The organism is Blastococcus goldschmidtiae (assembly GCF_031845325.1).
Taxonomy (GTDB): domain Bacteria; phylum Actinomycetota; class Actinomycetes; order Mycobacteriales; family Geodermatophilaceae; genus Blastococcus; species Blastococcus goldschmidtiae.
The window spans coordinates 1-56,456 of record NZ_JAVREI010000013.1 but is presented as its reverse complement, the minus strand read 5'-3'; the positions used below and the strand labels follow the sequence as shown (position 1 = coordinate 56,456).

52 protein-coding genes, 2 tRNA genes and 1 other RNA gene (1 of these 55 running past the window's edge) are annotated in these 56,456 nt (G+C 74.2%); 10 read left to right on the top strand and 45 right to left on the bottom strand.

Annotated elements, in window-relative coordinates:
* From RM425_RS16260 to RM425_RS16220, 9 genes are all read right to left on the bottom strand, one after another.
* A protein-coding gene (locus RM425_RS16260) for a Na(+)/H(+) antiporter subunit C (RefSeq protein WP_311346261.1) crosses the window boundary here: on the bottom strand, positions 1-110 show its 5' portion. The gene continues 418 nt to the left of window position 1, outside the view; the window shows 110 of its 528 coding nt (coding positions 1-110); its start codon is at positions 108-110; the stop codon falls past the left edge of the window.
* Entirely contained in the window at positions 107-2,983 is a 2,877-nt protein-coding gene (locus RM425_RS16255) for a Na+/H+ antiporter subunit A (protein WP_311346260.1), read from the bottom strand. The genes RM425_RS16260 and RM425_RS16255 overlap by 4 nt, the downstream gene beginning before the upstream one ends.
* A gap of 242 nt (positions 2,984-3,225) precedes the next feature.
* Positions 3,226-5,046, bottom strand: coding sequence for an ABC-F family ATP-binding cassette domain-containing protein (locus tag RM425_RS16250; protein ID WP_311346259.1), 1,821 nt, complete (start codon positions 5,044-5,046; stop codon positions 3,226-3,228).
* A 96-nt stretch (positions 5,047-5,142) separates the two neighbouring features.
* Entirely contained in the window at positions 5,143-7,065 is a 1,923-nt protein-coding gene (locus RM425_RS16245; protein ID WP_311346258.1) for a clostripain-related cysteine peptidase, read from the bottom strand.
* A 158-nt stretch (positions 7,066-7,223) separates the two neighbouring features.
* Entirely contained in the window at positions 7,224-8,111 is an 888-nt protein-coding gene (locus RM425_RS16240; RefSeq protein ID WP_311346257.1) for a transglutaminase family protein, read from the bottom strand.
* Positions 8,112-8,271: 160 nt separating this feature from the next.
* Positions 8,272-9,249: an alpha-E domain-containing protein gene (locus RM425_RS16235; protein ID WP_311346256.1), complete on the bottom strand. Its 978-nt coding sequence runs from the start codon at positions 9,247-9,249 to the stop codon at positions 8,272-8,274.
* On the bottom strand, positions 9,243-10,853 hold the full coding sequence (locus tag RM425_RS16230) for a circularly permuted type 2 ATP-grasp protein (protein ID WP_311346255.1): 1,611 nt from the start codon (positions 10,851-10,853) through the stop codon (positions 9,243-9,245). The genes RM425_RS16235 and RM425_RS16230 overlap by 7 nt, the downstream gene beginning before the upstream one ends.
* Positions 10,854-10,918: 65 nt before the next feature.
* A complete protein-coding gene (locus RM425_RS16225) occupies positions 10,919-11,683 on the bottom strand; it encodes a class I SAM-dependent methyltransferase (RefSeq protein ID WP_311346254.1) in 765 nt (254 codons plus the stop codon).
* A 34-nt stretch (positions 11,684-11,717) separates the two neighbouring features.
* Entirely contained in the window at positions 11,718-12,734 is a 1,017-nt protein-coding gene (locus RM425_RS16220) for a methylenetetrahydrofolate reductase C-terminal domain-containing protein (RefSeq protein WP_311346253.1), read from the bottom strand.
* 149 nt (positions 12,735-12,883) lie between these two features.
* Here RM425_RS16220 and RM425_RS16215 point away from each other — a divergent pair, with 149 nt between their 5' ends.
* Entirely contained in the window at positions 12,884-13,885 is a 1,002-nt protein-coding gene (locus RM425_RS16215; RefSeq protein WP_311346252.1) for a pirin family protein, read from the top strand.
* 67 nt (positions 13,886-13,952) lie between these two features.
* On the opposite strand, the gene RM425_RS16210 is transcribed toward RM425_RS16215, so the two are convergent.
* Both RM425_RS16210 and RM425_RS16205 read right to left on the bottom strand, forming a co-directional pair.
* Complete coding sequence (locus tag RM425_RS16210) at positions 13,953-14,714, bottom strand: VOC family protein (RefSeq protein WP_311346251.1); 762 nt, start codon at positions 14,712-14,714, stop codon at positions 13,953-13,955.
* A gap of 76 nt (positions 14,715-14,790) precedes the next feature.
* Positions 14,791-16,791, bottom strand: coding sequence for a TPM domain-containing protein (locus tag RM425_RS16205; RefSeq protein WP_311346334.1), 2,001 nt, complete (start codon positions 16,789-16,791; stop codon positions 14,791-14,793).
* Positions 16,792-16,886: 95 nt separating this feature from the next.
* Here RM425_RS16205 and RM425_RS16200 point away from each other — a divergent pair, with 95 nt between their 5' ends.
* The gene (locus RM425_RS16200; protein WP_311346250.1) at positions 16,887-17,261 is read left to right on the top strand and encodes a Rieske (2Fe-2S) protein; all 375 of its coding nucleotides are present in this window, start codon (positions 16,887-16,889) and stop codon (positions 17,259-17,261) included.
* A 1-nt stretch (position 17,262) separates the two neighbouring features.
* Here RM425_RS16200 and RM425_RS16195 read toward each other — a convergent pair whose 3' ends face one another.
* From RM425_RS16195 to RM425_RS16150, 10 genes are all read right to left on the bottom strand, one after another.
* The gene (locus RM425_RS16195) at positions 17,263-18,420 is read right to left on the bottom strand and encodes an ABC transporter ATP-binding protein (protein ID WP_311346249.1); all 1,158 of its coding nucleotides are present in this window, start codon (positions 18,418-18,420) and stop codon (positions 17,263-17,265) included.
* The gene (locus tag RM425_RS16190; protein ID WP_311346248.1) at positions 18,417-19,457 is read right to left on the bottom strand and encodes an ABC transporter ATP-binding protein; all 1,041 of its coding nucleotides are present in this window, start codon (positions 19,455-19,457) and stop codon (positions 18,417-18,419) included. Before RM425_RS16190 ends, RM425_RS16195 begins: the two co-directional genes overlap by 4 nt.
* Before the next feature lie 7 nt (positions 19,458-19,464).
* The gene (locus RM425_RS16185; protein ID WP_311346247.1) at positions 19,465-20,406 is read right to left on the bottom strand and encodes an ABC transporter permease; all 942 of its coding nucleotides are present in this window, start codon (positions 20,404-20,406) and stop codon (positions 19,465-19,467) included.
* Positions 20,403-21,407 (bottom strand): ABC transporter permease, encoded by a 1,005-nt coding sequence (locus tag RM425_RS16180; RefSeq protein ID WP_311346246.1) that lies wholly within the window; start codon positions 21,405-21,407, stop codon positions 20,403-20,405. The genes RM425_RS16185 and RM425_RS16180 overlap by 4 nt, the downstream gene beginning before the upstream one ends.
* Positions 21,408-21,520: 113 nt before the next feature.
* Entirely contained in the window at positions 21,521-23,233 is a 1,713-nt protein-coding gene (locus RM425_RS16175; protein ID WP_311346245.1) for an ABC transporter substrate-binding protein, read from the bottom strand.
* A gap of 206 nt (positions 23,234-23,439) precedes the next feature.
* On the bottom strand, positions 23,440-24,039 hold the full coding sequence (gene recR / locus RM425_RS16170; RefSeq protein WP_311346244.1) for a recombination mediator RecR: 600 nt from the start codon (positions 24,037-24,039) through the stop codon (positions 23,440-23,442).
* Between the two features lie 37 nt (positions 24,040-24,076).
* Complete coding sequence (locus tag RM425_RS16165; RefSeq protein ID WP_311346243.1) at positions 24,077-24,427, bottom strand: YbaB/EbfC family nucleoid-associated protein; 351 nt, start codon at positions 24,425-24,427, stop codon at positions 24,077-24,079.
* A gap of 117 nt (positions 24,428-24,544) precedes the next feature.
* Positions 24,545-26,803: a DNA polymerase III subunit gamma and tau gene (locus RM425_RS16160; protein WP_311346242.1), complete on the bottom strand. Its 2,259-nt coding sequence runs from the start codon at positions 26,801-26,803 to the stop codon at positions 24,545-24,547.
* Positions 26,804-26,869: 66 nt separating this feature from the next.
* Positions 26,870-26,965: signal recognition particle sRNA small type (gene ffs / locus RM425_RS16155), an RNA gene on the bottom strand.
* A gap of 91 nt (positions 26,966-27,056) precedes the next feature.
* Positions 27,057-27,141: transfer RNA gene (locus tag RM425_RS16150), tRNA-Ser, on the bottom strand.
* Positions 27,142-27,357: 216 nt separating this feature from the next.
* On the opposite strand from RM425_RS16150, the gene RM425_RS16145 reads away from it, so the two are divergent.
* Positions 27,358-27,705 carry a hypothetical protein gene (locus RM425_RS16145; protein WP_311346241.1) on the top strand — a complete coding sequence of 116 codons (348 nt, stop codon included), beginning with the start codon at positions 27,358-27,360 and terminating at the stop codon, positions 27,703-27,705.
* A 24-nt stretch (positions 27,706-27,729) separates the two neighbouring features.
* Positions 27,730-29,508, top strand: a complete 1,779-nt coding sequence (locus RM425_RS16140; RefSeq protein ID WP_311346240.1) for a serine/threonine-protein kinase — start codon at positions 27,730-27,732, stop codon at positions 29,506-29,508.
* Between the two features lie 51 nt (positions 29,509-29,559).
* Here the strand turns inward: RM425_RS16140 and RM425_RS16135 are convergent.
* The 5 genes from RM425_RS16135 to RM425_RS16115 form a co-directional block, all read right to left on the bottom strand.
* A tRNA-Ser gene (locus tag RM425_RS16135) sits at positions 29,560-29,648 on the bottom strand.
* A gap of 10 nt (positions 29,649-29,658) precedes the next feature.
* A complete protein-coding gene (locus RM425_RS16130; RefSeq protein ID WP_311346239.1) occupies positions 29,659-30,123 on the bottom strand; it encodes a nucleoside deaminase in 465 nt (154 codons plus the stop codon).
* Complete coding sequence (locus RM425_RS16125; protein ID WP_311346238.1) at positions 30,120-30,782, bottom strand: HAD-IA family hydrolase; 663 nt, start codon at positions 30,780-30,782, stop codon at positions 30,120-30,122. Before RM425_RS16125 ends, RM425_RS16130 begins: the two co-directional genes overlap by 4 nt.
* Positions 30,779-31,282, bottom strand: coding sequence for a tRNA adenosine deaminase-associated protein (locus RM425_RS16120; protein ID WP_311346237.1), 504 nt, complete (start codon positions 31,280-31,282; stop codon positions 30,779-30,781). The genes RM425_RS16125 and RM425_RS16120 overlap by 4 nt, the downstream gene beginning before the upstream one ends.
* On the bottom strand, positions 31,279-31,941 hold the full coding sequence (locus RM425_RS16115) for an O-methyltransferase (RefSeq protein WP_311346236.1): 663 nt from the start codon (positions 31,939-31,941) through the stop codon (positions 31,279-31,281). The genes RM425_RS16120 and RM425_RS16115 overlap by 4 nt, the downstream gene beginning before the upstream one ends.
* A gap of 75 nt (positions 31,942-32,016) precedes the next feature.
* Between RM425_RS16115 and RM425_RS16110 the strand changes: the two genes are divergently transcribed.
* Together RM425_RS16110 and RM425_RS16105 are read left to right on the top strand one after the other, a co-directional pair.
* Positions 32,017-32,979, top strand: coding sequence for a prephenate dehydrogenase (locus tag RM425_RS16110; RefSeq protein ID WP_311346235.1), 963 nt, complete (start codon positions 32,017-32,019; stop codon positions 32,977-32,979).
* 36 nt (positions 32,980-33,015) lie between these two features.
* Entirely contained in the window at positions 33,016-33,249 is a 234-nt protein-coding gene (locus tag RM425_RS16105; RefSeq protein ID WP_311346234.1) for a DUF2630 family protein, read from the top strand.
* Between the two features lie 64 nt (positions 33,250-33,313).
* On the opposite strand, the gene RM425_RS16100 is transcribed toward RM425_RS16105, so the two are convergent.
* Positions 33,314-34,531, bottom strand: coding sequence for a PucR family transcriptional regulator (locus RM425_RS16100; protein WP_311346233.1), 1,218 nt, complete (start codon positions 34,529-34,531; stop codon positions 33,314-33,316).
* 308 nt (positions 34,532-34,839) lie between these two features.
* On the opposite strand from RM425_RS16100, the gene RM425_RS16095 reads away from it, so the two are divergent.
* Both RM425_RS16095 and RM425_RS16090 read left to right on the top strand, forming a co-directional pair.
* On the top strand, positions 34,840-35,826 hold the full coding sequence (locus RM425_RS16095) for a UDP-glucuronic acid decarboxylase family protein (RefSeq protein ID WP_311346232.1): 987 nt from the start codon (positions 34,840-34,842) through the stop codon (positions 35,824-35,826).
* Between the two features lie 97 nt (positions 35,827-35,923).
* The gene (locus RM425_RS16090; protein WP_311346231.1) at positions 35,924-37,558 is read left to right on the top strand and encodes a substrate-binding domain-containing protein; all 1,635 of its coding nucleotides are present in this window, start codon (positions 35,924-35,926) and stop codon (positions 37,556-37,558) included.
* A gap of 12 nt (positions 37,559-37,570) precedes the next feature.
* On the opposite strand, the gene RM425_RS16085 is transcribed toward RM425_RS16090, so the two are convergent.
* The 18 genes from RM425_RS16085 to RM425_RS16000 all read right to left on the bottom strand — a co-directional run bounded on the left by RM425_RS16085 (position 37,571) and on the right by RM425_RS16000 (position 54,188).
* Positions 37,571-37,954 carry a hypothetical protein gene (locus RM425_RS16085; RefSeq protein ID WP_311346230.1) on the bottom strand — a complete coding sequence of 128 codons (384 nt, stop codon included), beginning with the start codon at positions 37,952-37,954 and terminating at the stop codon, positions 37,571-37,573.
* Positions 37,951-38,367, bottom strand: a complete 417-nt coding sequence (locus RM425_RS16080) for an ArsR/SmtB family transcription factor (protein WP_311346229.1) — start codon at positions 38,365-38,367, stop codon at positions 37,951-37,953. The genes RM425_RS16085 and RM425_RS16080 overlap by 4 nt, the downstream gene beginning before the upstream one ends.
* Positions 38,364-38,813 (bottom strand): SRPBCC domain-containing protein, encoded by a 450-nt coding sequence (locus tag RM425_RS16075; protein WP_311346228.1) that lies wholly within the window; start codon positions 38,811-38,813, stop codon positions 38,364-38,366. Before RM425_RS16075 ends, RM425_RS16080 begins: the two co-directional genes overlap by 4 nt.
* Before the next feature lie 95 nt (positions 38,814-38,908).
* A complete protein-coding gene (locus RM425_RS16070) occupies positions 38,909-39,826 on the bottom strand; it encodes a glycosyltransferase family 9 protein (protein WP_311346227.1) in 918 nt (305 codons plus the stop codon).
* Positions 39,827-39,903: 77 nt separating this feature from the next.
* Entirely contained in the window at positions 39,904-41,274 is a 1,371-nt protein-coding gene (rfaE2, locus tag RM425_RS16065; RefSeq protein WP_311346226.1) for a D-glycero-beta-D-manno-heptose 1-phosphate adenylyltransferase, read from the bottom strand.
* Positions 41,271-41,954 carry a D-sedoheptulose-7-phosphate isomerase gene (locus RM425_RS16060; protein WP_311346225.1) on the bottom strand — a complete coding sequence of 228 codons (684 nt, stop codon included), beginning with the start codon at positions 41,952-41,954 and terminating at the stop codon, positions 41,271-41,273. The genes rfaE2 and RM425_RS16060 overlap by 4 nt, the downstream gene beginning before the upstream one ends.
* Positions 41,951-43,183 carry a glycosyltransferase gene (locus RM425_RS16055; protein WP_311346224.1) on the bottom strand — a complete coding sequence of 411 codons (1,233 nt, stop codon included), beginning with the start codon at positions 43,181-43,183 and terminating at the stop codon, positions 41,951-41,953. Before RM425_RS16055 ends, RM425_RS16060 begins: the two co-directional genes overlap by 4 nt.
* On the bottom strand, positions 43,180-44,184 hold the full coding sequence (locus tag RM425_RS16050; protein ID WP_311346223.1) for a glycosyltransferase: 1,005 nt from the start codon (positions 44,182-44,184) through the stop codon (positions 43,180-43,182). Before RM425_RS16050 ends, RM425_RS16055 begins: the two co-directional genes overlap by 4 nt.
* Complete coding sequence (locus RM425_RS16045; protein ID WP_311346222.1) at positions 44,181-45,257, bottom strand: glycosyltransferase family 9 protein; 1,077 nt, start codon at positions 45,255-45,257, stop codon at positions 44,181-44,183. The genes RM425_RS16050 and RM425_RS16045 overlap by 4 nt, the downstream gene beginning before the upstream one ends.
* Positions 45,254-46,744: an HAD-IIIA family hydrolase gene (locus tag RM425_RS16040; protein WP_311346221.1), complete on the bottom strand. Its 1,491-nt coding sequence runs from the start codon at positions 46,742-46,744 to the stop codon at positions 45,254-45,256. Before RM425_RS16040 ends, RM425_RS16045 begins: the two co-directional genes overlap by 4 nt.
* An 85-nt stretch (positions 46,745-46,829) precedes the next feature.
* Positions 46,830-47,507, bottom strand: a complete 678-nt coding sequence (locus RM425_RS16035) for a 3-oxoacid CoA-transferase subunit B (RefSeq protein ID WP_311346220.1) — start codon at positions 47,505-47,507, stop codon at positions 46,830-46,832.
* Entirely contained in the window at positions 47,504-48,172 is a 669-nt protein-coding gene (locus RM425_RS16030; RefSeq protein WP_311346219.1) for a 3-oxoacid CoA-transferase subunit A, read from the bottom strand. Before RM425_RS16030 ends, RM425_RS16035 begins: the two co-directional genes overlap by 4 nt.
* Before the next feature lie 76 nt (positions 48,173-48,248).
* Positions 48,249-49,886, bottom strand: coding sequence for a tripartite tricarboxylate transporter permease (locus tag RM425_RS16025; protein ID WP_311346218.1), 1,638 nt, complete (start codon positions 49,884-49,886; stop codon positions 48,249-48,251).
* A 1-nt stretch (position 49,887) separates the two neighbouring features.
* Positions 49,888-50,331 (bottom strand): tripartite tricarboxylate transporter TctB family protein, encoded by a 444-nt coding sequence (locus RM425_RS16020; RefSeq protein ID WP_311346217.1) that lies wholly within the window; start codon positions 50,329-50,331, stop codon positions 49,888-49,890.
* A gap of 69 nt (positions 50,332-50,400) precedes the next feature.
* Positions 50,401-51,402, bottom strand: coding sequence for a tripartite tricarboxylate transporter substrate binding protein (locus RM425_RS16015; RefSeq protein ID WP_311346216.1), 1,002 nt, complete (start codon positions 51,400-51,402; stop codon positions 50,401-50,403).
* A 45-nt stretch (positions 51,403-51,447) separates the two neighbouring features.
* A complete protein-coding gene (locus tag RM425_RS16010; protein WP_311346215.1) occupies positions 51,448-52,407 on the bottom strand; it encodes a tripartite tricarboxylate transporter substrate binding protein in 960 nt (319 codons plus the stop codon).
* 176 nt (positions 52,408-52,583) lie between these two features.
* Positions 52,584-53,084, bottom strand: a complete 501-nt coding sequence (locus RM425_RS16005; RefSeq protein ID WP_311346214.1) for a MarR family winged helix-turn-helix transcriptional regulator — start codon at positions 53,082-53,084, stop codon at positions 52,584-52,586.
* A gap of 57 nt (positions 53,085-53,141) precedes the next feature.
* Positions 53,142-54,188: a hypothetical protein gene (locus tag RM425_RS16000; RefSeq protein ID WP_311346213.1), complete on the bottom strand. Its 1,047-nt coding sequence runs from the start codon at positions 54,186-54,188 to the stop codon at positions 53,142-53,144.
* Positions 54,189-54,360: 172 nt separating this feature from the next.
* Between RM425_RS16000 and RM425_RS15995 the strand changes: the two genes are divergently transcribed.
* Complete coding sequence (locus RM425_RS15995) at positions 54,361-55,839, top strand: dihydrolipoyl dehydrogenase family protein (protein ID WP_311346212.1); 1,479 nt, start codon at positions 54,361-54,363, stop codon at positions 55,837-55,839.
* 392 nt (positions 55,840-56,231) lie between these two features.
* A partial coding sequence (locus tag RM425_RS15990) for a hypothetical protein (RefSeq protein WP_311346211.1) occupies positions 56,232-56,456 on the top strand: 225 nt, incomplete at its 3' end.

Below are 56,456 nucleotides of genomic sequence, written 5' to 3'. Positions count from 1 at the left end.
AGCAGCAGAAAGCCGAGCAGCACGCGGGTGAGGCTGCGGTCGAGCAGCAGGTAGACACCGGCCGCGTAGAGGCCCCCGATAATCACCGGCAGGACGACGGTGGGGGTCATCGCGCGATCACCTCGCCGGGGACGACGTCGATCGGGTCGTGCTCGTCGGCCTGTCGGTCCAGCTCGGCGCCGAGACTGCGCAGGATGTCGAGCACCAGGCCGACCACGATCAGGTAGACGCCGATGTCGAAGAACAGAGAGGTGACCAGCTTGACGTCGCCCAGCACCGGCAGCGTCGTCTCCAGGATCGCCGTCTCCAGCACCTCGGCGCCCAGCATCAGGCCGATGGCCCCCGTGCCGCCGGAGACAAGCAACCCGACGCCGAGGAGCAGACCCGGGTCGACCGGGGCGGCCTCACCGAGCTCGTAGCGGCCGCCGGCCAGGTAGCGCAGCACGAGGGCGAGACCAGCGACGAGGCCGCCGGCGAAGCCGCCGCCGGGCTCGTTGTGCCCGCTGAACAGCAGGAAGACCGAGAAGACCAGGATGGTGTGGAACAGGATCCGGGTGATCACCTCGAGGATCACCGACCGCCGTTCGGGCGCCAGCGACGCGGTGGCGGACAGCCACTGCCCGCGGGGGGCGCGCGGTGAGGGGGTCTCCTGCTGCGCCAGCTCCCCCGGGTCCAGCCGGTCCACCGCGCCGGTCCGCTTCCGCAGGAAGACCAGGCTGGCCACCCCCGTGGCGGCGACGACGAGCAGCGAGATCTCGCCCAGGGTGTCCCAGGCGCGGATGTCGACCAGCGTCACGTTCACGACGTTCTGCCCGCCACCTAGCTCGTAGGCGGCCTCGGGGTAGTCCACCGACACCGGCGTCGCGGTGCGGGCGCTCGCCGCCACCGCGCCGGCCGCGGCCATCAGCGCCCCGACCGCCACCGCGAGCACGGCGCGGCCGGCCCGCTCGCGGGGGCGGTGCCGCTCGGTGATGTCCTTGGGCAGCTTGCGCAGCACCAGCACGAAGACCACGAGGGTGAGCGTCTCGACGAGGAACTGGGTCAGCGCCAGGTCCGGCGCGCCCGCGAGGGCGAAGAGCACGGCCAGCCCGTAGCCGGCGACGCCGACGACCAGGACGGCGGACAACCGCTGCCGGATGCGCAGCGCCAGCCCGGCGGCCACCAGCACGACCGCTCCCACCAGGGCCTGGACGGGGCTGTCCCACGCCCGCCACTCCTCCGGCCACGGCGCGCGGAACAGCAGCACCGACCCCGGCAGCACCAGGACGACGACGAGGATGGTGCCGAGGTAGGCGGGCAGAGAGCCGCGCTGCGTCGTCCCGGTGACCAGGACCGCGAGCCGGTCGAGGGCCTGCAGGGTGTTCCAGTAGCCCTCGTCGGCCGACGCCCCGACGGCCACCCGGCGCTGGGCGCGGAACACCCTCCGCCGGCCGGCGAACAACAGCGCTCCGCCGGCGATCGTGAGCGCCGACAGCAGCAGGGCCGGCTGCAGCCCGTGCCACAGCGCGAGCTTCTCCGCCTCGGGCACCAGCAGCGGCAGGGTGTCGGCGTACCCGGCGACCAGCGGCTCGAGCAGCGGGCTGAACGGGCCGGCGAGGAGCCCGACGAGGGCAAGCACCGCGGGCGCGACGAGGAAGAGTCTCCCCGGCGGGTGGATCAGCGCGGTGTCGGCGCACCCCGGCTTGCGGGCGAAGGCGCCCCACAGGAACCGGGCGGTGTACGCGGCGGTGAGCACCGAGCCCAGCACCAGCCCGACGAGGACTCCGACGGCGGCGGTGCGGTCGGGCAGGCCGCCCTCCCACAGCGCGGTGAACGCCGCCTCCTTGCCGACGAAGCCCAGCAGCGGCGGGAGCCCGGCCATGGACGCCGCCGCCAGCGTGCCGATAGCGGCGACGACCGGGAGGCGGCGGCCCAGCCCGGAGAGCGTGCGCAGGTCCCGCGTGCCGGTGGCGTGGTCGACGACGCCCACGGTGAGGAAGAGCGTGGACTTGAACAGGGCGTGCGCCAGCGTCATCGCCAGGCCGGCGGCGGCCAGCTCCCGGCTGCCGGCGCCCACCAGCGTCATGAGGAAGCCCAGCTGGCTGACCGTGCCGAAGGCCAGCAGCAGCTTGATGTCGTTCTGCCGCAGCGCGCGGTAGCCGCCGACGAGCATGGTGGCCAGCCCCAGCCCCAGCACGATCGGCCGCCAGCCGGGCACCTCGGCGAACCCGGGGGCAAGCCGGGCGACCAGGTAGATGCCTGCCTTCACCATGGCCGCGGCGTGCAGGTAGGCGCTGACCGGGGTCGGGGCCTCCATGGCGGCGGGCAGCCAGAAGTGGAACGGGATCATCGCCGACTTCGTCACCGCCCCGGCGAGGACGAGCACCGTGCCGGCGACCAGGAAGGGGCCGCTGCCCGGGTCCGCGACGACCTCGGAGAGCAGGTAGCTCCCGCTGGTCTCGCCGAGCATGATCAGGCCGATCAGCATGGCCAGCCCGCCGGCGGTGGTGAGGATCAGCGCCTGGCCGGCGGCCCGGCGGGCGGCCAGCTTGGTGCCCGCACCGCCGATGAGCAGGTAGGAGAAGACGGTGGTCAGCTCCCAGAACACGTAGAGCAGCAGCAGGTCGTCGGCCAGGACGAGCCCGAGCATGGAGCCCGCGAACGCGGTGAGATTGCCGGCGAACCGGGCGCTGCCCTCGTCCCCGGGCTCGAAGTAGCGGGCGCAGTAGAGGAGCACCAGCGAGCCGACGCCGGTGACCAGCAGCGCGAAGGTCAGCGACAGGGCGTCCAGCCGCAGGGCGACCTCGAGGTCCAGGGTCGGCACCCAGCGGATGCTCCGGTCCACCGTTCCGCCGCCGGTCACCGTCCTCAACTGCGTCAGGACCCAGACGAAGGCCGCGGCCGGGACCAGGGCCAGCGCGAGGAACGCGTCCCGCCCCCACCGGCGCACCAGCACGGGCGCCAGGACGGCGGCGACCAGGTGGAGGAGCAGGAGTGCGTGCACGGGTCTCCGGGAGTCATGGGTGGGCTCGGGGACGACCACAGACGTCGGGGGACACCGGCGGTGCCCCAGGTTACCGCGATGGGCTCACCGCCCGCCCGGCGTGACCAGCCGGCGAGCGGCCACGATCAGGTCACCTGATCGTCGAGCGTCCTCCCTCACCGCAGACGGTGAGGGAGGACGCGTCGCGATGAGGGAGGACGCCGCGAGGGCGAGGCCGACGCCGTGCCGGTGAGGCGGGCGCGTCAGCCCTCGGCGAGCTCCGAGGCGGCCAGCCAGGCCTCCTCGACCTCGTCCTTCTCCGCGTGCAGCGCCTTGAGCTGGGCGTCGAGCTCGGCGGCCTTCGCGTAGTCCGTCGCCGCGGCCGCGAGCTGCTCGTGCAGCTTCTTCTCGTCGGCGTCCAGCTTGAGCATCCGGCGCTCGAGCCGGCCGACCTCCTTCTTCGCCGCCCGGGCGTCGGCGGCCGAGACGGCCGGGCCCGCGGTCGACGGGGCCCCGACCGGACGGGTGCCACCGCTGCCGGCCGCCGTGGTCAGCGGCGCCCCGCCGGCCGCCCGGCGGCGCAGGTACTCGTCCACCCCGCCGGGCAGCTCGGCCAGCGAGCCGTCGCCCAGCAGTGCGACGACCTTGTCGCAGACCCGGTCCACGAAGTAACGGTCGTGGCTGACCACCAGCACCGTGCCGGGGAAACTGTCGAGCAGGTCCTCCAGCGCGGTGAGGGTGTCGATGTCCAGGTCGTTCGTGGGCTCGTCGAGCACCAGCACGTTCGGCTCGGCCATGAGCAGCCGGAGCAGCTGCAGCCGGCGCCGCTCGCCACCGGAGAGGTCACCGACCGGCGTCCACTGCCGGTTCGCCGCGAAGCCGAAGCGCTCGGCCAGGGTCGAGGCGGAGATCTCCTGATTGCCGATGCGCGCCAGCCGGGCGACGTCCTGCACCGCCTCCAGCACCCGGGCCTTCGGCGGCAGCTCGGTGACGTGCTGCGACAGGTAGGCCGGCGCCACGGTCTGCCCGACGACGATCGTGCCCGCGTCCGGCTTCGTCTCGCCGACGAGCAGCTTGAGCAGCGAGGTCTTGCCGGCGCCGTTCACGCCGACGATGCCGATCCGGTCACCCGGGCCGACGTTCCAGCTGAGGTCCTCGAACAGGGTGCGCGGCCCGTCGTCCGTGGGGACCGCGTAGGCGACGTCCTCGACGTCGTAGACGGTCTTGCCCAGGCGCCGGGCGGCGAAGCCCTTGAGCGCCATCGCGTCCCGCGCCGGGGGCTCGTCGGCGATCAGCGCCTGCGCCGCCTCGATGCGGAACTTCGGCTTGCTGGTCCGGGCCGGCGGGCCACGGCGCAGCCAGGCCAGCTCCTTGCGCACCAGGTTCTGCCGCCGCTCCTCGGTGACCGAGGAGATCCGCGCCCGCTCCGCGCGGGCCAGCGTGTAGGCGGAGTAGCCGCCGTCGTAGGCGTGCACGCTGCCGTCGGCGACCTCCCACGTGGTGGTGCAGACCTCGTCGAGGAACCACCGGTCATGGGTGACGACGACGAGGCCGCCGGCGCGCTGGTTGACGTACTCGGCCAGCCAGGCGACCCCCTCGACGTCGAGGTGGTTGGTCGGCTCGTCGAGCACCAGTAGGTCCAGCGGGCGGATGAGCTGGGCGGCCAGCGCGACCCGGCGCCGCTCACCACCGGACATCGGGGCGACCGGGGCGTCCAGGCCCATCCGGTCCAGCTCGAGCCCCGCGAGCACGCTGCGGACGGCGGGGTCGGCGGCCCACTCGTGCTCGTTCGCGAACATCGTCGTCGGGAGCACGACGTCTCGGACCGTCGTCCCCGCCGGCAGGGTGCCCAGCTGGTCGAGCACCCCCATGGCGAGGTCGCCGCGGCGGGTGACCCGGCCGGAGTCGGGCTCGTCGGTGCCGGTCAGCAGCGAGAGCAGCGTGCTCTTGCCGCCGCCGTTGCGGCCCACGACACCGATCCGCTCGCCCGCGGCGACGCCCAGGGAGACGTCGTCGAGGATCACGGTCGTGCCGTGTGCCTTGTGCACCCGCTCGAGGTTGACCAGATTCAGGGGTGCGCTCATCACCGCCCAGTATCCCCCGCCTGGTGACGGCCTGGAACGGCCGCCCTTCAGGGCCCCGCGCCGAGCCTGCGAGGCGTGGGGGGAAGGGCGGTCCTTCTAGGGGACGACCACCTCCGTGGAGACCGAGTCGCTGTTGCCGCCGAAGTCGGTGACGGTCAGCTGGGCGTACAGCGGGGTGCCGCTCTCCAGGGGCTCGAAGCCGTACTGCAGGTTCGGCAGGTCGGCGAACAGGCCGACGTCGGTGGCCGGCTCCCAGGACTCGGTGCCGTCGGGGGCGACCACCAGCAGCTTGGGCACGATGATGCCCTCGGGGTCGGTGGTGAGCTCGCCGTACGTGCCGGCCTCCGTGTTCGCGTAGTAGGTCTCGTTGAGCACGTCGCCCGACTCGGGGTCGAACGCGATGGTCAGCGTGACGTCGCGGTACTCCTCGTCCTCGCCCGGCGCGTAGTAGGCCAGCGGGACGTCGATGGTGGCGGACCCGGCGTCCTCGTCCCCCCAGGTCACCGTGAGGTAGGCGTACGAGGTGTCGACGCCGTCGCTGATCGTCATGGCGGTGAGGTCGTAGCTGCCCAGGACGGTCCCGGACCCGTCGTCCGAGACCTCCGCCTGCTCCTCCCCGAAGAAGGTGACCGACCCGTCCTCGCCCACCTCGCCGTAGCTGATCGAGGACCACACCACGTTGTCCTCGGCCGCCGCGTCGAAGACTGCCTCGAGGTTGAGCCCGTAGTCGTCGAAGTAGGACTCCACCTCGCCGTCGGCCGTCTCGAAGCTGGGCTTCCGGTCCTCCGGGATCGCGGACCCGGCCTCGAAGTAGCTGGACAGGAAGCCACCCCAGGCCTGCGCGCTCTCCACCGACGCGTAGTCGGCGTTCAGCAGGTCCTCGGTCGGCGGGAAGTAGATCGACAACCCGCTGGCGCCCTGCGCCGCCGGCCCGGCCACCTTGTACGGGACGGCGTCGTTGATCGCCCGGATCAGCGCATCGGCCTGGTCGGAGACGTCGAGGGCGTCCACGCCGATCTGCGCCGCGAGCAGGCCGAGGTCGGCCATGTGGGTGTCGACCGTGGGGTCGGGGTCCCGGCCGAAGGAGAGCACCTCGGCGCGCTCGCGCCCCACCACGGGGGCGACGTCCGCCGCCCGCTCGCTGAGCGCGTCGCTGAAGTCGGCGACGGCGGCGTCGACGTCGCCCATCCGGTTCAGGTCGACCATCGAGAGGGTGATGTCCGCGCCGGTGCCCTGGGCCTGCGCCTGAGCGGCGAACCCGTCGATGATCGACTTCCCCAGCGTGTCCACGTCCACGGCCGGGTCGTCCGCGGCGACCTGGAAGGCCCGGTAGTCCCAGCCGTGGCCGGGCTCCAGCTCCTGGCTGGCGATCATCCGGTCGGCCAGCGGCGCCATCATGCTGGCCGTCTCGTACGTGGCCATCAGGCAGGCGTCGAAGCCGAGCAGGTCCAGCTTGTCCAGCCCGGCCTGCTCCAGCCCGTCGCTGATGCCGCCGCGCAGCTCCTCGAGGGAGAGCACGCTGTGGTCGGAGCCCTCGTCACCGCCCACGCCCGGCCAGGCGGCGCCGTGATTGCTGATGACCAGCGCGTACTTCTCGGCGGGGTGGTCGGCGATGCCCTGGGCGATGAACTCGGCCAGCGGCGCGGGGTCACCGGTGTCCACGTCGCCGAGCTCCTCGAGCTCCTCGGCGCTGCCCTGTCCGATGGAGACGTACTTGGCGCCCACCCAGTCGTCGATGCCCAGCATCGGGTCGCTGCTGTAGTCCTCGGCGCGGTCGACCATGGCCGCGACCTGCAGGTTCTCGTTCGATCCGACCTCGGCGAACTCCGCGAGGTCGGCGAGCAGGTAGGGCTCGAGGTCGGTGTCGGCGATCGAGTAGACGAGCACCGTCCAGCCCTCGCCCTCGGCCGCGCGCTCGGTGGCCGCCTCCTCGGTGGCCGCCTCCTCGGGCTCGCTCGTGCACCCCGCAGCCACCAGCACGCACGCCGCCACACCCAGCACCGACCACCGACGACGCATGAACCCTCATCCGCTCCGCCCGCGCCGACCGGCCGGGGCACCCGCGGCATCCTGGCAGCTCAGGGGCGTGTAGTCACTCCATCGCCGCGCGGCGCGCCGTGGCCCCCTGCAGGGGCCCGTCGCGAGCCTGCGAGCGATGGGGGGCAGGGGGTCCTTTCTCAGGCGAGGCGGGTGACCTCCACGGTCACCGTGTGCCCCTCGCTGCGCGGACCGGAGAACAGCCCCTTGAACGGCGGGACGTCGCCGTAGTCGCGCCCCCGGCCGAGGGTGACGTGCCGGTTGCCGATCGGGACGGAGTTGGTGGGGTCGAAGCCGTTCCAGCCGCCGTCCCACCACTCGACCCAGGCGTGGCTCTCCCCGGTCACGGCGGCGCCGATCCCCCCGTCGGGCCGGGGGTGCAGGTAGCCCGAGACGTAGCGGGCCGGCAGGCCGAGCGCCCGGAGGACGCCGACGGTGACGTGCGTGATGTCCTGGCAGACGCCCAAGCCCCGGGTCCAGGCCTGCATCGCATTGGTCTTCACGTTCGTGGAGCCCGACAGGTACTCCATGTGGTCGTGCACGAACCGGCACACCAGCGGTCCGGCGTCGTGCGGGATCGCGTCGCCGACGACGTCCCGGGCGGCCGCGACGACGTCGTCGTCGATGGCGGTCAGCGACGTCGGGGCGAGCAGCTCGCCGAACTGCTCGCGCACCTCCCGGCCGGCCAGCCCGGCCCAGCCCAGCCGGTCGTGCGCGGCCAGGTCCGGTCCGGCCTCCACGATCGACGTGCCGGTGACCACGAGCTCCGCGTGCGGGGTGTGCAGGTCGAAGGCGGTCACCGTCGAGCCCCAGTAGTCGCGGTAGGGGTAGGCGGTGGCCCCCGGCTCGATCTCCACCTTCGAGCGCAGCGTCGTCTGCCGGGCGCTGTTCTCCGGCGTCAGCCGGGCCTCGTTGTAGGACGAGCGCACCGGTCCGCTGTAGTGGAAGCGGGTGCGGTGCACGATCTGCAGCCGCCAGCGGGAGCCGGGGGTGCGCGCGGCGGGGACCTGCGTCTGGAACTGGGTCATCGCCCGCTCACCGCCCCCCGTTCGCTCCCGCGGGGCGCTCCGGTCCTCGCTCGCATGCCCAGGCCGTCTCCGCGGTCGATCCGCTCCTCGCTCGTTCCTCGCTGCGATGCTCCCTCCCTGTCGGCGGCCGCCTCGCTGCGATGCTCACGCCCCTGTCCGCTCACCCTGCCTCCTCCGTCGCCCACACCTGCGGGGCCTGCTCGGTGAAGAAGCGGTGGGTCACCGCGGCGCTCGCCGCCGAGGAGGTGCGCTGCAGTTCCTCCAGCCGTGCGGGCAGCTGCGCCAGCAGGTCGGGGGTGCTCATGAACTCCAGCATCGTGCGGGCCCTGCCGACGATGCGGTGGGCCTCGCCCGCCACGCCGACCCGGGCGGCGTCCCGCACCGTGGAGCGCTCCAGCTCCGCCAGGCACGCCTCGGCCTGCTCCAGCGAGGCGAACACCGACCGCGGGAAGAGCCGGTCCAGCAGCAGGAACTCCGCGGCCCGGCTGGAGTCGACCACGCCGCGGTAGGTGCGCAGGTAGGGCTCGTAGGCGCCGGTGGAGCGCAGCACCAGCGTCCAGGAGGGCGCCGCGTCACCGGCCAGCACGCGGGTGGAGAGCATCCGCGACGTCATGTCCACCCGCTCCAGCGAGCGGCCCAGGATGAGGAACAGCCAGCTCTCGTCGCGGCTCATCGTGGCGTCGGCCAACCCGAACACCATCGCCGAGCGCTCGCGCACGAACCGGAACAGCGAGTGCGGGCCGTACCGGCGGGCCATGGTGCGCTGCTGCGGCAGCGCGTTGTGCGTGACGTTGAGCGACTCCCAGATCTCGGCGCTGAGCACCTCGCGGGCGCCCCGGGCGTTCTCGCGGGCGGCCGACAGCGCGCCCACGATCGAGCTGGGGCTGGCCCGGTCGAATGCCAGAGCGGCCAGCACCCGCTCGGTGTCGGCCTCCGGCTGCGTTTCTTCCCGCCCCTCCACCCCGACGGCATCCGGGGAGCCCATCAGCGCCAGCAGGTTCGCGCACGCCCGGCGCTCGTCGATCCACGGGTCCTCGACCAGGCGCTGGGTGTGCACGTCGAGGATCCGGGCGGTGTCGTCGGCCCGCTCCACGTAGCGGCCGATCCAGAACAGCGACTCCGCGATCCGGCTCAGCATCCTGCGCCCCCCGCCGGTCGCGACTGCTGCTGCTGCTGGGACTGGGCGAGTGCGTTGTCGTTGACCGGGCCCGGGTCCTGCGCCGGCGGCTCGTCGGGCAGGTCGGCCGCGGTGAACTCGATGGTGGTGAGGTCGCGCGCCGGGTCCTCGGCCGCATCGTCGTCCACCGGACGCGGGCGGCTGAGCACCCAGGTGTCCTTGGAGCCGCCGCCCTGGCTGGAGTTGACCACCAGCTCCCCCTCGGGCAGCGCGACGCGGGTCAGCCCGCCGGGCAGCACCCACACCTTCTCGCCGTCGTTGATCGCGAACGGCCGCAGGTCGACGTGCCGCGGCGCGATCCGGCCACCGATCAGCGTCGGGCAGGTGGACAGGCCGATGGGCTTCTGCGCGATCCAGTCCCGGGGGGTGGCGCGGACCTTGACGGCCAGCTCCTCGAGCGTCTTCTCGTCCGCCCGGGGCCCGATGACGATGCCCTTGCCGCCGGAGCCGTCGACCGGCTTGAGCACCAGCTGGTCCAGCGACTCCAGCACCCACTCGACGGTGTCGCGGTCGTCGAGCCGGTGGGTCTCGGCGTTCTGCAGCACCGGCTCCTCCCCCAGGTAGTACCGGATCAGGTCGGGCACCCAGGTGTAGAGCAGCTTGTCGTCGGCAACGCCGTTGCCCACCGCGTTGGCGATCGTGACCCGGCCGGCGCGGGCGGCGTTGAGCACCCCGGCGCAACCGATCACCGAGTCGGGCCGGAAGTGCACCGGGTCCAGGAACTCGTCGTCGATGCGGCGGTAGATGACGTCGACGCGGCGCTGCCCGTCCGTCGTCCGCATGCTCACCTGGTTGCCGGCGCAGACCAGGTCGCGGCCCTCGACCAGCTCGACGCCCATCTGGCGGGCCAGCAGCGCGTGCTCGAAGTAGGCGGAGTTGTAGACCCCCGGGGTGAGGACGACGACGGTCGGGTCGGCGGCGTTCGAAGGCGCGGCGGCCTTGAGGGCGGCCAGCAGCCGGGTCGGGTAGTCGTCGACGGGCTGGATGCGGTGGTCGGCGAACAGCTCGGGCAGCACCTGGCTCATCGCCGCCCGGTTGGTGATGACGTAGCTGACCCCGGACGGCGAGCGCAGGTTGTCCTCGAGCACGCGGAAGTCACCGGCCTCGTCGCGCACCAGGTCGATGCCGCTGACGTGCACGCGGACGCCGTTCGGTGGGACCAGCCCGTGCGCCTGCCGGTGGAAGTGCGCGCTCGTCGTCACCACGCTGCGCGGCACGACCCGGTCGGCGAAGACGTGGCCGGCGCCGTAGACGTCGTCGAGGAAGGCCTCCAGCGCCAGCACCCGCTGGGCGACGCCGCGCTCGATGACGTCCCACTCCTCGGCGCCGATGACGCGCGGCACGATGTCGAGCGGGAAGGGCTGCTCCTCGCCCGCGTGGGCGAAGGTCACACCGGCGTCGCGGTAGGTCTGGCTGAGCAGGTCGGCCCGTGCGGCGAGCTCCTCGCCGTCGATCGGCTGCAGCGAGGCGAACAGGCCCGCGTAGGCGGGCCGGGGATCACCGACGGCGCCGAACATCTCGTCCCACTGCTGCCCCAGGAGGTAGCCGTCGAAGAGGTCAGCCATGGGCCCGAACCTAGTTCGGGGATGTGTCCCGCGCGTTTCGGAGCAGCGACCCCGCGACCTGCACCTCAGCGGGCGACGGCGACGGCGAGCCAGGGGCGCAGCGCGCCGTCGGAGAGCAGCCGGCCGACCCGCCCCGAGTTCTCCTGCGCCTGCCGGAACGCCGGGTCGTCCCCGTGCCGGCGCTCGACCTCCGCGTCGACGGCGTCGGCCGCCTGCATCCATTCCTCCGGGCTGTCGGAGGGATCCACCTCGGCGGTCTCGAGCAGCTCGAATCCGGCGTCGCCCAGCAGTCGGCGCGTCTCGGCCTCCGACGGGAACTCGTTGCCCTCCGGTGGCGCCGAGGGAAGCGGCCCGTCGGCGACGAACACCAGCAGGCCCAGGCGCCCGCCCTCGACCAGCACCCGACGCAGCTCGGCCAGCGCACCCGCCTTGTCCGAGGTCGTGCAGAGGACCCCGAGGCACTCCGCGACGTCGAACGACGCGTCGGCGAAGGGCAGCTGCTGGCCCAGGGCCACGACCGAGCGCAGCCCGAACAGCCGCCGGGAGGCCCGCACCGCCGCGGCCATCGGCTCCGCGCAGATCGGCCGCACCCCCCGCTCGGCCGCCAGCCAGGCGGCGGGGCCGCCCACGCCCGCGCCCGAGTCGAGCACCCGGCTGCCGGGGTGGAGCTCCAGCCGGTCGGCCAGCCAGCGCAGCGCCCCCTCGCTGCCGCTGCCGCGGCACCCGGCCGGGATCGCATGACCCCGCCCGAGCGCCCGGACGGCCTCCTCGGTCCAGCCGGCGACGGTGTCGAACTCCGCCTCCATCGCTTCGCTCTCGAGCTCCGTCATGCGTCCGCTGCCTCCGGTGAACTCGCGAGCTCGTTCACTGCCCACCTCTCAGTTCCGTCGCGACCGCGGCCTTGACCCGCGCGCCGTCGTCCTCACCCCGCTCCGAGCCCATCCCGGAGAGGTTCACTCCGACGACGCCCTCGACCGCGAGCAGGGCGCGCGCCTCCTCGACGGCGGCCGCGATGCCGGCCGCCCGCGGATCGGACGACGCCAGCACGCGCTCGACCCGGTCGTCGTCCAACTGCAGCCCGGGGAAGCGCTGCAGCACGCGCGCCGAGCGCTCGTCGGTGTAGACGGCCACCCCGGCGACGAAGGGCAGCGTCGCGCCGGCCGCCCGCGCCGCGGCGACGAACTCGGCGACCCGCGCCGGGCTGCGCACGTGGTTGAGGACGCACAGCTGCGCCCCGGCCCGCTGCTTGACCGCGACCCGCGCGGGGCGTGCCGCCACCGGCGGCGCCTCCGGTGACTCGGGCACGGCGACCGCCAGCCCCGTCCCGGCGGCGAGCGCGGCCAGCCGCGGGCCGTCCAGGTCGAACACCTGCGTCACGCCGGTGCGGACGCCCGGGCCGCGGGCGTCGCCGGTGACGCACAGGACGCCGTCGGCGCCGAGGGCGGCGAGCCCGGCCAGCTCCTGCTCGAGCACCACGCGGTTGCGGTCGCGGCAGGCCAGCGTCGTCCACAACCGGCCACCGGCCGCATGGACCCGGGCGGCCATCATCGTGGGCGGGACGTCCGGGCGGTTGGCGTGCTCGCCGGCCAGGAGCGCGTCCGAGACGGGGGCCAGCACCTCGACCACGCGACGCACCGAGTCGGCGTCGAACGGCGCCGTCGTCAGGTCGGTGAGGACGACGGGGCCGCGCGCGGCGGCGGCCAGCAGCCCACTCGTGGCGACCGGCTCGACCGGCGGCTCCGGCCAGGCCGGCACCGGGCCGTCGACGAAGACGCAGCGGTGCTCGGCCACCTCGCAGCGGGCGCCGGCGCGCACCCCGCCGCACGGACCGAAGACCATGCGCTTGGGGCAGCCGAGCCGGGGTGGGAGGAGGTCCGGCACCGTCCGGCCGTGTCCGCTGCGGAGTGCGGTGAAACCCCGGGAGGGACGCGCGCCGGTGCCCCACGTCCTGCGGAACCGCCGTCGGGAAGCTTTCGGGAACCGCCCGGGTTACGGTGTCACTAGTTGAACTCTCAACCGAGGAGGTCGGCATGCCTGCCGTCACCGTCGAGGACACCACCACACTGGCCCGCGTCCCGCTCCCGGGGCCGGGCACCGTCCGCCGCCGGACCCGCTCGGTCACCACCGCGCCGTCGGGTTTCGAGGGCGAGGGGTTCCCGGTGCGCCGGGCGTTCGCCGGCGTCGACCTCCGCGATCTGGACCCCTTCATCCACATGGACCAGATGGGCGAGGTGGAGTACGCGCCCGGTGAGCCCAAGGGCACGTCGTGGCACCCGCACCGCGGCTTCGAGACCGTCACCTACATCATCGACGGCACCTTCGAGCACGCCGACTCCCACGGCGGCGGGGGCACGATCAGCAACGGCGACACCCAATGGATGACCGCCGGCGGGGGTGTCCTGCACATCGAGCGCCCTCCGGAGCAGCTCATCGCCAGCGGCGGCCTGTTCCACGGTCTGCAGCTGTGGGTCAACCTGCCCCGGGCCCAGAAGTGGGTGGAGCCGCGCTACCAGGACCTGCGCGCGCAGGAGTCCGTCCTGCTCGCCAGCGCCGACGCCGGCGCACTGCTCCGGGTGATCGCAGGCGACGTCGCCGGCGCCACCGGACCGGGGTCCACCTACACGCCGATGGGCATGGTGCACGCCACCGTCTCCCCCGGCGCCACCCTCGACCTGCCGTGGCGCCCGGACTTCAACGCCCTCGTCTACGTGCTGTCGGGTGCCGGGTCGGTGGGCATCGACGGAGCACCGGTCCGCACCGGCCAGCTCGCGGTGCTCGGCCCCGGGGACACCGTGACGATCAACGGCGCGGTGCACCAGGAGTCGCGCACGCCGGCGCTCGACGTCGTCGTCCTCGGTGGCGCGCCCATCCGCGAGCCGATCGCCATGGCCGGGCCCTTCGTCATGAACTCGCGGCACGAGGTCCTCGATGCGTTCGAGGACTTCCAGAAGGGGCGGCTGGGTTCGATCCCCGCCGCCTACGGCCGCCGCGAGCCGATGCCGCACGCCGGTGTCCGCGGCGGGACCGGCTGACCCGACGCTCGTCCGGCGCCGGCTCCTCCGAACATCTCCTCGGAGGGGCCGGCGCCGTGGTGCCTGCTCAGCCCCGGGCGGGAAGCTCCATGACCGAGAACGGGGCGCCCCAGGGGTCCTCGAGCACGGCGAACCGGCCGAACTCGGTGTCCTCCGGGGTGTGCAGCACCTTCCCGCCCGCTCCCTCGACGGCTCCGACCACGCCGTCGGTCGAGGACACCGCGAAGCACACCGTCCAGCCCGCGGGCAGGCCGGGCGACACCCCGCCCAGCCCGCCGAGCGGGTCGCCTCCGGTGCCGAAGGTCGCGTAGGGCGCCATGCCCCCCATCGCCTGCCACTGGAAGCCGAACACCGCGGTGTAGAACCGCTGCGCCGCGTCCGTGTCCTCGACGGCGGCCTCGTTCCACACCAGAGCGCCGGGCTCGTTGTACCGCTGCACGCCGGTGTGCTCGCCCGACTGCCACAGCCCGAACGCATGGCCCTGCGGGTCCAGCGCGATGACCATCGTGCCCAGCGGGCCGATCTCCATGGGCTCGACGACGACGGTGCCGCCGGCGTCGCGAATGCGTCCGACCGTCGCCGCGGCGTCGTCGGTCGCGAAGTACGTCGTCCAGGACGGCGGGTCACCCTCGCCCATCAGCGGACCGAGGCCGGCGACCTGCGCGCCGTCCTTGTCCGCGTTGGCGTAGCCGCCGTACTCCTCGTCGCCGCCGGTCCAGGACCAGCCGAACAGGTCGGCGTAGAACGCCTTCGCGCTGTCCAGTTCGCCCGCGCCGTAGTCGATCCAGCAGGGGGTGCCGGCCGGCCAGGCGGTGTCTCGTGTGGGCATCTCTCCTCCTCAGGATGTGAAGAGGGTCACCGTCCCACCGGGGTCCGACAGTTCCCAGGACTCCGTGCGCGACGGGTTAGAACCGACCGCCGCCCATTCCGCCGCCGCCGCCTCCGAAGCCCCCGCCGCCGAAGCCACCGCCACCGCCACCGCCGAAGCCGCCACCGAAGCCCCCGCCCCGGCCACCGCCCATCAGGATGCCGCCGAGCACCAGGCTGCCGAGGTCCACGCCGCCCCGGCGGTAGCCCGGCCCGTAGCCGCCGCCGAACCCACCGGGCCCGCCGCCGTGGCCGCCACCCCAGCCGGAGAGGTCGTCCTGGGCCCGCTCGAACGCCGAGCGCGCCAGCGAGGTGGCCTGGTGCGCCTCCTGCAGCGCCGCCACCGGCTCGTCGCGCCCGCGGGCGACGGCGGCGTCGAGGTGCCGCTGCGCCTCGGCCAGCCGGGTGCGCGCCTCGGGGCCGATCGCACCCCGGCGGGTGGCGATGAAGTCGCGGGCGGAGGCGATCTCCGACCGGGCGGTCATGATCGCCTGCTCCAGGGCGGCCGCTGCCCGGCGCACCTGGGTCTGCGCGTCGCGCGCCACGGTGAGCGCCTGCTCCAGCGCGATGTCGGCCTCCTCCAGCTGCCGCAGCGCGGCCAGCGGGTCGGGCCGGCTCCCGGCCATCAGGCCGTCGGCCGCGCTCAGTGCCGCCTCCGCGCGGCTGATCTGGGGGCGCAGGCCGCTCCGGTCGCCCGCCGCGGTGAGGGCGCGCGCCTCGGCGAGGTCCTTCTCGGTCTCGGCCCGGATCTGCGCGACCCGGCTCCCGGCGGCGTCGAGGTCGGCACCGAGCCGGCCGACGGCGTCGAGCAACGTGGTGGTCTGCGCCACCGCGTCCTCGGCCGCGCGGATGTCGCCCACAGCGGTGCCGGGCTCGGGCGAGGCCAGCGCCGTCCGGGCCTCCTGGACCTCCTGCTCGGCGGCCGCCAGCCGGGCCCGCGCCTCGGTGACGTTGTCCGCGACCGGCCCGATCGCCGAGTCGGCGAAGCGCTGCCGCAGCTGCGCCAGCCGCTGCTCCTCCTGCGGGATGCGGGCATGCAGCTCGGCGATCCGCGGTGCGAGAGCGTCGAGCACCTGCGGGGCGGTGTGCTCCAGGTCTCGGAGCGCAGTGAAGGCCTCGGCCTGCTCGTCCAGCCGGGTGCCGGCCGCCTGGGTGAGCTGCAGCATCTCGCCCAGCATCCGGCGCGTCGTCGGCTCGTCCTCCGGGATGTCGTCGTCCAGCTGCTGGCGCAGCGTGAACGCGCGGGAGAGCTCGTCCCGCGAGGTCGCCAGGGCCTTGTCGAAGCCGTCCACCGCCTGCGGGCCGTACTGCAGGCGGGCGTAGTCGAGGTCCAGCTGCGAGGTCTGCATCGCCTCGTCGAGCTGCAGGAGCGCGTTGCTCGCCCGGCCCTGCAGCTCCTCGGTGGAGACGCCGGCGTACGGGTCGGCCTTCTCCAGCCGGCTGACCGGCGGCGGGAGCGCCTCCCGCTTGCGCCGGCGGCTGCGGCTGACCAGGTACGCGCCGCCGCCCACGAGGGCGATGGCCCCGACCACCAGCAGGGCGCCGCCACCCCCGGAGTCGCCGCCGCCCGGAGCCTCGCCGGTGCGCAGGATGTCGGCGTACGCGACGACGCCGGCCTCCCAGTCGCCCTCTCGGAACTCGGGCACCATCGCCTGGTTGGCCAGCTGCTCGGCCTCCGCGCGGGTCACGTCGGCGCCGTCGGGCACGTCGATGCCGTACTCGCCCGGGTCCACGGCGACGGCGAGCATCGCGTCGGCACCGCCCAGCGCGGAGAGCTGCTGGGTCTCGGTCATCCACTCCCGACTGGTCAGGCCGCCGAAGTCGTCGACGAAGACGACGAACAGCTGGATCCCGTCATCCGACTGCAGCTCGTCGAGCGCCGCGTCGATCTCCGTCTCGTCGTCGAGGACACCGGCCTCGTCGACGATCTGGTCGTCGAGCCGGAACGGTTCCTCGGCCAGCGCGGGGCCCGCAGCGCCGACGGCGAGCAGGGCGGACGCGCCCACGACCACGAACAGCCGGCGGACGGCCACCTTCATACGGATCACCGATCGAAGGTACCGGCGCGGCGGGGGTCGGGCGTGGTCGCCGTGGGTAGGCGGTGCCCACCCACCCCGCACCCCGAGGAGTTCCCGTGCCGCAGGACGACCGGATCCCCGCCGCCGAGCTGCCTCCGGGGAAGGTGCGCCGCGTCGGCGACTGGGCCGTGGGCAACCGCGGCCCGGGACCGGACGGGGAGGACCGCCACTTCGCCGTCTCCCGCCGCTGCCGGCACCAGCTCGCCGACCTGTCGCAGGGTTCGGTGGACGCCGACGGCTGCCTGGTCTGCCCGTGGCACCAGAGCCGCTACGACGTGCGCACCGGCGAGATGGTCGACGGGCCGCGCGGCTTCCTGGGCTACCACGGGCCGACCCCGGGCTACTCCGGGCTCGTCGCCGCCGTCGGCCGCCTCGTGCGACTGCGCGTCCGCCGGACCCGCCGCGACGGCGACGACGTCGTCCTGGAGTAGCTCAGCGCCGCTCGATGGGCTCGTCGACGCCCTGCACCAGCGCATCTGTCTCCGGGTTCTCCGCACCGGGGGCCCGCACGGAGGCGCCCATGGACGCCGCGACCTCCTCGGGCGACTTCGGGTGCAGGACGCCGTCCCGGATCTCCTCGGCCCAGTGGCAGCTGACCAGCCGGCCGGGGGCGAGCTCCCGCAGCACCGGCACCTCGTCGTCGCACCGGGTCTCCTGCCGCCACGGGCAGCGGGTGTGGAACCGGCACCCGCTGGGCGGGTTCGCCGGTGACGGCAGGTCACCGGCGAGCAGGATCCGCTCGCGCGTCTCCTCCACGACGGGGTCCGGCACGGGGACGGCGCTCATCAGGGACCGGGTGTAGGGGTGCAGCGGCTGCTCGTACAGGTCGTCGGCGGGCGCCTGCTCGACCAGCGAGCCGAGGTACATGACCCCCACGACGTCGCTGATGTGCCGCACCACGGCGAGGTCGTGGGCGATGACCAGATAGGTCAGACCCAGCCGCTCCTGCAGTTCCTCCAGCAGGTTGAGCACCTGGGCCTGGACGCTGACGTCCAGCGCCGAGACCGGCTCGTCGGCGATCAGCAGGTCCGGCTCGAGGGCGACGGCGCGCGCGATGCCGATGCGCTGCCGCTGACCGCCGGAGAACTCGTGCGGATACCGGCGCAGCGCGGCCGACGGCAGGCCCACCGCGTCCAGGAGCGTCCGGATCTTCTCCGCGATACCGGCCTTGCCGCCCCCGAGACCGTGGGCGCGCAGCGGTTCGGACAACAGCGACTCGACGTTCTGCCGCGGATCCAGGCTGCCCAGCGGGTCCTGGAACACCATCTGCATGCGCTGGCGCATGTGCCGCAGCGGTTCGCCCTTGAGCGAGGCCACGTCGGTGCCGTCGAAGATCACCTCACCGGCGGTCGGCTCCTCCAGCCGCAGGATCGCCCGGCCGAGCGTCGACTTGCCGCAGCCGGACTCCCCCACCAGCCCGTAGGTGGCGCCCCGCTCGATGGTGAGGTCGACGCCGTCCACGGCCCGGACGTGGCCGACCGTCCGGTCGAAGACGATCCCCCGCTTGATGGGGAAATGGACCTTCAGGCCCCGGACCTGCAGCAGCGGCTCCTGGCCCTGGGTGCGCGGTGCCGACGCGTCGGCGGTCATCGGGCGGCTCCGGACACGGTCGACCCGGACCGGGACGGCGGGTACTCCAGCGGGTGCCGGCAGCGCAGCTCACGACCCGGCCCGTCGTACTCCAGCGGCACGATGCTGCCCGACACCTCGGTCAGGCAGTCGTCCTGGGCGTTGTCGCACCGGGGCGCGAAGGCGCAGCCCTGGGACCACGGGATGGCGTCGCGGGCCGAGCCCCGGATGGGCCTCAGCGGCGTCCCGCGGCTGGCGTCCAGACGGGGCACCGAGGCCAGCAGGCCACCGGTGTAGGGCTGCCTCGGCCGGGCGAAGAGCTCGTGCCGGTCCGCCGTCTCGATGATCTTGCCCGCGTACATCACGTGCACCCGGTCGCACAGCCCGGCGACGACGCCGAGGTCGTGCGTGATCATCACCAGCGCCGTCCCGGTGTCGACGACGAGCTCCTTCAGCAGCTCGAGGATCTGCGCCTGGATGGTGACGTCCAGCGCGGTGGTGGGCTCGTCGGCGATGAGCAGCCGCGGCGAGCAGGCCAGCGACATCGCGATCAGCGCGCGCTGACGCATGCCGCCGGAGAGCTGGTGGGGGTACTCCTTGAGCCGCCGATCCGGGTCGGGGATGCCGACCTTGTCCAGCAGCTCGACGGCCTCCCGCGACGCCTGCTTCCGGTCCATGTCGCGGTGCTCGAGCAGCACCTCGGTGACCTGCGTGCCGATCGGCACGGTCGGGTTCAGCGAGGACAGCGGGTCCTGGAACACCATGGCCATGTCAGCGCCGCGCATGCGGCGCAGCACCTCGTCGCGTGCACCGACGAGCTCCTGGCCGTCGAACCGCACGGAGCCGCCGACCTGCACGCCACGTCTGGGCAGCAGCCCCATGACGGCCAGCGAGGTCACCGACTTCCCGCAGCCGGACTCGCCGACCAGGCCGATCGTCTCGCCCGGGGCGACCGAGAAGCTGACGCCGTCGACGGCGCGGGTGCCGGCTTCCCCCTTGCGTGTGAAGGTGACCGTGAGCTCGTCGACCTCCAGGACCGGACCGTTCGGGACCGTCACGAAGTGCTCACCTCCGGAACTTCGGGTCGAGGGCCTCGCGCAGCCGCTCACCGAGCAGCGTGAACCCCAGCGCCACCACGATGATGCAGAGCGCCGGCCAGATGGCCAGCCACGGGCGGACGGACAGGAAGGCCTGCGCGTTGGCCAGCATCGCGCCCCACTCCGGCCGGGCGATGTCGGGGTCGCCGAGGCCGAGGAAGGACAGCGCGGCCGCCTCGATGATCGCCGTCGCGAGCGACAGCGTGGCCTGGACGATCACCGGCGACAGCGAGTTGGGCAGCACGTGCCCGAACACGATGCGGGCCTTCTTCACCCCGAGCGCCCGGGCGGCGACGGCGTAGTCGCTGTTCCGCTGGGCGAGCATCGACCCGCGCAGCAGCCGGGCGAAGACCGGCACCTGGACGACGGCGATGGCGATCATCAGCGAGTACTGGTTCTGCCCGAGCAGCACCGACACGGTGATCGCCATGAGCAGGCCCGGGATCGACAGGATGATGTCGACGAACCGCATGACGACGGTGTCCACCCACCCGCCGAAGGCGCCGGCCAGCACCCCCAGCGTCATGCCGACGACCAGCCCGAGGACGGTGGACACGACGCCGATGAGCAGCGACTGCCGCGAGCCGTAGATCAGCCGGGAGAGCAGGTCGCGGCCGAGGTTGTCGACCCCGAGCGGGAAGCCCTCCCGCGGGCCGGGGATCTGCCCCGGGCGGATCTCCGAGAGCAGGTACTGCGTCACCGGATCCTTGGGCGCCAGCAGCGGGGCGAAGGCGGCGACCACCAGGAACACCAGCACGATGACGGCGCCGATGATCGCGACCGGGTCGCGCCGCAGCCGGTTGAAGGCGCTGCGCGTCAGCGACAGCCCGCCGTCGCCCTCCGGGATCGCCCCCGCCTGGGCGGCCAGCTCGTCGATGCGCCTCCGGCGGACGTCCCCCAGCGCGGTCAACGGACCCTCACTCTCGGGTCCAGGAGACCGTAGGAGATGTCGACCAGCAGGTTCACCAGCACGTACACCACGGCGAGCAGCAGGATGAAGCCCTGCAGCACGGCGAAGTCCCGGTAGGTGATCGCGTCCCGGAGGGCCAGGCCGACCCCACCGAAGGCGAAGACGGTCTCGGTCAGCACCGCGCCGGACAGCAGGAGCCCGGTCTGCAGCCCGATGGTCGTCGACACCGGGAGCAGTGCGTTGCGGACGATGTGCCGGCGCCGCACGGTCGCCGTCGCCAGTCCCTTGGCGTTCGCCGTCCGCACGTAGTCCTCGTTGACCACGTCCAGGACCGACGCCCGCGTGATGCGCACGATGATCGCCAGCGGGATGGTCCCGAGCGCGATGGCGGGCAGCACGAGGTGCAGGGCGGCGTCCCAGGCGGCGTCCCACTCCCGGGTCAGCAGCCCGTCGAGCACGTAGAAGTTGGTGATCCGGGTGGCGTCGATGCGCACGTCCTGCCGGCCGGAGCCGGGCAGCCAGCCGAGCTCGACGGCGAAGGCGAGCCGGAGCAGGTAGGCGAGGAAGAAGACCGGGATCGCGACGCCCAGCAGCGAGCCGACGACGGACGCCGAGTCCAGGAAGCTGCCGTGCCGGCGGGCGGCGAGGTAGCCCAGCGGGATGCCGACGCCGATCGCGAAGACCATCGCGACGAGGGTCAGCTCGATGGTGCCCGGGAAGCGCTCGAGGAAGACCTCGGTGACCGGGCGGCCGTACTGGGTGGAGTTGCCGAAGTCGAGGGTCAGCGCCCGGCCGAGGAAGCGCAGGTACTGGACGTAGAGCGGTTCGTCGAGGCCGAACAGCTCGTTGTACTGGGCGATCGCCTCGGGCGTCGCCCGCTCGCCGAGGGCGGCCTGCGCGGGGCCCCCGGGCAGTGCCCGCAGCCAGGCGAAGAGCAGCACGGACAACCCGAGCAGGATCGGGATCAGCTGGAGTAGCCGCTGGACGATGAAGCGGAGCACGTGGTCGCGTCAGCCTTTCCGGACAGCTCGGTCCTGGTCGCGTCCGACCCCGGACGGGCGACCGCGCCGGCGGCGGCATCATGCCACCGCCGGCGCGGTCGAGGGGAACCGGCTCAGTCCTCCAGGTACACCGTCGAGAAGTCCTCCGCGGTCAGGGGGCTGGGCTCCAGACCCTGCACGTTCTCGGCCACCACGAGCGCCGGGGGCGAGTGCGAGATCGGCACCGCCGGCAGGAATTCCTTGATGAGGCGGTTGGCCTCCTCGTAGAGCTCCGTCCGCTCGGCCGGGTCCGGCTCGGCGTCGGCCTGCGCCAGCGCCTCGAAGATCTCCGGGGCGCTGAACGCGCCGAACTCCGCGGACGCCTGGTTGTTCTGGTCCTCGGCGAAGAACGTGCCGATGAAGTTGTAGGCGTCGTTGTAGTCACCGGTCCAGCCGAGCAGGTGGACGTCGGCCTGGCCGGACTGGACGGCCTGCAGGTAGTCGGGGTTCCACTGCAGTGCGGTCGGCTCGACGGTGAAGCCGGCCTCCTGCAGGTCCTCGCTGATGACCTGGAACATCGCGGCCGGGTCCGGCAGGTACGGCCGGCTGACGTCGGTCGGGTAGTAGAACTTCAGCGTGGTACCCAGCGCGCCGGCCTCCTCGAGCAGCTGGCGGGCCCGCTCGGGGTCGTACTCGTAGGTCTGCACGTCCTCGGCCCAGCCGTCGACCGTCGGCGGCATGAAGTTCGTCGCCACCTCGGCGCCCTCGGGGAGCAGCGAGTTCACGATGGTCTCGCGGTCGATGGCGTGCGCCAGCGCCTGGCGGACCCGGATGTCCTGCAGGGCCGGGTTGGCACCGGTGCCCGGCACGTTCCCGCCGTTGATCCCCAGGTACAGGATGTTGAAGGGATCGCGGACGAGGACCTGTGCGCCCTCGCCTTCCAGCGTGTCGTAGTCGGCGGGCGAGACGAAGTCGTAGCCGTCGATGGTGCCGGCCTGCAGCTCCTGCCGGCGGGTGTTCCCGTCGGGGATGGTGCGGAAGATGATCTCGTCGAGCAGCGCCTGCTCGCCCCAGTAGTCCTCGTTGCGGACGATGGTGACCTCGCCGTTGCCGCGGTCCCAGCTGTCGAACTTGAAGGGGCCCGTGCCGGTCGGGTGCTCGAGGGCGTACTCGGTGTAGGTGATCGCGTCCTCGCTGCCGGACAGGTTGTCGGCGTCGTACTCCTCCAGCGCCGTCGGGCTCTGGATGGAGAACGCCGGCAGCGACAGGGCGGCGGGGATCTTGCTGGTCACCTGGTTGAACGAGATGACGGCGGTGTTCTCGTCGGTCGCCTCGCAGCCCTCGTAGATGCCGGGGTCGTCGCTGTCGGCGAAGCCGCCGAAGACGGCCTGGTAGTAGTACGAGGCGCTCGGGCTCTGGGCCAGGCCGGTGAAGTTGTGCCAGCGGTCGAAGTTGAAGCACACCGCCTCGGCGTTGAAGTCCGTACCGTCGTGGAACTGGACGTCCTCGCGCAGGTTGAACGTGTACTCGAGGCCGTCCTCGCTGACCTCGTAGTCCTCCGCGAGGGCGGGAACGGGTTCCGTGCCGCCCGGCTCGTTGGTGAACAGACCCTCGTGGATCTGGCGTGCGACGCGGAAGGTCTCGCCGTCGCTGGCGAAGGCCGGGTCGAACATGGCGGGGTCGCCGGCAGCGCCGAAGACCATCGTGCCGCCGGACTGGGCGTCGCCGGCGGCATCGGTGCCGTCGCCGGAGTCCTCACGGTCGCTGGAGGCACAGGCGGAGAGGGTGACCGCGGTTACGGCTGCGGCCGAAGCGGCGAGCGCGCGGGTGTAGCGGCGACGATGCATCGCGGAAGACCTGCCTTCCCAGCCCCTGTGGGCCGGACGGGATCCGGATCTGTCAGTCGTGGACGCGAAGATCCACACTGTTCAGCGGACCTTAAGACGCCCGTTCCCGTACCGGCGAGGCCAGGGCTGTATCGACACCATCTCGTGACATGGGGCACACGCCCACGCCGGAGGCCGTGCAGTGCCCGGGGCGCGACTGCGCGGCGTCAGGCGGTGATGGTGCGGCGGCCCTCGAACGCGCGGCCCAGCGTGACCTCGTCGGCGTACTCCAGGTCGCCGCCGACCGGCAGGCCGCTGGCCAGCCGGCTCACGGTCAGCCCCATGGGTCCGACCAGCCGGGCCAGGTAGGCGGCGGTCGCCTCGCCCTCGAGGTTGGGGTCGGTGGCGATGATCAGCTCGGTGACGGCACCGTTCATCAGGCGCGTCATGAGCTCCTTGACCCGCAGGTCGTCCGGGCCCACGCCGTCGATCGGGCTGATCGCGCCGCCGAGCACGTGGTAGCGGCCGCGGAACTCCCTGGTCCGCTCGATGGCGACGACGTCCTTGGGCTCCTCGACGACGCAGAGCACGTCCTCGGTGCGGCGCGGGTCGCGGCAGATCCGGCACTGCTCGGCCTCGGCGACGTTGTAGCAGGTCACGCAGAAGCGCACCTCGGCCTGCACCCGGTTGAGCGCGGCCACCAGCCGGCCCACGTCGGCGGACTCGGACGCCAGCAGGTGGAAGGCGATCCGCTGCGCGCTCTTGGGCCCGACGCCGGGAAGGCGGCCGAGCTCGTCGATGAGGTCCTGGACGGCACCCTCGTACACGGTGTTCCTCGATCTCTGGGCGGTGTGGAGGTGCCGGTCAGAAGCCGGGCAGGCCCAGCCCGCCCCCCGGGCCGCCACCGAGACCGCCGGCCAGCGGGCCCATCGTGTCGGCCGCCAGCTGGTCGACGGCGCGCCTGGCGTCGCGGACCGCGGCGACCACGAGGTCCTGGAGCGTCTCCAGGTCCTCGGGGTCGACGGCGGCCGGGGCGATCGTCAGCGCGGTGAGCTCACCGCTGCCGGTCATCGTCGCCGAGACCAGCCCGCCGCCGGCGGTGCCGGTGACCTCGCGCGCGGCGAGCTCCTCCTGCGCGGCGACGAGCTGCTGCTGCATCTCCTGCGCCTGCTTCATCAACTGAGACAGGTCGGGCTGGCCTCCACCGGGGAACATGGTTCGAGAGTAGGCCGCGGATCCGACGCGCAGCCGCTTCCCGGCCACCCCCGGGACGGCTGGTGCCCGCGGGACCCGACGACCACCGTCGGCTCCGGCGCCGCCGGGACGGGCCGCTCAGGACTCGATCGGACGGGCGCCGAGCTGGGTGCGCAGCAGCGACAGCGCCGCCTGCTCCGGGTCGACGACGGCCTGGGGCTCGCGTCCCGACCCCGACTCCTCCGCTGCCCGCTCGGCCATGAGCTCACGGGCCTCGGCCGCCTCGGCTGCACGGGCCGCCTCACGGGCGTCCTCGCGGCTGACCGGCGGCCCCGGCGCAGCAGCGCCCGCGACGACGACCTGCACCTTCCAGCGGACGCCGAGGAGCTCCTGCAGCGACGCGCGGATCACGTCCTTGTTCAGGTCGTCGCCCAGCATCTTGGCCAGCGCCGGCGACGTCGCCCCCAGGGTGAGGACGCCGCCGGCCAGGTCGTGCACCTGCGCGCTCTTCAGCAGCGCCTCGGTGGTCCGCTTGTGGCCGCGGACCACCTTCAGCAGCTCGGGCCACACGCGCCGGACGTCGCTGGTGTCCAGCGTGCCCTCGGACTCGGGTGGGTTGGCCGAGACCACCGGCGTCGGCTCGCCGCCCCGCGGCACGGGTGAGGACTCCGCCGCCGGCCGGGGCGGGGCGGCCGGTGCGGGGTCCTCGACGCGCGCGGCCGCGGCACGGACGGCCGCCGGCTGCGCCGGGTGCGGCCAGTCCTCGTCGTCGGTGGGCTCGGGTGGCAGGGGGATGTCCGGCTCGTCGGTCGCGGGACGCACGGACCGGGCGTCGGGCCGCCCAGCGGCAGCCGCCGGAGCGGCCGGAGCGGGTGTGGGCGCGGCCGGAGCGGGTGTGGGCGCGGCCGCCCGGGTGCGCGATCCGGGCTGCACGGTCTCCGGCCAGTCGTCCCCGGCGGGGGTGGCGGCGGGAGGTGCGGGCGTCGGCGCCGGCGCGACCTGTTCGCGGCGCTGCGAAGGGCGGACGTACTCCGCCGGGGCGGCGGCGGCAGGGGCGGCGGCGGCAGGGGCGGCGGCGGCGGCAGGGGCGTCGGCAGGCGCAGCCGCCGCCGGACGGACCGGCTCGGCCGCGGGCGCACGCTCCGGCTCGCGGGCCGGCGCCGGACGGGTCTCGACTGCCCGCGCGGGCTGCTGCGGTGCGGGCTCGGCCTGGGGACGTCCCGCGTGCTCGCCGGCGATCGACATCCGCCGCTCGAGCCGCTCGAGCCGCTGCAGCGTGGCGACCGCGGAGCCGTCGGTGCCGGGCAGCAGCATGCGGGCGCAGACGAGCTCGAGCAGCAGCCGCGGCGCCGTCGTCCCCCGCATCTCGGTGAGCCCCTCGTGCACCGTGTCGGCCATCCGCGACAACGTCGCCGAGCCCAGCGCCTGGGCCTGCTGGCTCATCAGGTCCAGCCGGTCCGACGGCGAATCGAGCAGGCCGTTGCCCCCGGCGTCGGGCACCGCGTCCAGCACGATCAGGTCGCGCAGCCGGTCGAGCAGGTCGGTGGCGAACCGCCGCGGGTCGTGCCCGGCCTCGACCACCCGGTCGACCGCGCGGAACACCCCGGCGGCGTCGTGCGCGGCCAGCGCGTCGATCGTCTCGTCGAGCAGCGCGTCGTCGGTGACCCCGAGCAGGCCGACGGCGCTCTTGTAGGTCACGCCCTCCGGACCGGCGCCGGCGAGCAACTGGTCGAGGATCGACAGGGAGTCGCGGACCGAGCCGCCGCCGGCGCGGACGACGAGGGGGAAGACCGTCGGCTCGACCGTCACCCCCTCGGCAGCGCAGGTCCTCTCCAGCAGTCCGCGCAGCGTCGTCGGCGGCACGAGGCGGAACGGGTAGTGGTGGGTGCGCGACCGGATGGTGGACAGCACCTTCTCCGGCTCCGTCGTCGCGAAGACGAAGACCAGGAACTCCGGCGGCTCCTCCACCACCTTGAGCAGGGCGTTGAAGCCCTGCGAGGACACCATGTGGGCCTCGTCGACGATGTAGACCTTGTAGCGGCTGTTCACCGGCGCGAAGAACGCCCGCTCGCGCAGGTCGCGGGCGTCGTCGACGCCACCGTGGCTGGCCGCGTCGATCTCGATGACGTCGAGCGAGCCCGGGCCGTCGGGGGCCAGCGCCACGCACGAGCCGCAGACGCCGCAGGGCGTCGAGGTGGGCCCCTGCTCGCAGTTCAGCGAGCGGGCCAGGATGCGCGCCGACGACGTCTTGCCGCAGCCGCGTGGGCCGCTGAAGAGGTAGGCGTGGTTGATCCGGCCGCCGTCGACGGCGTTCACCAGCGGCGCGGTGACGTGCTCCTGACCGACCACCTCGGCGAAGGTCGCCGGGCGGTACTTCCGGTACAGAGCCAGGGCCACGGGGCGAGGTTACCCAGCCGCCCCGACGGTCCGGGCGCATCCTCCGCCCGCACCGGTCCGGGGAAAGAAAGGGACCCCCCGCGCACCCGCCAGAGCCCGCTTATCCTTGCTGCCTTCCGGCCCTGGGGAGGTTCACAGGGTGACGCCACACGAGGGGTCTGGACACACTGTAGAGCACACCGGGCGGACGCCCGGCACGCTGGATGCGACGAGCCCGCCGCCGTCCGGAGAGGACGGGGCGGGCCCGGTGCGGCGGAGGATGGGAGATTCGAACTCCCGAGGGGTTGCCCCCAACCCGCTTTCCAAGCGAGCGCCATAGGCCACTAGGCGAATCCTCCAACTGCGTGCCCGATGCTACCGGGCGGGCTCCCGAGACCTGGGCACGGCTCTCGGCGGGCGCCTCGACGACCACCGGCCGGGGCACGGGAGCCGTCGGGACACCGTCCGGGGGCGGCAGGGTGGTTGAGTGTCCCGACCGGCGGGCATGCACGTGCGGATTCGAACTGAGGCCTTTCGGGAACGCGCCGCGGAGGCGACCGGAGGAGGAGGCGGACATGAGCGAGGACACGCAGGTGCGACCGGACGTGGTCGAGGCGATCGTCGGCGTCCTCAAGGGCGGTGACGCCGCGGCACTGCCGGAGGGCGCCACCTCGGCGGAGAAGGCGGCCGCCAAGGACTCCTACCTTTCCGAGTTCGTCGCCGAGCGCGGGAAGCGCGACCGCCAGTCGCAGGCCTGGGAGCTGCTGCTGACCCGCAGCTACGACGAACCGCCCACCTGGGGCCGGATCTTCGACGACCTGGACCCCGCGGTGCACTCCGAGCTCGGCGACCTCTTCGACGCCCTGCCCGAGGGTGCCAAGGAGGAGTACGTGCGCCGGTACGGGGAACCCTCGGGCGTCTGACCCCGGTCCGGCCCCACCCCGCCGATGTCCCGATCCCTCACCGCGCCCGGCCGGCTCGTCGCCGGGCGCTACCGCCTGCAGTCGCAGATCGGTGGCGGCGGCATGGGAGCGGTCTGGCTGGCCCGCGACGAACTCCTGGGCCGGCAGGTCGCGGTCAAGCAGGTCCTGGTCTCCGACTCCGACGAGGCGCTGGCCGACCAGCAACGGCAGCGCGCCCTGCGCGAGGGCCGGATCGCCGCGCGGCTGAGCCATCCGCACGCGATCTCCGTCTACGACGTCGCCCAGGAGGGCGAGACGCCGTGGCTGGTCATGGAGTACCTGCCCTCGCGCAGCCTGGCCGAGGTGGTCACCGCCGACGGCGTGCTGCGCGTGGACCAGGTGGCGCAGATCGGTGCCCAGGTGGCCGACGCGCTGACCGCCACGCACGCGGCCGGCATCGTGCACCGGGACGTGAAGCCGGCCAACATCCTCATCGGCCAGGGCGACGGGCTCGAGGGCCTGGTCAAGATCACCGACTTCGGCATCTCGCACGCCCACGGCGACGTCACGCTCACCCAGACCGGCCAGATCACCGGGACGCCGGCCTTCCTCGCGCCCGAGGTCGCCCAGGGCTACGAGATGGGCGAGGCCAGCGACGTCTTCTCCCTCGGCGCCACGCTGTACACGTGCCTGGAGGGGCAGCCGCCCTTCGGCATGGAGGACAACGCGCTGGCGATGCTGCACAAGGTGGCGGGCGGGGCCATCCGTCCACCCGCGCGCGCCGGCTCCCTCACCGGCCCCGTGACCCGGATGCTGGCCGCCGACCCGGCGGACCGCCCGACGATGGCGGAGGTCCGGGACGAGCTGGCCCGGCTCGCCGCAGGACGCAGCGGGGACACGACCACGGTCCTGCTGGCCCGCACCGACCTGCGCCCGGCCGGCGGGCGCCCGCGCACCGAGGCCTTCCCGGCCGCCGGGGTGGCCGCTGCCGGAGCCGCCGTTGCCGGCGCGGCCGGCGTCGGGGCCGCTGCTGTGGGAGCCGCCGCGGCGGCCGATGCGCCGGCGAAGGCGCCCCTGCCCGCGCCCCCCGTCCGCTCGGCAGCAGCACCGGCCGGCCCGCGGACGAGCACACCTCCGGACGCCGCGCCTCCCCCTCCCCCGTCGGCGTCGCCACGGACCGGCCGGCGGAAGGGGATCCTGCTGGCCGCGGCACTCCTCGTCGCGGCCCTGGCCGCGGTGATCGGGTTCGTGCTGCTGAACCTCGACGACACCGACGGCGCCGGCACGCCGGCCGGCGGGACGCCGTCCTCCCCGTCGCCGTCGAGCCCGGCGCCCGAGGAGGAGGAGACCGGGGACGAGCAGACGGGCGAGGAGCCGGCCGGCGGCTCGACCGACGCCACAGATCCGGACGACGGGAGCGCCGGGACCAGCGCCGCGGAACAGCCGACGCCCTCCCAGCCCGCCCCCGAACCCGAACCGGTCCCCGAACCGGAACCGGAACCGGCCGCCGACCCGCTCAGCGCCGCCAACATCGAGGCGTTCCTCGCCGACTACCACCGGCAGGTGCTCCAGGACCCGGCCTCCGCCTACGACCGCACCGGGCCGACCCTCCGGGCGAACATCAACCGCGAGAACTACATCGGGTACTGGAACCAGTTCTCCGACGTGACGCTCAGCGAGGTGCAGGCGTCCGACGGGCAGACCCGGGCCACCGGCCGGCTCCGGTGGACCTACACCGATGGCCGGGTGGAGTCGGCGGTCCGCGCGTTCACCGTGATCGAGCGGGACGGGCAGCTGATCCTCGACAGCGAGCTCGACCCCTGACCGACGACCGAGCCCCCGCCTCCCTCACGGGAGAGCAGGGGCTCCGGTAGCTGGCGGTGGCGGTGGGATTTGAACCCACGGAGGCTATGAACCTCACACGCTTTCGAGGCGTGCTCCTTCGGCCGCTCGGACACGCCACCGCCGAAGAGACTACAGGCCCCGGTGCGCGCGGAAGAACGCACGTAGCAGCATGGCGGACTCCTCGGCACGGACGCCCGCGGTGACCTCCGGCCGGTGGTTGAGCCGCCGGTCGCGGACGACGTCCCAGAGCGAGCCGGCCGCACCGGCCTTGGGGTCCTCGGCGCCGTAGACCACCCGGTCGACCCGGGCCAGCACGCTGGCACCGGCGCACATCGTGCACGGCTCGAGGGTGACCACCAGCGTGCAGCCGGTCAGCCGCCAGCCGTCACCGTGCACGCGCGCCGCCGCCCGCAGCGCCAGGACCTCCGCATGCGCGGTGGGGTCGCCGACCTTCTCCCGCTCGTTGGCGGCCTCGGCCAGCAGCGCGCCGTCCGGCCCGAGGACGACGGCGCCGATGGGGGTGTCGCCCCACTCCTGCGCCGCGGCCGCGAGTTCCAGCGCCCGGCCCATCGCGCCGTCGACATCGAGGGTCATGACGCTCGAGCGGCGCCGTCCAGCGGGAAGCCGACCAGTGCGGAGAGCTCCGCGATCGCGGCGTCGGGGTCGACCACCTTGATGGTCGAGAAGCCCAGCGCCCGCGCAGGCTTGAGGTTGATGCCCAGGTCGTCCAGGTAGGCGCAGTCGGTCGCCTCGATCCGCCGGCCGACGGCGTCGGAGAGCCGGTCCAGCGCCCGCCGGTAGATCTCCGGCTCGGGCTTGCGCACGCCCTCGACCGACGACTCCACGATGACGTCGAACAGGTCGAGGATGTCGTCCATCCGCCCGCCCCGTTCCATCGGGGAGACGTTGTTCGACACCATCCCCAGCGGCAGCCCGGCCTCCTTCAGCGCGCGGATGGCGGCCACCATGGCCGGCCGCACCTCCCCGCGGAGCGCGGCCAGCACGCGGCCCGCGTCCAGCCGGTGCCCGAGCGCGGCCGCCTCGGCCTCGAACGCCGCCGAGAAGCCGGGCACGTCCAGCTCGTTGCGCTCGAAGCGGGCCCACGCGTTGGTGTCCGGGTCGGTGGAGTTGAGCTGCCGGATGAGCCCGTCGGGGAGCCCGGCCTCCCGCTCGTACGCGGCGAACGCGATCATCGGGCTCTCGGTGATCACCCCGCCGAGATCGAAGACCACCGCCGACACGGTGCCGGTCACGGGTGCACCGCCGCGGCCAGCTCGTCGGCGAACCCGAGCCGTGCGGCGATCCGCTGCACCATCTCGTCGGCCCACAGGTCGTCAGCAGTCACGATCGTCCTCAGCTCCTCGGCGGGCAGTCCGTCGTCGGCGAGGACGTCCATGTCCCCACCCGGCCAGCCGCTCTCGTCGTCATCGAAGGCGCCGTCGGTGTCGACGCCTATCCCGTACCGCTCCACCACCTCGGCGGCGAGCACCCATTCGAGCATCGTCGCGTCGGAGATCAGCGCCCGGACCATCCCACCCGGCCCGTGCCGCAGCACGACGAAGTACAACCGGGAGTCCACGACCACCACGAACGGCGGCGGCCAGGCCCCGACGTCGCCCAGTGCCCGCTCCAGGACCGGCAGCTCGTCGCCGGCGTCCTCGGCCAGCAGCTCCACCCGCCAGCGCGCGCCCGCCCGCGAGATCCGCACCGCGTAGCTGGCCGGGCCGGGAGGCGCGCCGTCCACCGCGCTCATCGCTTGCGCAGCACGGTCAGGCCGTCGGCCAGCGGCAGCAGCGCGGTCTCCCACCGGGGGTCCGTGGCCAGGGCGGCGTTCAGCTCGGCCAGGGCCCGGTCGGACTCGTCCTGCGGGTCCAGCACACGCCCCTCGCGCAGGGTGTTGTCCAGCAGGACGACGCCGTTCGCGCGCAGCCGCGGGTGCAGTTCCTCGACGTAGGCCGCGTATCCGGTCTTGTCCGCGTCGACGAACGCCAGGTCGTAGGCCGGCTCGGCCGGCAGCGCCCGCAGGGTGGGCAGCGCGTCCCCGAGCCGCAGCTCGATCCGGTCCGCCACTCCGGCGCGCTCCCAGTACCGGCGGGCCACCGCCGTCCACTCCTCGCTGCGGTCGAGGCAGAGCAGCGAGCCGTCGGCGGGCAATCCCCGGGCGATGCAGAGCGCGGAGAGGCCGGTGAACGTGCCGATCTCGATCGCCGTCCGGGCGCCCACGGCCGTGGTGAGCAGCCGCATGAGGACGCCCTGCTCGGGCGCGATCTGCATCGAGCCGGGCGCCTCGCCGCGCTCGGCCATCTCCGCCGTCTCCCGGATCAGGTCGGCCAGCACCTCGTCGACGGCGTCCGACGAGGCGCGGACGTAGTCGGCGAGCTCCTGCGTGAGGAGGAACGACCGCGGCGTCATGGCGTGTGGGGATGGAGGAGCACGTGGGTCATGGCACGTGGGGGTCGAGCTGCGCGGGGGTCATAGCCTCTGATCATGGCCGATGCCGAAGGTGCCGGGAACGCTGCTACCGGGCGGGCCCCCTCGTTCCCGGTGCCGACCATGCCGGCGCCCCCCGTCTCGGTCGTCGGGCTCGGTCAGCTGGGCGGCTCCCTGGCCGCCGCGCTGGTCGCCGCCGGCCGCCCCGTGTCCGGCTGGGACACCGACCCCACTGCCTGCGACGCGGCGTCCGCCCGTGGGGTGACGATCACCCGCGAGCTCTCCGGCGTGGTCGTCCTCGCCGTGCCGCTCCACGCGATGACCACGGCCCTGGACGGGCTGCGGGTCGACCCCGGCGCGACCGTCACCGACCTCGGTTCGGTGAAGGGCCCCGTCCTGGAGGCGCTGACCCCGGCGCTGGGCAGCCGGTTCGTCGGTGGCCACCCGATGTGCGGCACCGAGCGCTCCGGTCACGAGGCGGTCGACCCGGCGCTGTTCGCCGGTGCACGGTGGGCGCTGTGCGTGCAGCCGGACACCGAGCTGCCCCGCTGGCTGCGGGTGGCCGAGATCGCGCTGGCGGTCGGCGCCGAGGTCGTGCCGGTCACCGCCGCGGAGCACGACGACGCCGTCGCGGCGATCAGCCACGTGCCGCACCTGCTGGCCGCGGCCCTGGCCTCGGCCGCCGCCGAGGCCGGGCCGCTGGCGCTGGCGCTGGGCGCCGGCAGCTTCCGCGACGGCACCCGCGTCATCGGCAGCGATCCCGCCTTCGTCACCGCGATGGTCGAGGGCAACGCCGGACCCACGGAGGCGGCGCTGGACCGGGTGCGCGCCCAGCTGGCACGCCCCCGGCCGGAGCTGGTGGCCGCGGGTCACGCCGTCGTCAGCCGGCAGGACGCCCGGCGGCCGGTCCGCATCCCGCTGGAGCGGGCCGCGCTGCTCGCGCTCGGTCGCGCCGGTGGCGCGGTCACCCGCCGGCTGGCCGCGTTCGTGGAGGGCTGGGTGCCGGAGACCGCCCGCTGACCGTTTCGTGCCCCCGCGTGGGGGCAGCACCCCTGCATGGACGAGAACGACATCCTCAGCCGCATCCACTCGCTGGTCGAGGAGGAGCACAAGCTCCGCGACAGCGACGAGCACACCGACGAGACGCGCACCCGCATGAGCAAGCTCGAGGCCGACCTCGACCAGTGCTGGGACCTGCTGCGGCAGCGGCGGGCCAAGCGCCAGTACGACGAGGACCCGGACGAGGCGCAGCCCCGCCCCGAGCCGCAGGTCGAGAGCTACCTCCAGTAAGAGGACCCCGTCCTCCCCTGGACGGGGCCGTCGCTCGCGCTGCGGAGCGGACTGGGGTTCATCCTCAGGCCGACCGCTGGGTCGGCCGCCCGTGCTGTGCGCCCAGCAGGGCGAGCTGCCACTGCAGGCGGGCGCGCGGGTCGGCGACCTTGCGGCCGGTGACCTGCTCGATCCGCCGCAACCGGTGCATGACCGTGTTGCGGTGGCAGTAGAGCTCGTCGGCGGCGCGGGTGGGCGAACCGTCCGAGGCCAGGAACGCGGCCAGCGTGTCCAGCAGCACCTCGCGCTCGTCCGCGGGCAGGGCCAGCAGCCCGCCCAGCGTCTGACCCACGAGGCGGGAGCTGATCTCCGGGGAGTTGCTCAGCAGCGCTTCGGGCAGCCGCTCGTCGATCGTGACGACCCGGCGCGTCGCCCGCGGCAGGGTCCGCGCCGCCGTCTCGGCCAGCCGGTAGGCGGAGGCGACCGCCCCGGCCCCGTCGACCGGCGCGGAGACCCCGACCGGGCCGGTGGTCAGCGCCTGCAGCCGGCCACGGATCTCGGCCGCGCTCAGCACGCCCAGCGCGATCACGCCCACCTGCGCACCCGACCGGGTGCCCCAGACCGAGCGCACGCCGTGCCGGAGCAGTTCGGTGCCCACACCGTCGAGCCCCGGTCCGCCGTTCTCGTCGGGCAGTGCGACGACGGCCATAAGGCGGCCGTCCAGCGACATGGCCAGCAGGTCCGCGGCCGTGCGCACGAACGCCGGGTCGTCCCCCCGGCCGTCCAGCAGCCCGTCCAGCATCCGGAGGCGGGTCTCCTCGTCGACGCCGGCCAGCCGGCGCTGTTCGTCGCGGTAGCCCTCCGCCAGCGCGGCGCACTCGCCGTCGTTGGTGCGCCAGACGGTGCCGGCGACCTGCAGCAGGAGGGCGTCGTGCCGGCCACCGGCCTGGGCGGAGACCTTGAGCAGCGCCTCCCAGGTCACCTGCCCACCGAGCCGGTACGCCCGCAGGACCGCTTCCAGCGGGATGCCCTGCTTGGCTCTGCGGCGCCCCACCTCGCGAGCTCCGTGCAGCGCCGGGCGGTCGGGAACGGGAGCGCCGACGAGCGCGAGGAGGCCGTGCTCGAGGTTGTCGCGCGTCGAGCGGCGCAGCTCCTCCTCGGAGCCGGCGATGAAGTCGCGGTAGGCCGGCTCCGTACGGGAGAGCACGTCCACCATGCGATCGGTCATGGCGTCCAGCTGCTCCAGCAGCAGCGGGGCGAGGTCGACCAAACGGGACGAGACCTCGGTGTCGAACGCCTGCACTCGATCTCCTTCTCTGGGCGTGACGTACAGCACAACACGTCGCGACCATGACTGTGCGTTGCGCCCATTGTGACCGCAGACACGGAGCGGCAGCGTCATTCGGACGGACTTGTGACCCAATCGTCGCCCGCGTCCCACTGTGCGGAATGCCTCCGCGCGCCGCCGTGCCGGGCGGCCGCCCGCAGCGCGGAGCCGCCACCCGCCGCGAATTACTTCGACGTCGAAGTGTGCACGCCACGATCCCCCGGGTAGGGGGCCAGGGACGGTGGCGCCTGGCCGTGCGCCAGAGGCGGACGAGGGAGCAAGTCATGGCACAGCCGGTGCGGGCAGCACGGGACATCCGACGGGCGGTGGTGACCGGCGGCGCCGGTTTCCTGGGCTCACACCTCTGCGAGCACCTGCTCGACCGCGGGGTCGAGGTGGTCTGCCTCGACAACTTCCTCACCGGGTCGCCGGAGAACGTCGTGCACCTCATGGAGCACCCCGGGTTCCGGCTGGTGCGCTGCGACGTCACCGACTACGTGCACGTGCCGGGGCCGGTCGACCTGGTGCTGCACTTCGCCTCTCCGGCCAGCCCGCTGGACTACCTGAAGATGCCGATCGAGACGCTGAAGGTCGGCAGTCTCGGCACGCTGCACACCCTGGGCCTGGCCCGGGAGAAGGGCGCCCGCTACGTCCTGGCCTCGACGTCGGAGGTGTACGGCGACCCGCTCGTGCACCCGCAGCCCGAGGAGTACTGGGGCAACGTCAACCCCGTCGGCCCGCGAGGCGTCTACGACGAGGCGAAGCGGTTCAGCGAGGCACTGACGACGGCGTACCGCAGCTCCCGCGGCACCGACACCGGCATCGTGCGCATCTTCAACACCTACGGACCGCGGATGCGCGCCGACGACGGCCGGGCGATCCCCGCCTTCGTGGGCCAGGCGCTGTCCGGCCGGCCGCTCACGGTCGCCGGTGACGGCTCCCAGACCCGCTCGATCTGCTACGTCGACGACACCGTGACCGGCATCCTGACCATGGCGTTCTCCGGCCACGCGGGACCGGTGAACATCGGCAACCCCGACGAGCTCTCGATGCTCCGGCTGGCCGAGTGGATCGTCGAGCTCACCGGGTCGGACTCGCCGATCGACTTCATCGACCTGCCCGTGGACGACCCGAAGGTCCGGCGCCCCGACACCACGCGCGCCGAGCAGCTGCTGGACTGGCGGCCGCAGGTGCCGTCCGAGGAGGGGCTGCGGCGCACGGTCGCATGGTTCGCCGAACAGCTCGCCGCCCGGGAGGTGCGCGCCGGCTGAGACCGGTGTTCCGGCCGGCGGCACAGCTTTCCCCTCTAGGGTGTCCCTGCGGACCGGGGGGGCCGCGCCCGTTGCCGAGTGATGACAGAGAGCGAGCATGGGCCGCCACGCTGATCCGACTGCCACCGACCGCCGGTTTCCCGCCGCCCTGATCGCTGCCGGGGCCGTGGTCGTCCTCCTCCTCGCCGGTGGCCTGGGGTGGTGGCTGACCGCCGGCGACGGCGAGGAGTGCGCCACGCGCTCGACCGTCGACGTGACGGTCGCCCCCGAACTGGTCTCGCTGACCCAGGAACTCCTCTCCGAACCCGGCGCTCTGGATGCCGACGGCTGCATCACCGCTGAGATCACCGCCCAGGAGCCGCTGCAGACCGCCGGCGCCCTGAGCGCGCTGGATCCCGAGTCGCTTCCCGACGTGTGGGTGCCCGACTCGTCGCTGTGGGCGCTGCGCGCCGGCGGGACGGAGCTGACCGACGAGGGCTCGCTCGGCTCCTCCCCCGTCGTGCTGGCCACCAGCCAGGCCGTCGTCGACGAGGCCGGCTGGAGCGACGCCCCGCCCTCCTGGGGTGAGGCGCTCACCACCGACCAGGCGGTGGCGGTGCCCGACCTGGCCGGCAGCGCCGAGGGCATCGCCGCGCTGACCGCGCTGCGCTCCGCGCTGGGCGGAGGCGAGCAGGCCGACAACGGCGTCGTCGAGGTGGTGCTGGCCGCTGCCCGCTCCGGGTCCGCCGAGGAGGCGCTGGAGGCCGCCGGCCAGGGCGCCGCCGACGCCGCCCTGGTACCGGTGAGCGAGCAGACCGTGTACGCCGCCCGCCGTGACGACGCCGAGTCCTCGCTCGTCGCGATCTACCCCTCCGAGGGTTCCCCGATGCTCGACTACCCGGTGCTGCGGGTCGGGGAGAGCGGTGCGCCGGAGGAGGCGGTCGACGCCGTCGTCCGCGTGCTGACCTCCGAGGACGCACGGGCTGCCGCCATGGAGGCCGGCTTCCGGGGCCCCGACGGCGCCGCACCCCCGGCGGCCGGCGAGGAGAGCGGCATCCGCGAGGAGGCCCCGGCGGAGGTGGAGCTGGACCCGGCCGAGGTGGGTGGCCTGCTGGGCCGGCTGTCGACCCTGGCCACGCCGTCCCGGATCCTGGCCGTCTTCGACGTGTCCACGTCGATGGAGGCCCCGGTCGGCGGCGGTACGCGCGCGACGCTGGCCCGGGACGCGGCGCGGACGACCCTGGCGCTGGTGCCGGGCGAGTACGCGCTCGGGCTCTGGGCGTTCGCCTACGAGCTGGCCGGCGACCAGGACTGGCAGGAGCTGGTGCCCATCCGGAAGCTGGACACCGAGGTCGACGGCCAGACGCAGCGGGAGATCCTGGACGCCCAGGCCGTCACCCTCCCCGACCGGCTGACCCCCGGCGGCACGGGGCTGTACGACACGACGCTGGCCGCGGTCCGGGCGGCGCGGGCGAACTACGATCCGACCGCCGTCAACAGCGTGCTGCTGGTCACCGACGGCACGAACGAGGACGACGCGAACGGCATCAGCATGGAGAACCTGCTGATCCAGCTGAACGCGGAGGCCGACCCCGAACGCCCGGTCAAGGTCATCGGCGTCGCGCTCGGTCCGGACGCGGACCTGTCGGCGCTGGAGAGCATCGCCGAGGCGACCGGCGGAGAGGCCTACTCGGCCACCGACCCCACCGACCTGCAGGCCGTGCTCTTCGACGCCCTCCGCCAGCGCGGCTGAGGGTCGGGGGGCTCAGTCAGCGTCAGGCTCGGAGACCAGGTGCACGATGGCGGCCGGGCTGGCGACCCAGAACGCCGACTCGCTGCCCAGGGGCTCGATGGCGTCGCACCGGGCGACGCCCGAGGCGGCCAGGTGCTCGGCCGCGGCCGCCGTGTCCGCGGTGGTCACCTGCAGCCACAACTCTGCCTGGCTCATCCCCGGTACCCGGTCGACCCACAGTCGGTTCATCCCGAAGGCGAACCCCACTGACTGCGGGCCGGAGGTGAAGGGGTTGTCGAGCTCCCGCAGACCGAGGGTGTCCCGGTAGAAACCGACGGTGGCTTCCCACTGGTGCGGCGGGACCTTCATCGCGATGTTGCGTCCGCCCTCGAAGGCCGGGTCGGTCGGGTGGCTCATGGTGCTCCTCCTCGAGTGGTCGATGTCGTCGAGCCGGCGCCCGCGTCCGGCTCGGGATGAGCCGGACCGGCTGTCCAGTCGTCGTCCAGGGCCTCGGCGGCCGTCTTCAGCCCGGCCAGGCGCTGCTCCCAGCGATTCCCGAGCTCGGTCAGCCAGTCGGCCGAGCGGTCGAGCTGGTCCCTGCGCACGGTGAAGCGCATCTCACGGCCGTGGCGCGCGGCGGAGACCAGTCCCGCCCGCTCCAGGAGCCGCAGGTGCTTGTCGACCGCCTGACGGGAGACCGGCAGTGGTCCGGCCAGGGTGGTCGCCGATGCGCCGGCGGGATGGCCGGCGAGGGCTTCCAGCAGGTGGCGGCGCTGTGGATCGCCCAGGGCCGCGAATACCTGACCGATGTCGGTGGCAACGGCGCTCATGCGCCCTCCAGGAAGGCGCGGGCGGCCGCGAGCTCCTGCTCCCAGCCCGCCAGGTGGTCGGCACGGTCGCGTCGCTGCTGCTCCTCGCTCGTCCGCAGCCCCTGCAGCCCGCTCTCCACGACACGGAGGAGGACGCCGCCCTGGGGGCTGTCCTCGACCCAGAACTCGATCAACGTCGACTCCTCGTCGATGGACCGGTGCGCGCCGTCGGCAGCCCGCCAGCGGAACGCGGCGTACCGAGGCGGGTCCAGCCGGACGGTCCGGACGGGGAAGGCGCCGTGCACCGGGTCGTGGACGATCGCGACGTCGCCGTCCACCTCGATGCGGTGCTGGGTGACCCGGCCGTCGTTGATCCACCAGCCGGGCTGGGACACCAGGTGCCAGACCCGATCGGCACGCGCATCGATCCGGATGGAACGCTCGATCCGGTCGGTTCCCTCGTTCATCGCCACCTCCCCGGCCGCCGCCCCGTCGGGCAACCAGATGGTTGCACCCAAGACGCAGACTTGCAACCGTTCAGTTGCAGGAGGGGCGACGGCCGTCAGCCGTGAGCGTTCACCGCGGCCAGCACCTCGTCGACGGTGATGCGGGCCAGCGCGGGGTCGAGCTCGGTGCCCCACGGGTCGCCGGCGCCGTCCCCGTGCCAGAGGACGACGTGCAGCGCTCTCCCGTCCGACCCCGTCCGCGCCGGCGGTCCCCACAGCGCGGGCGACACCGGCCCGAACAGCACCACCGAGGGACGGCGGTAGGCGGTCGCCAGGTGCGCCACCCCGGTGTCCCCGCACACCACGACCCGGGCGGCGGCGACCACGGCGGCCAGCTCCATCGACGTCGTGCGGCCGGCCAGCACGGCGTCCGGCCCGAGCCCGGCGCCCGCGGCCACGGCCTGGGCCAGCTCCACCTCGGCCGGGCCACCGGTGATGCGGACGTCGTGGCCGGCGTCGGCGAGGTGCCGGGCGACGGCGGCGAACCGGTCGGGCGGCCAGCGGCGGCCCGGGTACGCAGCCCCGGGGTGGACGACTGCGGCATCGCGCACCGGGGCCGGCACCGGCGGCACGGCGAGGTCGAGCGCATCGGGGTCCGCCTCGACCCCCAGCCCCTCGCCGACCAGCCGGCACCAGCGCGCCACCTCGTGCTCGTCGGCGTACCAGCGCGGGCCCGGGTAGCCGGGGCTGTCGAACGTGAGCAGCCGCGCAGGGCGCAGATCGGCCACGATCCGGTGCGAGGCGGGGCCCTTGCCGTGCAGGTCGACGGCGAGCTCGGGCGGCGGGCCGGACCAGTCCAGCGGCTCGAGCTCACCGGCGGGGAGCACCTCGTCGACGGCGTCGACCAGGCGGGCGAGGGGCGCCAGCGACGCCGTCGTCGCCAGGACCAGCCGGTGGTCCGGGACGGCCGCCCGGACGGCCCGGATGGCCGGCACCCCGGTCAGCAGGTCACCCAGCCCGAGCGGCCGCAGCACGACGGTGACGGGCTGGAACGGCCCTGCCGCAGGGGCCCGCGCCGAGCCTGCGAGGCGTGGGGGGCGGCAGGGTCCTGTCATACGCGGGAGCGCTCGACCAGGGCCGTGGTCGAGTGGCCGTCCAGGTACGGCAGGACGACGGCCTGGCCGCCCCACGTGCGCAGGACCGCTGCCTCGGGCAGGTCGGCACCGGCGTAGTCGCCGCCCTTGGCCCACACGTCGGGGCGCAGCCGGTCCAGGACCGCCGAGGGGGTGTCCTCGTCGAACACGACGACGGCGTCGACGAACTCCAGCGCCTCGAGCACGCGAGCCCGGTCGGGAGCGCTGTTCAGCGGGCGCGTGGGGCCCTTGAGCCGGCGGACCGAGTCGTCGGAGTTGATGCACACGACCAGGCAGTCGCCCAGACCGCGGGCGGCCCGCAGCGTCGCGACGTGCCCTGGGTGCAGCAGGTCGAAGCAACCCCCGGTGGCGACGACGGTGCCGCCGGCCGCCCGCACGCGCGCGATCACGCCCTCGGCGCCCGGCTCGGCGACCACGTTCGGGGTCTCGCGGTCCCAGGCGGTCGCGCCCCCGCGGGCCACGAACACGCCGGCGAAGGCCACCGCGGACGACACCGCCTCCCCCGTCACCGCGCCGTCGGCGAGTGCCAGCGCCGCCGCCGCCGCGAACGAGTCTCCGGCGCCGCACGGGTCGCCGCCGGTGACCGGTACGGCCGGCACGACCATGGGCGCGCCCGAGCCGTAGGACAGCAGCGCACCGCGGGCGCCCATGGTGACCGCGACCGCCCCCACGCCCCAGTGCGCGATGAGCGCCTCGGCGCGGGCGCCGACCGCTGCCAGACCGTCGCCGGGCACGTCCGGCACCACCCGCGCCGCCTCGGCCGCGTTGGGGGTGACCAGGCGGACCCCGCGCACCGGCTCGGCGCCGCGGGGGTGCGGGTCCCACACCACCGGACCGCGGGCACCGGCCAGCGCCTCGCGGACGTCGGCGGCCGCCGTCGTGCCCCGGCCGTAGTCGGCGACCAGCACGGCCGCGGCGGTGCGGATCGCCTCGGCCGCCTCGGCGGGCAGCGCGCCGAGCGTGGCCAGCGGCGCCCCGCTGTCCAGGCGGGCGACGGAGTGGTCGCCGACGCGGATGCGCTGCTTGACCGCGGTGCCGCCGCCGGCCGGGATCGCGATCAGCCGCACCCGCCCCTCGAGCAGCTCGCGGAGCCGGGCCGCGCCGTCGTCGGAGTCCAGGGGCGCCACCAGGACGACCTCGCGGGAGGTCGCGGCGGCGGCGATGACCGCGGCCAGGGCGGCGCCGCCGGGGCGCTCGCGGCGCTCGACGTCCTCGACCACCGGCACCGGGGCGTCCGGGCTGAGCCGGGAAGCGCTGCCGACGAGGTCGACGTCGAGCAGCGCGTCGCCGACGACGACCAGCGGCCGAGCCTCCGACGGGCGGCTCATCGGGCGGTCCCCAGCGTCGGCCCGGTCGGCACGCGTGAGGGCTCGGCCAGCACGGCGGCGTCGAACGCGGCGCACACGAGGTGCAGCGCGACCAGGTGGCACTCCTGCACCGTCGCCGTCCACGGGGAGTCGATGCACACCGCGTCGTCGGCGACGCCGGCCAGCGGGTTGGGTGCCGGGCCGGTCATCGCCAGCGTGGTGATCCCGCACTCGCGGGCCCGGCGGGCGGCGGCGACGGCGTTCGGTGAGCGGCCCGAGGTGGAGAGCAGCACCAGTACGTCGCCGGGACGGCCGTGCGCCTCGACCTGCCGGGCGAACAGCTCGTCGGCCGGGTAGTCGTTGGCGATGGCGGTGAGCGACGAGGTCTCCGCGGTGAGGCAGATGGCGGAGAACGGCGGCCGGTCGGCACGGTAGCGGCCGACCAGCTCGGCGGTCAGGTGCTGCGCCTGGGCGGCGCTGCCCCCGTTGCCCGCCGCGAGCAGCCGCCCCCGCGACTCCCCGGTGAGCACGCCGGCCAGCAGCCGCCCCCAGTCGTCGAGCACGGCGAGCTGACCGTTCAGCGACCCGATCGCCGCGGTCAGCGAGGCGACGTGGTCGGCGCCGGTGAGGTGCGTGCACGTGGTGGGGTCGGGGACGTCTGCCGCGACGTTCTCGAAGAAGCTGTGCGGGCTGACCGTCATCGGGCGACCTCCACGGGACGGCGGCTGGCGAGTACCTGCCGGTAGACGGTGTCGGTGTCGGCCACGACGCGGCTCCACCGGTAACGGTCGCGGGCGCGCTGCACGCCGGCGGCGCCGTACGCGGCCCGCCGGGCGTCGTCGGCCAGCAGCGCGGCGAGCACCTGACCGAGGCGTTCCGGGTCGCGCGGCGGCACGAGGTCGCCGGTGACGCCGTCGGCGACGCTGTCCTGGAGCCCGCCGACGGCGGTGGCCACCACCGGCCGGCCGCAGGCCATGGCCTCCAGGGGCGTGATGCCGAACGGCTCGTACCAGGGCACCGCGAGGACGACGTCGGCCGAGCGCACCCAGGCGGGGACGTCCGCCCGGGCCACCGAGCCGGCGAACACCAGCCGGTCGGCCACCCCGGCCTCGGCGGCGATCGCCCGCAGCCGGCGCACCTCGGGGTCGGCGTCGAGCCGGTCGGCGTGCGGACCGCCGACGACGACGAGCTCGGCGTCCGGCACCGCCCGCAGCGCCCGCACCGCGTCGTCCTGGCCCTTGCGCTCGACCAGCCGGCCGAGCACGAGCAGCCGCTTGCGGCCGTTCCGCGGCGCCACCGGGCCGTCCGGCGTGAACACCGCGGTGTCGACGCCGCACGGCACGATCGAGACGCGGTCGGTGGTCAGCCCGAGCCGGCGCAGCTCGAACACCTCGTCGGTGCAGGTGGCGACCACGTGCGCGACGCTGCGGCACAGCGAGCGCTCCAGCTCGATCCGGTTCGGCGGCGAGGTGTCGGCGTCGCCCTGGTGACGGCGCTTGACCGAGCCGAGCGCGTGGAAGGTCTGCAGGACCGGGATCTCCCCAGCGGCTGCGACCGACGCCAGCCCGCTCATCCAGAAGTGCGCGTGGACGAGGTCCGGGGCGTGCGCGGCCCAGCTGCGGCGGAGGTTGGTGGCGAACTCCGGCATGTGCCGCAGCAGGTCGTCCTTGGGCAGCTCGCGCGCTGGCCCGGCGGGCACGTGGACGACGTTGTAGCCGTCCTGCGTGACGACCCGCTCGGGCAGCGACTCGTCGTCGCGGCGGGTGTGCACGGTGACCTCGTGCCCGCGCTGGGCGAGGCCTGCCGCCAGGGCGGCGACGTGCACGTTCTGCCCGCCGGCGTCCACGCCGCCGATGGCTGCGAGGGGGCTGGCGTGCTCGGACACCAGGTCGATCCTGAGCCGGTACGCGCCCAGTTGGTCGGTCCTCATCGGGTCACCTCCAGCAGCAGCGCATCCCAGTCGCGCAGGAAGCGGTCCAGGCCGTAGCGCTCCAGCGCCGCGGCCCGGGCGGCCTTGCCGGCCAGCCGGGCGGCGTCCTCGTCGTGCAGGAACTCCCGCACCGCCGTCCACAGCTGCTCCGGCCGGGTGGAGATCACCCCGGCCTCGGCCGGCACCGCCTCGACCACCTCGGTGGTGGCCAGCGCGACCACCGGCATGCCCAGGTGCATGGCCTCCAGCAGCGCCAGGCCCAGCGAGGTCCAGCGCACCGGATGTACGTACACGCGGCGGCGGGCCAGCTCGGTGTGCATGGCGGCCTGCGGCGGGTCGTCGAACAGCGCCACCCGGTCGGGGTCGAGGCCGTACCGCTCGTGCAGGCCGGTCAGGCCCATGCCGAAGACGTCGACCGGCGCGGCCTGCGCGAGCCCGGACAGCAGGTCCGCGCCGACGGTGCGACCCCGGCGGACCGGCTCGTTGACGACGACGGCGGCACGGGACAGTTCGCCTGTCCAGCGCTCGCCCGGGTCGACGATGCCGTGCTCGATGACCGTGGTCGGCGCCCGTCCGTTGTCGTAGAAGAGCCGGTTGAAGTGCGTGACGTGCGCGATCGGGATGTCGGTGCGCTCGGACATCGGGTGCCGGGTGTGCGGCACCGGGCCGTCGTCGGGCTCCAGGCCGGGCGCGTTGTGCTCCAGGAAGACCGCGGGCAGGTCGCGGCCGGGCTCGCGGCCCAGCCACTCGCGGACCAGCTCCAGGTCGCGGGTGCGCTGCAAGATCACCAGGTCGATGCCGCCGGCGTCACTCAGGCTGCGCAGCTGCTCGGGCGTCACCTCGCGGGCGGACGCCGGCCAGGCCCAGGTGCGGGCGCGGCCCAGCCCGTCGGGGCTCCTGGTTCCGTCGGGGCCGTCGACGACGGGGATCAGGTACTCGTGGGTGCCCTGGACGAACGCCGTCGTCCAGGAGCCGTGCACGTGCCAGACCAGGACCTTCACGGTGCCCCCTGGAGGCTGGTCGCCGCCTCTCGTTCCGCGGCGAAGGGTGGCGCGACGGCCGGCTGCTGGACCGTGGCGAGCTCGTCGACCGCGGCGACGACGTCCTGCGCCGTCACCGAGGTCAGGCAGGGGTGGCCGGGCACCGGGCACTCGCGCGCCCGGGTGTCGCGGCAGGGTGCGTCCTGGTTCCCGAGCAGGACGGTGGGGACGCCGTAGGGCGCCCACCGCGCGGCGGGGACCACGGGCGCGAACAGCGAGACCACCGGCGTCCCCACGGCGGCGGCGAGGTGCGCCGGCCCGGTGTTGCCGACGACGACCGCAGCGGCGCCGGCGAGGACCGATGCCATCTCGGCGAGCGTGGTCGCGCCCCCCAGGTCGACGCCGCGGCTCCCCGCGACGAACGCGGTCAGCTCCCGCTCGGCCGGGCCGCCGGTGACCAGCACCCGGTACCCGGCGTCGGCCAGCGCCTCGACCGCCTCCGCGCACCGCTGGGCGGGCCAGGCCCGGGCCGGCACGGAGGCGCCCGGGTGCAGCACGACGTAGCCCGGCGGCACGTCCACGGGGGGCAGCGGACGGCGCAGCGCCAGCCGGCCGTCGTCCCCGGGAGGGAGATCGAAGCCGGCCGCGCGGGCCAGCGAGAGCGCCCGTTCCGGCTCGGGCAGGTCGTCCTCGACCCGGTGGCGGACGTCGAGCAGCGCGCCGGGGTAGTCGACGCTGATCGCCGAGATCCGCGGGACCCCGGCCGTCCGGAGCACCAGGGCCAGGGGCAGCGGCGACTGGTGGAACGACGTGGAGATCACCGCCTCGTCGGGCGCCAGCGACCGCACGCGGTCGGTGAGGGCGGCGAGGTCGTCGGCGTCCACGGGCGGGGCGTCGCCGAGGATCCACGGGCAGGCCCACGTCCACACCTCGTCGGCCCCCGGCAGCAGCTCGGCGGCCGCGGCACCCTCCGGGCCGGCGAGGAACACGATGCGGTCGGCGCCGTGCGCGAGGGCCCGCACCAGCGGGCCCTGCAGCAGGACGTCCCCGGCGTTGTCCAGCCGGGCCACGAGCACGGTGCGCGCGCGGGTCACCACCGGCCGCCCAGGACGTCGTCCACCGCGGCGGTCAGGGTCGGGGCGACGTGCGCCGCGGCGGCCACTTCGGACGTCCGCGTCACCGGTGTCGGCACCATGATCCCGGCCGCCCCGGCTGCCGCCGCCGCGTCCACGTCGGCGGCGATGTCGCCGATCACCACGCACCGCGCGGGGTCGACGTCGAGCTCGGCGCAGGCGGCCTTGACCATGCCGGGGGCGGGCTTACGGCACGCGCAGCCGTCGTCCGGGCCGTGCGGGCAGACCTGCAGGGTGTCGAAGGGGCCGAGCAGCTCCTCGAGCCGCGCCATGCAGGCGTCGACCTGCGCGCGGGTGATGAGGCCGCGGGCCACGCCGGACTGGTTGCTGACGACGCCGACCTCCACCCCGCGGGCGCGGAGGGCTTCCAGCGCCTCCACAGCGCCGTCCACCGGCTTCACCAGCGCGGGGTCGCCGTTGTAGGGGTAGTCGCGGACCAGGGTGCCGTCGCGGTCGAAGAGCACCAGGTCGGGCAGCCCCTTCCACCGCGGCACCCGCCGGTGCCGGGCGACGCCCTTGAGCCAGTGCCAGGTGGCCAGCGGCGGGATGAGCGCACTGGTGGCGAGCATGGTGGTGACCTCGGCGCGGTTGCGCGGGCCGGGTGCGATGCGGGCCCAGGCGAACTCGGCGGTCCCCGCCAGCCAGCCGGCGGCGGCGAGGGCGGCCGTCCGCGGCCGGCGGAGGGCGGCCCCACCGATCGCGGCGAGCGCCGCGGCGGTGACGGCGGTGTGCTGTGGACGGCGGCCCAGGGCGGCGTCGGCCCGCTCGCGCCAGCCGGGTCCGTGCAGGCGCCGCATGAGGACGTCGTCGGCGTTGCCGGCCTGGACGCGGACGCTCACCCAGCGGTCGGTGGGCCGCACGGGGTGGGTGATCCAGCGGTCGCCGCGGACCAGGCGCGCGCCGGTGTCCATGACCCGCAGGGCCAGGTCGGAGTCCTCGCGGAAGGCGCGCGGGAAGCGCTCGTCGAAGCCGCCCACCGCGGACAGCGCGGCGCGGCGGTAGGCGAGGTCGGCGGTGATCCAGCTGGAGGTGGCCAGCCCGGCGGTGCCCCGCTCCCAGTCGGTGGGTCGCCGGTGCTCCGGCAGCGGCACGCGTACCCGGCCCTGGCTGCCGGCGACGTCGGCGGGGAGGTCGGCGAGGTCGGTGGCCAGGCGCTCGTACCAGTCGGCGTCCGGGACGACGTCGTCGTCGAGGAAGGCGATCCAGGGTGTCCGGGCGCTGCGCCAGCCCAGGTTCCGGGCGCGGGCGGGGCCGCCGCCGCCGGTGCGCACGACGCGGACGGGCGGGAGCCCGGGGCGTTCCGGGGCCAGCGGCGCCCCGGTCGGCCGGTCGTCGACCAGGATCAGCTCGGCCGGACGGGGGCCCGGGGCCGCGGCGAGCGCGTCGAGGAGCACGTCGAGCGAGGGCCGCCCGATCGTGGGCACGACGACGGTGCACTCCGCGATCATGATCGCGTCCGTGCCCGGACTCGATCAGCGAGAAACACTACGGGCTTGAAGTTTTTGCCCCCGTCCACCACACGGGGCTGTGCACTCAGACCGCGCCGGGCTCCAGCACGAGGACGTCGTCCGCGAAGGCCAGCCGGGCGCCGGTGCGCGCCTGCAGCTCCTCGCGGTCCAGGCCGGCGACCATCTCGCGGACGACCAGGCCGTCGCGGGTCACGTCGAGAACGGCCAACTCGGTGTAGATCCGGTCCACGACGGCGGCCGCGGTCAGGGGGAAGGTGCACGAGGAGAGGATCTTGGGCGCGCCGGCCTTCGTCGTGTGCGTCATGAGGACCAGCACCCGCTTGGCGCCCACCGCGAGGTCCATCGCACCGCCGACCGCCGGCGGGTGCCCGACCTCGTCGGTGGCCCAGTTGGCGAGGTCGCCCTTCTCGGAGACCTGGAATGCGCCGAGCACGGTGACGTCGATGTGGCCGCCACGCATCATCATGAACGAGTCGGTGTGGTGGAAGAAGGAGCCACCGGGCACCAGCGTGACCGGCTGCTTGCCGGCGTTGATCAGCTCGGGGTCGCCCTCGCCCGGTGCGGGTGCCGGTCCCATGCCGAGGATGCCGTTCTCGGAGTGGTAGACGATCTCCTTCTCGGGGGAGACGACGTCGCCGACCAGCGTGGGCATGCCGATGCCGAGGTTGACGTAGGCGCCGCTGGGGATGTCGCGGGACACGCGACGGGCCATGTCGGTCAACGAGAGCCGGGGCCCGCTCATGACGCCTCCACCTGCACGACCCGGTCGACGAAGATGCCGGGGGTCACGATGCACTCGGGGTCCAGGTCGCCGAGCTCGACGAACTCGCGCACCTGGACGACGGTCAGGGTGGCCGCGGTGGCCATGGTGGGGCCGAAGTTCCGCGCCGCCGTGGAGTAGACGAGGTTGCCCCACCGGTCGGCCTTGCGTGCCTTGATCAGCGCGACATCGCCGTGCAGGGGCTCCTCGAACACGTGCCGCCGGCCGTTGATGATGCGCACCTCCTTGCCCTCGGCGAGCAGGGAGTCCGCGCCCGCGGGGGTGAAGAAGCCGCCCAGGCCCGCGCCGGCCGCCCGCATCCGCTCGCTGAGCGTGCCCTGCGGGACGAGCTCGAGCTCCAGCTCGCCGGCGCGGTAGCGCTCCTCGAACCAGATCGAGCCGCTGGACCGCGGGTACGAGCAGATGATCTTGCGGACCCGCCGCTCGCGCAGGAGCGCGGCGACGTCGGTCTCCCCGCTGCCGGCGTTGTTGGTGACCAGCGTGAGGTCGCGGGCGCCCTGGTCGAGGACGGCGTGCACCAGCTCGACCGGGATGCCGGAGTTGCCGAACCCGCCGACGAACACCGTGGCGCCGTCCCGGATGTCGGCGACGGCGTCGACGAGCGACCCGACCCTCTTGTCGATCACGTGCTCCCCGTCCGCTCGTGCGGGCACCCGCGCCCGGCTCCGACCACTCTGCACCAGCCCCCGCCGGCGCCGCGGCTCAGGGCCGGTCGCCGTCGACGCGCGTGCTGCCACCGGTGGTGGGGCCGTCGCTGGTCGGGCCGTCGGTGGCCGCCGCTCCCGCGGTGCCCTCGGGCTCGGACTCCAGGCCGGTCGCCGTCAGCTCGCCCTCCGCGACACCGGACAGCTGGCTGCGCTGCCGGCGTCGGCGGATCCCCATCACCGAGCTGTACAGGATGACCAGCGCCATCGCCGCGAACAGGGTGCCCGACATGGGCCGGGTGAAGAAGATGCTGAACTCCCCGCCGGAGAGCAGCATGGACCGGCGGAACGACTCCTCGAGGATGCCGCCCAACACGAAGGCGAGCACCAGCGGACCGGGCTCGAAGCCCGTCTTCTTCATCAGCCAGCCGATGATGCCGAACACCAGCACGACCCACATGTCGAAGACGTCGTTGTTGACCGAGAAGACGCCGGCCATGGTGATCAGCAGCGCGAACGCGGCCAGGATGCCCGCGCGGACGCGCAGCAGTTGGACGAAGAACCCGACGAGCGGGATGTTCAACGCCAGCAGCATGAGGTTCCCGATGAACATCGAGGCGATGACGCCCCAGAAGATCTCCGGGTTGTTGTCGATGAGCTGCGGGCCGGGCGTGATGCCCTGGATGAGCAGCGCACCGTAGATCAGCGCCAGCACCACGTTGGGTGGGATGCCGAGCGTGAGCAGCGGGACGAACGCCGAGGTGGACGACGCGTTGTTCGCCGTCTCGGGGCCGGCCACGCCCTCGATGGCGCCCTTGCCGAACCGGCTCGGATCCTTGGCGCGGCGCTTCTCCATCCCGTAGCTGGCCAGCGAGGAGATGACGCCGCCGCCGCCGGGCAGCACGCCGAGGAAGAACCCGAGGACCGACCCGCGGGCGATGGCCCCGGAGGAGTCCTTGAAGTCGCGGCGGGTCGGCCAGATGTTCTTGACCTTGCTCTTGATCTGCTCGGCCTTCTCCGTCTTCTCCAGGTTGTAGAGGATCTCCCCGACGCCGAACAGGCCCATGGCCACCGCCACGAAGTCCAGCCCGTCGAACAGCTCGATCTGGTCGAAGGTGAACCGGCTGGTGCCCGTGACCAGATCCCGCCCGATGGTGGCCAGGAACAGGCCCAGCGCCGCCATGGACAGCGCCTTCACCGGGTGCTTGGTGCCGAGATAGGTGACCAGCAGGATGCCGAACGCGGTCAGTGCGACGTACTCGGGGTCGCCGAACTGGACGGCCAGGTCGGCCAGCGGAGGTGCCAGCAGGATCAGGCCGAACACCGACAACGTGCCGCCGATGAACGAGCCGACCGCGGCGATACCGAGCGCCGGCCCGGCGCGACCCTGCATGGCCATCTGGTGGCCGTCGAACACGGTCACCACCGAGGCCGCCTCACCGGGCAGCCGCAGCAGCACCGAGGTGATCGTGCCGCCGTACATCGAGCCGTAGTAGATGCCGGCCAGCAGGATGACCGAGGACGTCGCCTCGAGCTCGTAGGTGATCGGCAGCAGCAGAGCGATGGTCGCCGTCGGCCCCAGGCCCGGCAGAACGCCGATGACGGTGCCGATCAGCACGCCGAGGAAGACGTACAGGATGTTGGTGGGGTCCAGCGCGACGGAGAAGCCCTCGCCGAGGCCGTCCATGATGCCCATGTCAGCCGCCCAGCACGATGTCGTCGGGGAAGGGCACGCCGAGAGCCTCGACGAAGACCAGGTGGAACACCACGGCGCCGATCACCGCCAGCGGCACCGCCCAGCGCCAGGGCTCCCGGGCGAAGAGGCGGAGCCAGATCAGCAGCATCAGCACCGCCGGGATCAGGAAGCCGATCTTCTCGAACAGCACGATGAACGCGCCGAGGCTGAGCAGCCCCAGCGCGATGCCGGCCGTCCCCCGCGTCCACGGCTCGTAGTCGGCCGGGTCGTCGATGAACAGCAGCACCAGCGCCGTCAGCGTGAGCAGGCCGGCGACGATGAACGGCCACAGCCCGGGGCCGGGCGCGTCGAGCTGCCCGAGCGACAGGTCGCGTGCCCGGAGCATCGCGACGACCCCGAACAGCAGCAGGACGAGCGGTGCGATCCGGTACAGGTGCTTCGACATCGATCTCCCGGTCGACTCAGCGGTGGAGGCCGGACGCCGCGGGCCCCGGCCGGGGCCCGCGGCGGTCGGTCAGTCCTGCAGGATCGGGCCGTAGACGTCGACGATCTCCTCGATGCGCTCCTGGAAGGCCTCGGTGCCGATGAACTCGTCCGGCACGTACTGCTCGCCGAGCTGCTCGATGGTCTCCGGCTTCTCCAGGCAGGTGCTCACCGCGTCCTCCAGCGTGCTGACGACGTCGTCCGGCGTCCCGGCCGGAGCCGCCAGGCCGAAGACCGACACGCTGTTGGTCAGCTCGGGGAAGCCGACCTCGGCCAGCGGCGGAGCGTCGATGTACTCGACCGGCTCGGGGGTGCTCACCGCCAGCGGCACGAACTTGCCGGCCTCGATGTTCGACAGCACGTCCTGCGAGCTGTTGATGAAGACCGCGTCCACATTCCCGCCCAGCAGCGCGGCGGTCATCTCGGCGTTGCCGGAGAACGGCAGGAGGGTCAGCTCGGTGTCGTACTCCTCGGCCATGCGCTTCAGTTCCATGGCCTGCGACGTGGTCGTCCCCGGGACGCCGACGTTGAGCTGGCCCGGGTTCTCCTGCGCCGCCTCGAAGAAGGCCTCGGCGTCCTCGTACTCCGAGTCCGCTCCGACGGCGAGGACGGACGGGATCTCGGTGACCGCGGCGATCGGGATGTAGTCCTCGTTGGTGTAGCCCACGTCGTCGCCCTGCAGGGGGTTGGTGGCCGACGCCGGCACCGCGATGAGCGACAGGGTGTACCCGTCGGCGTCCTCGGCCAGCATCGCCTGCATGCCGATGGAGCCCGACGCGCCCTCGCGGTTCTCCACGACCACGGTCTCCCCGAACTCCTCCTCCAGGCAGCTGCCGATGGTGCGCGCGGCGAGGTCGGTGGGGCCTCCCGCGGCGTAGGGCACGTAGAGGGTGATGCTGTCGTTCGGGTAGTCGCTGGCGGCCTCGCCGCCGCCTCCGCCGGAGGAGCCGCCCTCGTCGTCCCCACCGCAAGCGGCGAGCATGAGCACGGAGACCGCGATCAGGGCAGGAGCGGTCCGTCGGATGGGGCGCATGGTTCCTCCAGGTGGTGGCGTGCGGTCGGGATCGTGGGAGTGGGGTCAGCCGAGGATCGGTTCGTACACCTGCTGCGTGTCCTCGAGGACCTCGGCCAGCTCGTCGGCCCCGGCGAACTCCTCCGGCACGTACTCCTGGCCGATGCGCTCCCGGACCTCGTCCTGCTCCAGGCAGGTCTGCAGGGTGTCCTCGAGCGTGGTCACGACGTCGTCGGGCAGGCCGGCCGGGCCGGCGAGACCGAAGGTGGATCCGGAGAGCGTCAGCCCCTCGAAGCCGAGCTCGGTGAAGGTGGGGACGTCGGGCAGCCAGTCCAGCCGCTCCTCGGAGGAGGTGACGAGCGGGACGAACCGGCCGGCGTCGATGTTCTCGACGACGTCCGTGGAGGCGTTGATCAGGACGGCGTCGACGTTGCCGCCGAGCAGCGCCGCGGTCATCTCCGCGTTGCCGTCGAACGGGATGACGGTGACCTCGACGTCGTGCTCGTCGGCCAGCCGCTGGAGCTCGATGCCCTGGGGTGTCGAGGCGCCGGGAACGCCGACGTTCACGGTGCCGGGCGCGGCCTCCGCCGCCTCCATGAGCTCCTCCGCCGACGCGTACGGCGAGTCCTCGCCCACGGCCAGCACCGACGGCACCTCGGCCATGACGCCGATCGGGGTGATGTCCTCGTAGGTGTAGCCGACCTCGTTGGCCAGCGGGGTCAGCACCATCGTGCCGGCGGTGATCAGGGACAGGGTGTGCCCGTCGGGCTCGGCGCTGACCAGGTCGGTGGTGGCCAGGGCGCCCGACCCGCCGGGCAGGTTCTCGACGATCACCGTCTCGCCCAGCTCGGACTCCAGGCAGCTGCCGACGGTGCGGGTCGTCAGGTCGGTGGGGCCGCCGGCGCCGTAGGGGACGAGCAGCCGGATGTCCTCGCTCGGGTAGTCGCTGCCCCCGGCGACGCTGCTGTCGCCGCCGTCGTCGTCACCGCAGCCGGCGAGCACGCCGGCCGCCACCAGGAGGAACACCGGAGCGCTCCGCAGGCTTCGCCGCATCGTCATCGTCTCCGGGGTCCGTCGCTGGTCTGCCGGCTCGGTGAGCCGCGCCACACATGCAAGCACAGCCCAGGGGTGCGGACAGCGCCGGATAACAACGAACCGGCAACGATGCGAACCCGCCGGTAACCAGGCCCGGCGGGGAGGGATCAGTGCCGGGACCGCGCCGATGAGGAGACGCGCGCCAGAGCGTCGGTGACGACGGCGGCGTCGTCCCCGAGCAGGGTCAGCAGGTGCGCCACGAGGTCGTCGTGCGTGCGCGCCGCCTCGGTGACCCGCTGCCGCCCCGCGGGGGTCAGCTTCGCGTGCAGCACCCGCCGGTCGGCGTCCCCCCGTTCACGCAGCACGAGGCCGTCGGCGACCAGTCGGCTCACGGTGCTGGTCACCCCGGGCCGGGACAGCCCCAGGGCCTCGGCGACCTCGCCCATGGAGGCCCGCTCCCCCGGTGCGTCGGCGATCCGCCGGAGCGCCTCGAACCCGGTGAGGGAGAGGTCGTGCTGGCGGTGCAGGGCCGAGTCGACGCGCCGGGTGATGCGGTCGTGCACCTGCACGATGCGCAACCACGTCTCGGCGGGACGGGGGGCGACTCCCGGAACCGCGGCGGCGTCGCGGGGGATCCCGCGCGCGAGCGCGTCCTCCGACCGTGGCACGCCAGCGTGGTCCCCGGATGAGGCCGGGCTGAAACAGTCCCGGCCTCGTCGGCCCGGTCAGCGGCCGGGTCGTCGCCGGGCGGTCATGGACACCAGCCCCGTGCCGGTGGCCGCGAGTGCGCCGGCGGCCACCACCAGCGGCAGCGCCGACGCCTCCTGCGGGGCAGGGTCGGACACCGCTGCGGCCACCTCGAGGGGAACCGCGGCGACGGCGTCGGAGTCGCCTCCGACGACGTACAGCGCCACCGGGCCGGACGGCACACCCGCCGGGATGCGCACCTCCGCGCTGACCGAGCCGTCCGCGGCGGCCCGCGCCGTCCCCAGCACCCTCCCTCTCCCGGGCAGCGCGAGGGTGACCCGCTCGCCCGGCGCGTACCCCTCCACCCGGAACCGCACGGTGCCGCCGGCGGGCACCGGTGTCCGGCTCTGCGGCTGCACCGCCGACGGTGCCGGGGGCCGCGGGGAGGGGGGCGGCGTGGACGGCCGCTCGCTGGGCGACGGCGTCCCCGAGGGCGACGGAGCCGACGGCGCGGGCCGCGGCGGTGTCGGGGACGGTGCGCCCGGGGTCGTCGGAGCGGGGCCTGGAACATGAGGCCCGGACGGCTGCGGCGCGGTGGCCGCGGAGCACTCCTCGAGCGTCGGACGGGTGTACGTGTGGTCGGCGAGCTCGTCGGCGAACCTGGTCCCCGAGCCGTCCCCGGCGGCGTACTCCAGCCGGGCGTCGATCGTCTCCCCCGGGGCGACGCCGCCGGTGCGCAGGACGACGGCCTCCCCCGGGCGCAGGCGCGCCTCGGCCTCGGCACCGGGGGCGCGGGTGGTGACCAGGCGGACGGCGTAGGGCAGCGTGCCGGCGACGACCTCGACCACCAGGCCGCCGGGCCGGCAGCTCGGCGCGTGGGTGACGCGGGCGTCGGGATGGGTCACGTCGTCGATGGCCGCGGCCGGCGGGGCGGCGAGCACGCCGGCCGCCGCGAAGCACAGCAGGAGGCATGCGAACCCGGGCGTGCGGAGCGCCCTCGGCGCGGCGCCACGCTGGCTGGTGCTGATCGGCGACGCCCCCCACGCGTTGCGGCCCTGTCCTGTTCCGATGATGACCGTCGTCACGCATGGTCGCCAGGGCCTCACCGGAGCTTCCGGAGCTGCCCGGCGTGTCGTCGGGCGTGTCGGGTGCTGGGCCCGCACCGCCGCGGGGAGATGCGCCACGGGGCTGCCCGTCGCACGGACCCGCGCGCACCTCGCCTGGCGCGCGCACGGCCCGACGGGCAAAGGTGGGGGCATGCCGCCTGCCGCGCTCGACCGCGCCCGCTGGGACCTGCTCGTCGTCGGCGCCGGCACGGCCGGCCTGATCGGTGCCCAGATCGCCGCCGCGCTCGGCGCCCGGGTCCTGCTCGTCGAGCGGGAGCGCTTCGGCGGTGACTGCCTGTGGACGGGGTGCGTGCCGTCCAAGGCGCTGCTGGCCGCCGCCCACGCGGCCGCCGACGCGCGGGCCGCGGAAAGGTACGGCGTGCACGTCGGCGACGTCCGCGTGGACGGACCCGCCGTCCTCGCCGCCGTCCGGCAGGCGATCGAGACCATCGCGCCGGTCGACTCCCCGGACGCCGTCCGCGCCTCGGGCGCCGAGACGGCGTCCGGCTCCGTCCGCTTCACGGGAGCGACCCGCGCCGAGGTCGACGGCGCGCCCGCCCGGTTCCGCCAGGCGCTGCTGTGCACGGGCTCCGCCCCGCGGATGCCCGATCTGACCGGCCTGGCCGACGTCGACCCGCTGACCACCGACTCGGTCTGGAGCCTGTCGGATCTGCCGGACCGGCTCGTCGTCCTCGGTGGCGGCACCAGCGGCTGCGAGCTCGGTCAGGCCTTCGCGCGGCTCGGCGTCCACGTGACCCTGGTGGAGGCCGGCGACCGGCTGCTGGCCGGCGAGGACCCGCGGGCCGCGGAGGTCCTGACCGAGGCGCTGCGCCGGGACGGCGTGGACGTGCGCCTGGGCAGCGCCCCCGTCCGCGTCACGGGCGACGGTCGGCAGGGCCGGCTGCACCTCGCCGATGGAGGCGGAGCCGACTTCGACCGGCTGCTGGTGACCGTCGGGCGCGATCCACGGATCCAGGGCCTCGGTCTCGACGCGGCCGGTGTCGCGACGGGCGAGGACGGCAGCGTGGTCGTGGACGACGCGCTGCGCACGACGAACCCCCGCATCTGGGCCGCCGGCGACGTCACCGGGCATCCCGCGTTCACGCACGTCGCCGGGGTGCACGGCAACCTCGCCGCCACGAACGCCGTCCTCGGCCTGCGCCGCCGGGTCGACCTGTCCGCAGTGCCGCGCGTGACCTTCACCCGCCCCGAGGTGGCCGCGGTGGGCGAGCCCACGGGCGAGCCGGGAGCCGACCGGCGGGTCCACACGCAGCCGCTGCGCCGTGCGGACCGGGCGATCGCCGAGCAGTCGACCGAGGGGTTCACCCGGCTGGTCGTGGACGGCCGGCACCGGGTGCGCGGGGCCACGGTCGTGGGGCCGCGGGCCGGTGAGGCGCTCACCGAGCTGACCCTGGCGGTGTCCCGCGGGCTGACGACCTCGCACCTCACCGGTGCGATGCACCCCTACCCCACCTATGCCGATCCGCAGTGGAACGCCGCCATCGCCGACTACCGCGGCCGCCTGACCAGCCGGTCCGGGCGGATCGCCCTGACCGCGCTGCGGCTGGCCCGCCGGGTCCGGCTCGCCCTGGACGACCGGCGGGGAAGCGACACGCCGACGACGGCTTGACGAGGCGGAGTGACCGGGGTCACAGTGGTCTCGGGCGGGGGCAGCCGGCAACGAATGGCCACCCATCGCTGGGTGGACCGACCAACGCGGCCAGACCGCCAGGACCGGCCCCCCGCCCCTCACTCCCCCCGGCGCCCGTCGAGCGCGGTCCGGGCCGTCCGGCCATGGCGGCGACATTCGTTCCCCAGCCGATGACGGTGCTTCCGGCCTCCTGCCGGCCTGACCGACCGGCCGGGCGGACAGCGCGCCAGGCGTCGTCGCCGGCCGGCCGGCGACGACGGTCCGGCCTCGACCCGCCATCGCGGGGAAGCTCAGGAGAGCACGCGGAACCGCGGACTCCTGGGGCGCCGGAGCTCCGGCGCCCCAGCTACGCGGCGGGCTCGGGGGTAGGCGTGGGCGTCGGTTCCGGGGTGGACTCGGGCGCCGGCTCTGGCTCGGGCGTCGGCTCGGGCGTCGGCTCGGGCGTCGGCTCCGGCGTCGGCTCCGGCGTCGGCTCGGGCGTCGGCTCGGGCGTCGGCGCCGGGGGCGGGGGCGGAGACGGCGTCGGGGGGGGGGTGGGCGTGGGCGGCGGCGTGGGCGGCGGCGGGGGCGGCGGCGGGGGCGTCGGCGGGGGCGTC

Bases quoted from the DNA above. Each gene is read 5' to 3' on its own strand.
- rfaE2 (WP_311346226.1), bottom strand. From the start codon at position 41,274: ATGAGCCGCCCGTCGGAGGCTCGGCCGCTGGTCGTCGTCGGCGACGCG.
- RM425_RS16225 (WP_311346254.1), bottom strand. From the start codon at position 11,683: ATGACGGAGCTCGAGAGCGAAGCGATGGAGGCGGAGTTCGACACCGTC.
- RM425_RS16175 (WP_311346245.1), bottom strand. From the start codon at position 23,233: ATGCATCGTCGCCGCTACACCCGCGCGCTCGCCGCTTCGGCCGCAGCC.
- RM425_RS16015 (WP_311346216.1), bottom strand. From the start codon at position 51,402: ATGCGCCCCATCCGACGGACCGCTCCTGCCCTGATCGCGGTCTCCGTG.
- RM425_RS16165 (WP_311346243.1), bottom strand. From the start codon at position 24,427: ATGTTCCCCGGTGGAGGCCAGCCCGACCTGTCTCAGTTGATGAAGCAG.
- RM425_RS16105 (WP_311346234.1), top strand. From the start codon at position 33,016: ATGGACGAGAACGACATCCTCAGCCGCATCCACTCGCTGGTCGAGGAG.
- RM425_RS16120 (WP_311346237.1), bottom strand. From the start codon at position 31,282: ATGAGCGCGGTGGACGGCGCGCCTCCCGGCCCGGCCAGCTACGCGGTG.
- RM425_RS16040 (WP_311346221.1), bottom strand. From the start codon at position 46,744: ATGATCGCGGAGTGCACCGTCGTCGTGCCCACGATCGGGCGGCCCTCG.
- RM425_RS16035 (WP_311346220.1), bottom strand. From the start codon at position 47,507: ATGAGCGGGCCCCGGCTCTCGTTGACCGACATGGCCCGTCGCGTGTCC.
- RM425_RS16025 (WP_311346218.1), bottom strand. From the start codon at position 49,886: ATGGGCATCATGGACGGCCTCGGCGAGGGCTTCTCCGTCGCGCTGGAC.
- RM425_RS16250 (WP_311346259.1), bottom strand. From the start codon at position 5,046: ATGAGCGCACCCCTGAATCTGGTCAACCTCGAGCGGGTGCACAAGGCA.
- RM425_RS16055 (WP_311346224.1), bottom strand. From the start codon at position 43,183: ATGAGGACCGACCAACTGGGCGCGTACCGGCTCAGGATCGACCTGGTG.
- RM425_RS16240 (WP_311346257.1), bottom strand. From the start codon at position 8,111: ATGACCCAGTTCCAGACGCAGGTCCCCGCCGCGCGCACCCCCGGCTCC.
- RM425_RS16140 (WP_311346240.1), top strand. From the start codon at position 27,730: ATGTCCCGATCCCTCACCGCGCCCGGCCGGCTCGTCGCCGGGCGCTAC.
- RM425_RS16205 (WP_311346334.1), bottom strand. From the start codon at position 16,791: ATGAAGGTGGCCGTCCGCCGGCTGTTCGTGGTCGTGGGCGCGTCCGCC.
- RM425_RS16060 (WP_311346225.1), bottom strand. From the start codon at position 41,954: ATGACGGTCAGCCCGCACAGCTTCTTCGAGAACGTCGCGGCAGACGTC.
- RM425_RS16245 (WP_311346258.1), bottom strand. From the start codon at position 7,065: ATGCGTCGTCGGTGGTCGGTGCTGGGTGTGGCGGCGTGCGTGCTGGTG.
- RM425_RS16130 (WP_311346239.1), bottom strand. From the start codon at position 30,123: ATGACCCTCGATGTCGACGGCGCGATGGGCCGGGCGCTGGAACTCGCG.
- RM425_RS16235 (WP_311346256.1), bottom strand. From the start codon at position 9,249: ATGCTGAGCCGGATCGCGGAGTCGCTGTTCTGGATCGGCCGCTACGTG.
- RM425_RS16195 (WP_311346249.1), bottom strand. From the start codon at position 18,420: ATGACCGCCGACGCGTCGGCACCGCGCACCCAGGGCCAGGAGCCGCTG.
- RM425_RS16115 (WP_311346236.1), bottom strand. From the start codon at position 31,941: ATGACGCCGCGGTCGTTCCTCCTCACGCAGGAGCTCGCCGACTACGTC.
- RM425_RS16020 (WP_311346217.1), bottom strand. From the start codon at position 50,331: ATGTCGAAGCACCTGTACCGGATCGCACCGCTCGTCCTGCTGCTGTTC.
- RM425_RS16080 (WP_311346229.1), bottom strand. From the start codon at position 38,367: ATGAGCGCCGTTGCCACCGACATCGGTCAGGTATTCGCGGCCCTGGGC.
- RM425_RS16110 (WP_311346235.1), top strand. From the start codon at position 32,017: ATGGCCGATGCCGAAGGTGCCGGGAACGCTGCTACCGGGCGGGCCCCC.
- RM425_RS16075 (WP_311346228.1), bottom strand. From the start codon at position 38,813: ATGAACGAGGGAACCGACCGGATCGAGCGTTCCATCCGGATCGATGCG.
- RM425_RS16230 (WP_311346255.1), bottom strand. From the start codon at position 10,853: ATGGCTGACCTCTTCGACGGCTACCTCCTGGGGCAGCAGTGGGACGAG.
- RM425_RS16145 (WP_311346241.1), top strand. From the start codon at position 27,358: ATGAGCGAGGACACGCAGGTGCGACCGGACGTGGTCGAGGCGATCGTC.
- RM425_RS16085 (WP_311346230.1), bottom strand. From the start codon at position 37,954: ATGAGCCACCCGACCGACCCGGCCTTCGAGGGCGGACGCAACATCGCG.
- RM425_RS15995 (WP_311346212.1), top strand. From the start codon at position 54,361: ATGCCGCCTGCCGCGCTCGACCGCGCCCGCTGGGACCTGCTCGTCGTC.
- RM425_RS16210 (WP_311346251.1), bottom strand. From the start codon at position 14,714: ATGCCCACACGAGACACCGCCTGGCCGGCCGGCACCCCCTGCTGGATC.
- RM425_RS16090 (WP_311346231.1), top strand. From the start codon at position 35,924: ATGGGCCGCCACGCTGATCCGACTGCCACCGACCGCCGGTTTCCCGCC.
- RM425_RS16095 (WP_311346232.1), top strand. From the start codon at position 34,840: ATGGCACAGCCGGTGCGGGCAGCACGGGACATCCGACGGGCGGTGGTG.
- RM425_RS16215 (WP_311346252.1), top strand. From the start codon at position 12,884: ATGCCTGCCGTCACCGTCGAGGACACCACCACACTGGCCCGCGTCCCG.